Source organism: Pseudomonas sp. GM18 (assembly GCF_000282195.1).
GTDB lineage: Bacteria > Pseudomonadota > Gammaproteobacteria > Pseudomonadales > Pseudomonadaceae > Aquipseudomonas.
Map to the genome: position 1 here is coordinate 57,672 of NZ_AKJT01000044.1, position 57,671 is coordinate 115,342.

Here is a 57,671-nt window from a genome sequence, read left to right on the forward strand (position 1 = left end):
AGCTGTCGAGGAATGGCGTGTGGGTACAGGACTCCAATACTCGCAACCATATGTACGGCGTCGCAGAGCAGATTTCCTATCTGAGCCAGACCATCGATCTGTTTCCCGGTGATGTTCTGTTGACGGGAACACCGGCAGGCGTGGGCATGGAAAGCCACACATTCCTGAACCGCGGCGATGTATTGAAAGTCTGCATCGAAGGGCTCGGCGAGCTGGAAACCACTATTCGGTAACACCTTGCTGAGGGCCGGGCAATCAATGCCCGGCCGTTGAATAACTCAACTGTTTGCAGCGTCCTGACAAATGACGGTGTGCTTCGCTGCGCCTGAAATTTGCCAGTCGCCTTTAAATAACGCCAGCACTGAAAGCTGCAAAAAAACTCTCCTCCGTCATACAAAAATAACAATGGAACATGAGATGAGCACACCAAGATCAAATGCTCTGCGCGCGACAAACGCCTGGATCAGTACCCTCTGCATCGGCCTTCTTTGCGTTCCGCTTGCCCAGGCAACAGAGGGCGGCGGCAGTTCATACCCACTGGGTGTGAATACGGTCGGCGCGGGAAAAATGCCACCGCCAGGCTTTACCGAGTTCTTCTACTTGTCCGACTACAGTGCGAACAAGACGCTGGACGGCGAGGGCGATAAAAAACAGGGTATTCACAACTTTGACCTTAACGTCCAGGCACTGTCGATACGCGTGGATTACGTCTACCAGGACTTCTCGATACTGGGTGCCAAACTGGCCAGTCGCCTTGCCTTGCCCTTGATCAAGGGTGACATCAGTTTTGATGTCGATACGCCTCGTGGTCGCGTTCATCGCAGCGACCATCAAGAAGGTGTAGGCGATCTGACGGTGGTTCCATTTGTATTGGGTTGGAGCTCTCCACGGTACCACCAGTTACTCGGTCTGGATGTGTTTGCGCCCATTGGGTCCTATGATAAGGATCGCCTTTTCAATCCGGGTCGAAATACATGGGCTTACGGTCCCTGGTATTCATTTACCGCTTATCCGCTGGAGAATTTGGAGGTCAGCGCCAAGCTCATCTACATGATCAATGGCGAGAACTCCGAAACCAACTATCGCTCCGGCCGTGAGTTCAACGCCGACTACAACATCGGCTACAACATCACCCGCGAATGGCAGGTAGGTGTGAACGGCTACCTGTACAAACAGCTCAGCGATGATGAGAAGAATGGCGAGACCTACCTGGATGGCAACCGTGGTCAAGTCGCCGCGATCGGCCCCGCGATCAAATACCAGACCCCGGCAATCGGGTTTGTCATGAAATGGCAGCACGAGACGAAGGTCGAGAACCGAGCCGAAGGTGATCGCATCTGGCTGCAGGCCGTTTACCGATTCTGAGCGTCGCCTCCTTCATGGGCAGTCATAAAACACGTGGCGGCCCTAGTACGAACATCACTGTCCAATAATTAAAACCAGGTGAAACCATGACTGGAATATCCAAGTGGCACGTACTGATCGGTGGATTCATCGCCTACCTCTTTGATGCGATGGAGATCATCCTGCTAACGCTCGCTTTGCCCGTTATCCGCCAGGACATGGGTTTCAGCCTCCATGAGGTAGGTGCGCTGGCGAGCGCTACATTGCTGGGTATTGGTGTGAGCGGCGTTGCCACAGGCTGGTACTCCGACAACTTTGGCCGTCGCAAGGCATTGATTGCATCGCTGGCAATCTTCGGCACACTGACCTGTTTCTTTGCATTCGCTCATGATCTCTACGTACTGATGGGCTTGAGATTTGTCTCTGGTCTCGGGCTTGGCGGGGTATGGACGATCCTCTCGGCTTATATCGTAGAAACGTGGCCGCCCAAGCAACGCGCCAGAGCCATTTCCTTCGTGATCAGTGCCTTCCCGATTGGCGCCATCGCGGCGGCCCTGGCGGCGAAGTTCATGCTGCCGGAATGGCGTTTGATGTTTTTCGTGTCCGGCGCCGCGGTGATCCTGCCGATCATTTATGTGTATTTCCTGATTCCGGAATCTCCGGCCTGGAAGGCTCAGCGCGATACTCAGGGCACTGCTGCGCAGCGGGTATCGGTCAGGGAGATTTTTTCGCCTGAACTACTTCGTTACACCCTGCTGGGGTCCCTTGCAGCCAGCTTCGCGTTGCTTGGCTCCTGGGGCGTCAGCACGTGGCTGCCCACCTATCTGATACAGGACCGTGGCTTGAGTCTGGCGTCGATGACCAGTTTTATGGCGGTACTCCATCTCGGGAATTTCTTTGGCCTGAACGTATTCGGTTTCATCGCCGACCGCATTGGCAAGCGGCTTACGATTGTTATATCGCTGTTGCTGACATCCATCATGGCGCTGGTCTATGTCTATACCACCCAGACCCAATCGCTGATCTGGATAGGGGCGGGGTACGCATTTTTCATGGTGTTTGCAGGGTTGTTTGGTTCTTACTTCAGCGAGATGTACCCCATCCGGGTGCGAACGCTTGGGGCGGGCTTCTGTTTCAACATGGGCCGAGGGTTGGCGGCTTTTGCCCCCGTGCTGCTCAGTGGCATTGCCAGCTTTTATAGCCTGGCAGCGGGACTGATCGTCTGCGCCGGCTTCTACGTCATCTCCGCGTTGTTCGTGATTTCCATGCCAAAGAATAAAACAGTGGGCGAGATGAGTACGCAGGCTGCCGCTTCAGACATTGCCAAGGAGGCAATCGGTTGACCTGATTCGCAGGTACCAATGCCTCGTATCTACGGATCCGGGGCATTTTTTTGCTCCCGAAAAAGCTGATATATCTATAATAATTTCAGATAGTATGAATAACTAATATTTGCTTCTTTTATTTATTGGGCAACGGGAAGATGAATCCCAGACAACAATAAATAAGAGGACATCCCTCATGATCAACCTGCATGACATTCGATACATACGGTTGGGTACCGCGAATCTGGACGAAGCACGTCGCTACGCCACTCAGGTTCTCGGACTGCAGGTCGCCCGAGAAGCCAACGGCGCGGTGTACTTCCGATCGGACAGTCGCGACCACACGCTCTGCTATTACGAGGGTGATCCGCAGGAAACCACGACAGCGTTCGAGGTCAGGACAGCGCAAGACCTGGAAGACGCAGCGGTGCTACTGGAACGTCATGAGTTCGACGTGCAGCATGGCTCGCGTGCAGACGCTGAAGTGCGCTATGTCGACGACTTCATTCGCTTCAAAGATCCCAGCGGCAACAACATCGAGCTGGTCTTGCGTCCCCAGGCAAGCGGGCGACGCTATTTCCCGAGTCGCGATGCCGGCATCACCGGTTTCAGCCACATTGGCTTGCGCACCCTGAATGCCCGGCGTGACGAGCTGTTCTGGACTCAGCTCGCAAACGCCAGGGTCAGTGACCGAATTGGCGAGGCGCCGCTACTGCGCATCGACGAGGTCCATCACAAGATCGCGTTGTTCCCTTCGTCCCATCCCGGTGTGCAACACATCAACCATCAGGTGGAAACCGTCGATGACTTGATGCGCGCCTACTACTTCCTGGTTGAGCGGGGCATTCGCATCCTCTTCGGTCCGGGCCGCCACCCCACCTCGGGCGCGATGTTCCTCTACTTCGAGGGTCCTGACGGCATGACCTACGAATACTCGACAGGGGTCAGCCTGATCTCTCCGGAGAATGATGCAACCCACCAACCTCGGCAGTTTCCCGCGGAGGGTGCGGGATTCTGCGCGTGGGGTGCGAAGCCAGACATTCCGGAGTTCAAATCGTGAGTCGCTTGCCAACTCCCAGCCGCGATCAGCAATCGCAAGTGCGCGTGGCCGCGCGGGCCTTGGCCCGCGCCGGTTTAGTGCATGCCTACGGGCACTGCAGTCTGCGGCTGGATGAGGAGCACTTTCTGGTTTGCGCAGCGCAGCCGATGGGTTTGATCCGGCCGGGCGAGTCAGGCGTTGTGGTCCCGATCAAAGGTGAATTGCCCGAGGGTGTGCTGGGTGAGGTCCGCATCCACCAGCAAATATACCGTCGCCGCCCGGATGCCCACGCTGTGATTCGCAGCATGCCTGCCCAGGTCATGACCCTGTCGTGTGCAAGGCTGACACCTCAACCGCGCCATGGAATGGGCAGCTATTTCCAGGCGCCAATTCCGCTGTGGGACGACCCACAGCTGCTGCGCAGTGACGAACAGGCCCGCGACCTGGCCAATCAATTAGGACAGGGAAACGCCCTGGTCATGCGTGGCAATGGCGCCATCGTCATTGGCGCGTCACTGATCGAAGCGTTGACGCTGACCTGGTACCTGGAAGACGCCGCACGGATTGAATTGCAACTGCACAGCGCGGGTCTTGCAATCCAAGGACCGGTACTCGACGCACAGGCCTGCGCGCAACGGGCTGTCACCAGCGGCCGAATTTACGAACGCATGTGGGAATACCTGACAGCGGGCGACCCCGAAGCCAGCGTTCAAACACTCTAAAACAAGAAGGAACACCGTATGCCTGCGAAAGAATTCCGCCATTTCATCAATGGTGAATGGGTGAGTAGCGCCCGTACGTTCGAGAACCGAAACCCGGCCGACAACAGCCTGATCGGCGTGGTACATGAAGCCGGCAAAGCTGAGGTCGACGCCGCCGTGCGAGCTGCGCAAGCAGCATTGAAAGGCCCTTGGGGCAGCATGACCGTCGCCCAGCGAACGGCCCTGTTGCACAAAGTGGCGGAGGGCATCGAACGTCGTCATGAAGAGTTTGTGGCTGCGGAAGTGGCCGATACCGGCAAACCCCGCGCACTCGCCGGGCACTTGGACATTCCCCGTGGCGCGGCCAACTTCAAGGTGTTCGCCGACCTGATCAAGAATGTGCCGACCGAAAGTTTCGTGATGGATACGCCTGACGGTGGCAAGGCCGTGAACTACAGCGTGCGAGCACCGCGTGGCGTCATCGCCGTTGTTTGCCCTTGGAACCTGCCGCTGTTGCTGATGACCTGGAAGGTCGGCCCGGCCCTGGCCTGTGGCAATACTGTGGTGGTTAAACCCTCTGAAGAGACACCGGCCACTGCCACACTGCTCGCCGAGGTCATGAATGAGGCCGGCGTGCCACCGGGTGTGTACAACGTGGTGCATGGTTTCGGCGGTGACTCGGCTGGTGCCTTCCTCACCGCTCACCCAGAGGTCAATGGTGTCACCTTCACCGGTGAAACCGGCACGGGCGAGATCATCATGAAGGCCGCAGCCAAGGGTATCCGCCCGGTATCGCTGGAACTTGGCGGCAAAAACGCCGGCATCGTTTTCGCCGATGCGGACCTGGAAAAGGCCGTCAAAGGATTGGGGCGCGCTGTGTTCGAGAACAGCGGTCAGGTGTGCCTGGGAACCGAGCGCATCTACGTGCAGCGTCCGCTGTTCGAGCGCTTTGTCGCTGCATTCAAGGCCCACGCAGAAGGCATCAAAGTGGGTGACCCGAACCAGCACGACAGCACCATGGGACCAGTGATCTCGCTCGGTCACCGCGAAAAAATTCTCTCTTATTGCCGTCAGGCGGTCGCCGACGGTGCCACGGTCGTTCACGGCGGTGGCATTGCCCAGGTACCGGAACACCTGGCCGAAGGGGCCTGGTTTGAGCCGACGATCTGGACCGGCCTTGCGGAAACTTCGGCCGTGGTGCGCGAGGAAATCTTTGGCCCGGTTTGCCACATCGCTCCTTTTGATACCGAAGAAGAAGTCGTCCGCCTGGCTAACGACACACCCTATGGACTCGCCGCCAGCGTGTGGACTAGCAACCTGCAGGTCGCCCATCGTTTGGGCAGCGCGCTGGACGTGGGTGTCTGCTGGATCAACTCGTGGTTCCTGCGCGACCTGCGTACCGCCTTCGGCGGTGCCAAGCAGTCGGGTATCGGACGTGAGGGGGGCGTGCATTCGCTTGAGTTCTACACCGAGCTGCGCAATGTCTGCGTACGGCTGTAAGGAGCTATTCATGAAAAAGCAAGAGATCCACATTCTCGGCCAGCAACTGCATCAGGCCCTCAGCAACCGCCAGGCTGTGGCTCCGTTGACCGATACCTATCCGGACATGACGCTGGAGCAGGCTTACCAGGTACAGCTGGAGATGATTCAGCGACGCCTTGACGAAGGCCAAAAGGTGATTGGCAAAAAGATCGGCGTCACCAGCAAAGTGGTGATGGACATGCTCGGCGTCGATCAACCGGACTTCGGTCATCTGCTCTCGGACATGCTCTATGCCGACGGCGCCGCCATTGCCATCGACGGCTTGATCGCACCCAAGGCCGAAGGCGAGATCGCTTTCGTGCTCAAGGAAGATCTGCGTGGCCCCGGCATCACCGTGGCTGATGTATTGCGGGCCACTGCCTATGTAATGCCGTGCTTCGAGATTGTCGATTCGCGCATCCGTGACTGGAAAATCCGCATCCAGGATACCGTCGCCGACAACGCTTCCGCCGGGGCTTTCGTCCTGGGCGGGCAGGGCGTGGCCCCGCGTGACGTCGACCTTGCCTGTGTCGGCATGACCCTAGAAAAGAACGGCGAAGTGGTCGCGACCGGCGCGGGTGCCGCGGCCCTCGGCCATCCGGCGAATGCCGTGGCCTGGCTGGCCAACAAACTCGGCCAGCTTGGCATTGGCCTGAACAAGGGCGAAGTCATTCTCTCCGGTTCACTGGCCGCCATGGTGCCGGTCAAGGCCGGAGATCAATTGCGCATAAGCCTGGGCGGTATCGGCTCGGCCTCCGTTCGTTTCGTTTGAAGGAAACCCTTATGAATCTCTCTGCAGCAACTATCGCCCAACTGGCCGAACACCTGGAAAACGCCGAGCTCAACCGCGAGGCGGTGTCCAAAATTACCGACGCCCACCCGGACATGGATTGGGAAGATGCCTATGCGATTCAGGACGCCATTCGCCAGCGCAAGGAGTCCCGCGGTGTACGAATCGCCGGACTGAAAATGGGCCTGACGTCTTTCGCGAAGATGAAGCAAATGGGGGTCACTGACCCTATCCACGGCTTCCTCACGGACTACGGTTCCTGCCTGGACGGCGCGGCTATCGATGTCGACGGGTTGATCCATCCCAAGGTCGAGGCCGAGATCGCCTTCGTCCTCAAGTATCCGCTCAAGGGCCCGGGCATCCATGTTGGCGACGTCTTGGCGGCCACTGATTTCATCCTCCCGGCGGTCGAAGTGATCGACTCGCGCTACGAGAACTTCCGCTTCGATCTCAAGAGTGTGATTGCCGACAACACCTCTTCGGCGCGATTCGTCACCGGCGGGCAGATGTGCGGTGTGCAGGGCATCGACCTCAAATGCCTGGGCGTGGTGCTGGAGAAGAACGGCGAAGTGGTCGCCACCGGCGCCGGCGCCGCGGTGCTCGGTCACCCGGCGCAGAGCGTCGCCATGCTGGCGAACATGCTTGGCGCCAAGGGGCGTGAACTGCCGGCGGGCTGTTTCATCATGACCGGTGGCATCACCGAGGCCATTGCTGTTGCTGCCGGGGACAACATCACCGTGCGCTACCAGCATTTGGGCAGCGTCTCCATGCGCTTCACCTCGTCCAGCCAGCGCTGATCCGGAGCTATCGACCATGCCTATCGCCATGATCCACCTCGCCGAGGGCCGCAGTGAAGAGAAGAAGTATGCACTGTTGGTTAACGTCACCCAGGCCATCGCGCAAAGCCTCGATGTGCCCGTAGAAAGCGTACGCGTGCTGCTTCAAGAGATTCCCGAAACCCAGTGGGCCGCAGGTGGCAAGACCCTTGCTGAACGCCGGCGTGGTAACGCCTGATTCCCAGGCAGTGTGCAACGACAGGACACAATAACAATGAGCAATCCAATCAGCGTCGCCATCATCGGCTCGGGCAATATCGGCACTGACCTGATGATCAAGATTTTGCGTCACGGCAAGCACCTGAAAATGGCCGCCATGGTCGGTATCGATCCGGCTTCCGACGGCCTGGCCCGTGCCGAACGCATGGGAGTAGCCGTGACCCATGAAGGCGTTGAAGGCCTGACCCGCATGGACGTCTTCAAGGACATCGACTTCGTCTTCGATGCCACTTCGGCCGGCGCCCATGTGAAGAACGATGCGTTCCTGCGCTCGATCAAACCCGGCATTCGCCTGATCGACCTGACGCCCGCGGCCATCGGCCCGTACTGCGTGCCGGTGGTCAATCTGGAGCAGAATCTCGGCCAACTCAATGTCAACATGGTCACCTGCGGTGGCCAGGCGACCATCCCGATGGTCGCGGCCGTATCGCGAGTGGCCAAGGTGCACTACGCCGAAATCGTCGCCTCGATCGCCAGCAAATCTGCCGGTCCCGGCACCCGTGCCAACATCGACGAATTCACCGAAACCACCTCCAAGGCTATCGAAGTGATCGGCGGTGCAGCCAAGGGCAAGGCGATCATCGTGATGAACCCGGCCGAACCGCCGTTGATGATGCGCGACACGGTGTTTGTGCTGTCCGAAGCGGTGGATCAGGCACTGGTCGAAGCCTCTATCGTCGAGATGGCTGCCGCCGTACAGGCTTATGTGCCGGGCTATCGCCTGAAGCAAAAGGTCCAGTTCGACGTGATTCCTGAAGACGCGCCGCTGAATATTCCGGGCCTCGGCAAATTCTCCGGCCTCAAAACTTCGGTGTTCCTCGAAGTCGAAGGTGCCGCCCATTACCTGCCAGCCTACGCCGGCAATCTCGACATCATGACCTCCGCAGCCTTGGCCACCGCCGAGCGCATGGCGCAGTCGATGCTGAACGCCTGAGGAGACCGACATGACTTTCAATCCCGGTAAAAAACTCTACATCTCCGACGTGACCCTGCGTGACGGCAGCCACGCGATTCGCCACCAGTACTCGATCCAGAATGTGCAGGACATCGCCCGTGCCCTGGACAAGGCCAAGGTCGACTCGATCGAAGTCGCACACGGTGACGGCCTGCAAGGCTCCAGCTTCAACTACGGCTTCGCGGCGCACACTGATCTGGAGTGGATCGAGGCAGCGGCCGATGTCATCAGTCACGCCAAAATCACTACCTTGTTGTTGCCCGGCATCGGCACGGTGCATGACCTGAAAGCGGCCTACAACGCTGGTGCCCGAGTGGTGCGCATCGCCACTCATTGCACCGAAGCGGATGTGTCGAAACAGCACATCGAGTATGCCCGCGAGCTGGGCATGGACACCGTCGGTTTCCTGATGATGAGCCACATGATTCCGGCTGAGCAGTTGGCCGCCCAAGCCAAGTTGATGGAGAGCTACGGCGCGACCTGCGTGTACATGGCTGACTCCGGTGGGGCGATGAACATGCAGGACATCCGCGAGCGTTTCCGTGCTTTCAAGGCGGTGCTCAAGCCGGAAACCGAAACCGGCATGCACGCCCACCACAACCTGAGCCTGGGCGTGGCCAACTCCATCGTCGCGGTGGAAGAGGGCTGTGACCGCATTGACGCCAGCCTGGCTGGCATGGGGGCGGGGGCGGGCAACGCGCCATTGGAGGTGTTCATCGCTGCCGCCGAGCGACTGGGCTGGAATCATGGCACCGACCTCTACACCTTGATGGATGCCGCCGATGACATCATCCGTCCGCTGCAGGACCGTCCGGTGCGGGTAGATCGCGAGACGCTGGCGCTGGGTTATGCAGGCGTTTACTCCAGCTTCCTGCGTCATGCCGAAGCGGCGGCCCAGCGCTACGGGTTGCGTACCGTCGACATCCTGGTCGAATTGGGGCAGCGAAAAATGGTCGGTGGGCAAGAGGACATGATCGTCGATGTGGCACTGGACCTGACACGACGTTGAGTTATCCACGCGTCCGCATAACACTCAAGAATTCCAGTTTTACTGCACTTGCCGGTCGAAGCCCACGTCGCTTTGCTGGCAAGTGCAGTGTTTTGGTTTCTGAATATCAGTCAAGGCGCTGTGATGAAAGATCTAAATCTGCTCTATACCTTTTAGGCGCTGTGGCGAGACCACTCCGCTTTAATTGCGGCGCAGAATCTGGGTGTTACGCAGGCAGCCGTCAGCGGGTCGCTCAAGCGGTTACGAAACGACTATGGTGACAGGTTGTTTACGCCGGTAGGTCGCCGAATGGAACCCACACCGTTTTGTGTCCACATCGCGCCGCGACTGTTGGCCTCCCTTGCGATGTCAGGGAGGCTGGAAGCCAAATGCCGGTGTTTGATCCGAAAAGTTGTGAAAAGACATTTACCATCAGAATGCGCAACGTTGGCGAAGTCGTTAGGTTCCTCGCCATCGTAAGCGAATTGTCCAAGGTTGCACCTCAAGCACGGATACATGATTTTAGAGGAGAGTGAAATGCTCAAGGCTTCAGACGTCGTAGTGCAGTGCCTCGAGAATGAGGGCGTAGAGTTCGTGTTCGGGATTCCTGGTGAAGAGAACCTGGATTTACTTGAATCACTCAGGCGTTCCAACATCCGGCTCGTTCTAACTCGACATGAGCAATCGGCTGGTTTCATGGCGGCAACCTATGGCCGGTTAACCGGCAAAACGGGAGTCAGCTTATCGACCCTTGGCCCTGGCGCTACGAACCTGGTCACTGCTGGCGCCTATGCCTACTTGGGTGGAATGCCAATGCTCATGATTACCGGGCAGAAGCCAATCAAAAAGTCCAAGCAGGGCCGTTTCCAGATTCTTGATGTTGTTGGGATGATGCAACCGCTGACCAAGTACACCCACCAGTTGGCGTCCGCTGACAACATTCCCTCGCGTGTGCGTGAAGCCTTCCGCCTTGCTGAGGAAGAAAAGCCCGGAGCGGTTCATCTTGAACTTCCCGAGGACATCGCCGCGGAGCAGACCGAAAGCCGGCCAATTCCTCCGAGCCTGCATCGTCGCCCACTGGCCGAACACAAGGCCATCGAGGCCGCAGTCGAGAAATTGCAGACAGCCCGTAGCCCGATCCTCGTGATTGGTGCCGGCGCCAATCGCAAGATGACTGCCAAGGTACTCAAGCAACTGATCGACAAGACCGGCATCCCTTTTGTCACCACTCAGATGGGCAAAGGCGTGGTAGATGAGCGTCATCCACGCTTCCTTGGCAATGCCGCACTGTCTTCCGGCGACTTCGTGCACCGTGCCGTCGAGGCGGCTGATCTGATCGTAAACATTGGCCACGACGTGATTGAGAAACCGCCATTTTTCATGGTCCGTGGCGGCACCGAAGTCATCCACATCAACTTCCGCTCCGCCGAGGTCGATCCGGTGTACTTCCCACAGGTCGAAGTGATCGGCGATATCGCCAATGCTGTTTGGCAGATCGGCGAGTCCTTGAATGACACTTCACACTGGGACTTCACCCGCCTTATGACGATCCGTGAATCCAACGAGGCCCAAGTGATCGAGGGCGCGGACGACAACCGTTTCCCGATCTACCCGCAGCGCTTTGTCGCCGACGTGCGTCGTGCCATGCCCTCCGAAGGCATCGTGGCTCTGGATAACGGCATCTACAAAATCTGGTTCGCGCGCAACTACAAGGCACATAAACCCAACACCGTACTGTTAGACAATGCCTTGGCAACGATGGGTGCGGGCCTGCCTTCGGCGATGGCTTCACATTTGGTCTATCCGGATCGTCCTGTGGTAGCTGTGTGCGGTGACGGCGGCTTCATGATGAACAGCCAGGAGCTGGAAACCGCCGTACGTTTGAAGATGAACCTGACGGTCATCATCCTACGCGATGATGGCTACGGCATGATCCGTTGGAAGCAGTCCAACATGGGGTTCACTGATTTTGGGCTGGACTACGGCAACCCGGATTTCGTCATGTATGCGCGAAGCTATGGTGCCAAGGGCCACCGGGTGGAAAGCGCCGAAGGCTTCTTGCCGCTACTGCAGCGCTGCATCAGTGAGCCGGGTGTGCACGTTATCGATTGCCCGGTGGATTATTCCGAGAACGATTTCATTCTGAACCATGAGCTGAAAAGACGTAGCGCTTTGGTTTAAGCCAACGCTCGCCAACCCCTCATTCAGAAAAGGAAACGTCATGCAGCTTAAAGACACTCAGTTGTTCCGCCAGCAAGCCTTCATCGATGGCGCTTGGGTCGATGCGGACAATGGTCAGACGATCAAGGTCAACAACCCGGCAACGGGCGAAATTCTGGGCACCGTGCCGAAAATGGGCGCTGCCGAAACCCGCCGCGCCATCGAAGCCGCTGACAAAGCGCTGCCGGCCTGGCGTGCACTGACCGCCAAAGAACGTGCGAACAAACTGCGTCGCTGGTTCGAACTGATCATCGAGAACTAGGATGACCTGGCTCGTCTGATGACCCTGGAACAAGGCAAGCCATTGGCCGAAGCCAAGGGCGAAATCGTTTACGCCGCGTCCTTCATCGAATGGTTCGCCGAAGAAGCCAAGCGCATCTACGGTGACGTGATTCCGGGCCACCAGCCAGACAAGCGCCTGATCGTAATCAAGCAGCCAATCGGCGTGACCGCTGCGATCACCCCGTGGAACTTCCCGGCTGCAATGATCACCCGTAAGGCCGGCCCGGCCCTGGCCGCCGGTTGCACCATGGTGCTCAAGCCTGCTTCGCAAACCCCGTACTCCGCTTTCGCCCTAGCCGAACTGGCCCAGCGTGCCGGCATCCCGGCTGGCGTGTTCAGCGTTGTTTCCGGCAGCGCCGGCGACATCGGTACCGAGCTGACCAGCAACCCGATCGTACGCAAGCTGTCCTTCACCGGTTCGACCGAAATCGGTCGTCAACTGATGGCCGAATGCGCCAAGGACATCAAGAAAGTGGCCCTGGAACTGGGCGGCAACGCGCCGTTCATCGTGTTCGACGACGCGGACCTGGATAAGGCCGTCGAAGGCGCGATCATTTCCAAGTACCGCAACAACGGCCAGACTTGCGTCTGCGCCAACCGTCTGTACATTCAGGACGGCGTTTACGACGCATTCGCCGAGAAGCTCAAAGTGGCTGTCGCCAAACTCAAGATCGGCAACGGTCTGGAAGCCGGTACCACTACTGGTCCGCTGATCGACGAAAAAGCCGTGGCCAAGGTCAAAGAACACATCGCCGACGCCTTGAGCAAAGGCGCCCAGGTACTGGCCGGTGGCAACACCATCGAAGGCAACTTCTTCGAGCCGACCATTCTGGTCAACGTACCGAAGAGCGCTGCCGTGGCCAAGGAAGAAACCTTTGGTCCACTGGCTCCACTGTTCCGCTTCAAAGACGAAGCCGAGGTGATCGCGATGTCCAACGACACCGAGTTCGGCCTGGCTTCGTACTTCTATGCTCGCGACCTGGGCCGTGTATTCCGCGTGGCGGAAGCCCTGGAATACGGCATGGTCGGCGTCAACACCGGGTTGATCTCCAACGAAGTCGCGCCGTTCGGTGGCATCAAGGCCTCGGGCCTGGGCCGTGAAGGCTCCAAGTACGGCATCGAAGACTATCTGGAAATCAAGTATCTGTGCTTGAGCGTGTAATAGGTTTTCAACCTTATTAGTCTGATTGACTGAAAGGAATGGGGCCGGCGAGTCCGGCTCCGATTTTTTCTTCTGTCCTTTCATATCACTGAAGCTATCGCTCCGCGGCTACAAGCCACCCCAATTTTCAATGGAAGTGGGCGTAGGACCAACGGATACGCACGAAAGCTGGACATGGATGTGGTTGGCTTCTTGATGATGAGCCATATGTAGCCCTCCCAAGGGGTGGTGCAGCAGGGCAAGCTGATGGAAAGCTACGGTGCTAACTGCATCTATGTGGTCGACTCCGGGAGGGCTGAATATGGGCGACGTGCGCGACTGATTCCGGGCGTTGAAAAATGTTCTCGCCCCCCATGCGAAGACGGGTATCCATGCCCACTACAACCTGAGCTTGGGCGTTGCCAACTCCATCGTCGCGGTGGTCAGGGTTGTGATCGCGTTGACGCCAGTCTGGCTGGAATGGGGGCCGGTGCAGGCAACACACCATTGGAGGTGTTCATCGCCGCAGCCGAGCGCCTGGGCTGGAACCATGGCACCGATCTGTACACCCTGATGAATGCCGCCGATGACATCATCCGTCCCCTGCAGGACCGTCCAGTGCGCGTTGATCGCGAAACGCTGGCACTGGGTTGTGCCGGCGTTTACTCAAGCTTCCTTCGCCATGCCGAAGCGGCTGCCCAGCGCTACGGGTTGCGTACCGTCGACATCCTGGTCGAATTGGTTCGGCGAAAAATGGTCTGTGGGCAAGAGGACATGATCGTCGATGTGGCGCTGGATTTGACCCACCGCTGATTGGTGCAACGGCGCAACAGTCTTTGGTGGTTTTACGGGATTCCCGATCGTTGCCCCGGTAAATAAAGTACGTGGCACTACAAAACGAGAGTGTGGCTATGAGCAACCTTGACGACCGGAACATCATTATCACTGGCGCCTCGGGCGGTATTGGCCGTGCTTCGGCACTGGCTTTTGCCAAAGCTGGCGCGAGGGTTGTGCTGCTTGATCGTGATGCCGCAGGCATCGAAGAAACCGCCAGCGCTGTCACGGCGGCCGGCGGCAAGGTTTATTCAATCCCCTGCGACGTTACCGACGAAGATGCTGTGGCCGCAGCAGTCGATGATGTCGTCACTCGATTTGGCCGTCTGCATGGCGCGTTCAACAATGCAGGGGTCGAGCAAAGCAATTTGCCTCTGCATGAAATCTCGTCTGCGGCGTGGGATCGCATTATCCGCATCGACCTGACCGGTGTTTTCTACTGCATGAAGCATCAGATCCGCGCCATGTTGAACAGTGGCGGTGGCGCCATCGTGAATACCGCTTCGTCCCTGGGCTCGGTAGCGATTGCCGCTGCGTCGGACTATATCGCTGCCAAGCATGGGGTGGTCGGTTTGACCAAGGCTGCCGCCGTCGACTACGGCACCCTCAATATCCGGGTCAACGCAATCATGCCAGGCATCATCGAAACGCCGATGATCGTGCGTGCGAGTGAAGAGCCGAATTTTGCCAAACAGTTCGCTGCATTGCGCGAACGACACCCTATCGGTCGTTTCGGAAAACCGGAAGAAATCGCCAAGGCTGCGCTATGGCTGCTGTCCGATGACGCCAGTTTTGTCACCGGCACGGCCTTAGCTGTTGATGGCGGGTATTTGACCGTCTAAGACGCTTCAAATGGATTGCAGTATTAACAAGGATGTTTACCGTTCGCCGGTAATGATGTGCTGCACCCTTGAATCAAGCGTGGGGGCAGCTGTTTTGAATACAGAATCAAACGGAGTTTTCCATGATTAATATCAGTCGCCGCATTCAAGTAAATGCGCAATCAGAAGCAAACGGTGTGAGCCTGAACCGAAGCCAGGTGTGGGAAGGTTTGGTGAGTAAAGCGCGCAACGCCGTGCCTTACGTTTCGGCAATCACCGAATGCAACATTGTCGAGGACCAGGGAGATCGCTTTATTCGGGAAGTGGTTTTGCACGGTGAACGCTTGCAGGAACTGGTGATCCTTTCGACAGAGCAACAGGTTGAATTCGTGCGCCTCTCCGGTAATGCTCGAGGGATCATTAAAAACGTGATCGAAGAGGAGAACGGTGAACTGTACCTGCGCTTTTCCTTCGATTTTTCCCTGCCAGGCGTGCCTGCCGGAAGCGAAAAAGAACTCGAGTTTGCAACCGGCATGCAAAATTCCTATCTGGATGCGGTGAGAAGCACGCTGCAAACCATTCGTAACAAAGTCAGTCAATAAGTATAAATTTCAGTGCAATAACCAGAGCCTGAAAACAAAAACAAGAAATGAGGCGTGCCATGAACCATGAATTGACAGGTATGTTTGAAAGTGTTGATCGGATGTCGATCGAAGGTTTTTTGAGTTATCTGGCTGATGATGTCGTGTTTCGGTTTGGCAATCCCCCGGAAATGAAGGGGAAAAAAGTTGTCGGGGAGGCGATTGAGTTATTTTTTACTCAAATAGCCTCTCTGAAACATGTTCTTCAAGGCGTGTGGAGCGAAGGCGACACAACAATAATGCGCTTTGATACGTATTACACAAAGCATGACGGCACGGTTATCAATGTTCCTTGCTGTGTCGTCGTTCACTTCAATGCTTCCCGCTTGATCAATGATTATCGAATTCACATCGATATTTCACCTCTGTACAGTAACGCATATGCCAGTGATGTTATCCACGCGTCCGCATAACACTCAAGAATTCCAGTTTTACTGCACTTGCTGGTCGAAGCCCACGTCGCTTTACTGGCAAGTGCAGTGTTTTGGTTTCTGAATATCAGTCAGGGCGTTGTGATGAAAGATCTAAATCTGCTCTATACCTTTGAGGCGTTGTGGCGAGACCACTCCGCTTCAATTGCGGCGCAGAATCTGGGTGTTACGCAGGCAGCAGTCAGCGGTTCGCTCAAGCGGTTACGAAACGACTATGGTGACAGGTTGTTTACGCTGGTCGGTCGCCGAATGGAACCGACACCGTTTTGTGTCCATATCGCGCCGCGACTGTTGGCCTCCCTTGCGATGGTCAGGGAGGCCGGATGCCAAATGCCGGCGTTTGATCCGAAAAGTTGTGAAAAATCATTCATTTTCAGAATGCGTGACATTGGCGAAGTCGTTTGTTTGCCGCCCATCTTGAGCGAATTGTCCAGGGTTGCACCTCAAGCGCGGATACACACCGTCGGGGGTGGGATGGATGAGACGCTCAATGGCCTGTCCACTGGCCGAATCGACCTGGCGCTTGGCTTTATGCCGACCCTTCAGACTGACATTCACCGTACACCGGTTTTTTCTCAGCATTATGTCTGCGCCATGCGCAAAGACCACCCCTTGGCACATCGCGGCTTAAGCCTTGAAGCCTTTGTCACCAGTGAGCATTTGTTGGTGGAGTCCGGTGGTAGTGGTCACCAGGCACTGGAGCGTGCCCTGATCGATGCGGGCGGCAGAGACTGCATTAAAATGCGCACCCCTCAGTTCTTGTCCGGTCCGCACTTGCTGCTGGATACCGACATGATATGGACGCTGCCTATTGCCCTGGGTAAAACCTTGGCGCGCTTTTATCCTCTCGTCATACACCCTCTGCCTCTGCAAATACCCTCATTCGAGATTGATCTGTACTGGCATGACCGATTTCATCGAGACCCTCAGAACAAGTGGCTGAGAGAAATGGTTGGCCAGGTACTGCGCAGCCAGCAATCGGCCTGGCAGTAGTCGTTTTCAAGAGAGCTGCAATCCTCATTCCCAAACTCAAAGCATGAGCGCACGGGGCGTTTGCACCTTTATCAAACGACCCTCTCAACGGTGATGCTTCGCTCCTGGATGCTTTGGGGTAAATGGAGGCTCAGGTAGTCGATCAGGCTGCGAACGGAGGGCAACATCCCCTTCGGTTTGGGGTAGAGCAGATGGATGATATGCGTTGCACCGGTCCAGGAGGGGATGACGACTTCCAGAGCCTTCGCGCGTACAGAGGCTGCAGCTATGGGCTCTGGCAACAAGGCGACGCCCAACCCATTAACAGCGGCCTCCAACTGCATACGTAGATCATCGCAGATGAGACGTGGCTGATGGCTGACCAGCCGCTCTTCACCTGATGAACTGCGCAGGAACCAGCGACCGACACCATCATGGATGTCACCAGGACGAGAAAGTGTCTCGATTTCTGAAATGGCCTTGATCGTGGCAGGTCGGCCGACACGATCGAGAAACCGGGGGCTTGCTACCAGTATCTGCTGGGTTGCCCCTAATTCCTTTGCGACCAACCCGGCCGTTTCTTCAATCCGGGCACGCGATCGCAAGGCCACGTCGAAGCGCTCTTCAAAGAGGTCGACCTCCCGATCTACTGCATTCAACTCAAGCCGTACCTTCGGATATTTTTCCATATACCCAGGCAGCAGGGGGGCCAAATAGCTCTGCGCCATGACCTGAGGACAGCTCAGCCGTACCAACCCGACAGGTTCTCGTCGAAGATGCTCCACACTTTCATAGGCGGTATGCGCACCCTCGACAACGGGTTGGCTGAGCGTAAAGAAATGATGGCCAGCTTCGGTCAGCGAAACCTGGCGTGTTGTGCGATGTAACAGTCTGGCTCCCATTCGCAATTCCAGATCCGCGACATGACGACTGAGCAACGTTTTTTCAATGCCCGTTGCCCGTGCAGCTGCCGAGAACCCTCCATGTTTGACCACCAGCACGAAGTAATAAAGGTCATTAAGGTCTTTCATGCAGTTGACGCTCTCCTGCGAGGGGCACCGTTGAGCAACCGTCAACGGAACCTGGCGCTGTACTGATTGAGTTCGAGGCGTGTGGAATGGCTTCGAAGGCTGATGTGGTTATCATTGATCAAACTGGATACGGGATAAACCAGCTATAATTGAAATGACTGATCCATCAATGGAGCAATCAATATGGAACTTCTGAACGACATGGCGTTGTTCGTCGAGGTCGTCAAAGCCCACAGTTTTCGCAGGGCCGCAGAAGCGATGGCGATGCCCAATTCGACCTTGTCGCGACGCATCAGCGGGCTTGAAAAGGCCATTGGCTTGAGACTATTGCACCGCACCACGCGCAAGATCGAATTGACCGAGGCGGGGCAGTTGTACTTTGACCGATGCAAGCGAATCGTTGACGAGGCGAGGCTGGCGCACGAACAGCTGGGTGAAATGCTCGCGCATCCAAGTGGTCTTTTGCGCGCGTCACTGCCTGTGGACTTCGCCAATATTTACCTGGCACCGCTCATCGCCGAGTTCGCCCGACGGTATCCTGGCATCAGCTTTGAATTCGACCTCACGCCGCGCCAGGTCGACTTGGTAAGCGAACCCGTCGATGTAGTCATCCGCATGGGCGAACCGGCAGACTCGAATCTGATTGCGCGAAAACTCGCGATCCTCTCTCGTCGCTTGTACGCCTCGCCTCGTTATCTGGAACTCAATGGAGCGCCCAGCAATCCGTCTGAGCTGGTACACCACGAATGCCTGCGATTGCGAAAGGCTGGCAAGTGGCAGCTCTCCCATTCTGGTGAAGTGGTTGAAATCGAGGTGGGTGGACGGTTTCAACTCAATAGCGTCGGGATGCTTCGGCGCTTGGCGACACTGGATCTGGGGATCGCCCTGCTGCCTGAAGGCATTGCCGCGGACGATCTGCGCACTGGCCTGCTGCAACCGGTTCTGCCCCAATGGCACGCCAATCCGATCCCGGTGTATGCCCTCACTGAAACCCGTCTTTTGCCCGCAAAAACACAACGCTTCATTGAGTTTCTGCGTGAGCACCTTGAGCATGCTTGACTGTCTGATTCCGGCCAGTGCTGAGCCAATAAAGGCCACCTATGGCTGTCGCGCCGATCAGCACGGGAAGCGCCAGCCAATGGAAGAAAACCGGTGATGTGCCTGTTATGGAAATAAACCAGGCACCCAGCATCGAGCCGACAATCGAACCGCAACGGCCGACGGCCATTGCCCAACTCACCCCGGTTGCCCGGGCAGCGGTGGGGTACAAGGTGGCGGACACCAGGTTGAGTCCATTTTGAGCTCCGGCCACACCGAAACCGATGAGAAATACCATGATGGCCAGATGGTAGGGATTACTCATCAAGTAGCCCGTGACCGCAATGACTACAGCCGTCCCTGAGTAAGAGAGCGCCAGCACGGGGTAAGGTCCGACGCGATCCATCAGCAGGGCCATGAGAATGGCACCGATGGTACCGCCCAGTGGCACCATGGCGCCAATGCGCGAAGCGTAAGCGATATCGTAGCCGACCTCTTTGAGCAGGGTAGGCAGCCAACTGGTCAGCAGATAAAACACAAAGAGCGAGCAGAAGAAGGTCATCCACAGCAGCAGTGTTCGAACCAACCGACCGTCGATGAACAGGTGCGAGATCGGCGACCTGACTTGGGCCGGGCGCTCGTCATCGAGGATAGTTACGCCGCACCAGTTCCTTCTGGTGATGCGTTCGACCACACGCCGCAAGGCGTCGGCGTGCCTGGTCGAGGACGCCATGAACCGAACCGACTCGGGCATTAGCCAGGCCAACACTGGCAGTAACGCTAGCGGCATGACGCCACCCAGCACCAGAACGGAACGCCAGCCGAATGCCGGAATCATCTGTGCGGCGAGCATGCCGCCCAAGGCAAGGCCAGCCGTGAAGCCACTCCAGCTCAAGGTCACCATGATCATGCGTCGGCGTGCAGGTGAATATTCGGCGCTCAAGGCAATGCACGCCGGCATCGCTCCACCCAGGCCGATGCCAGTGATGAAACGCAAAACCGTAAGTGACTCGATCGAATGGGTAAAGGCGCTGGCCAGGGTGGCGAGACCAAACACCAGCACTGAAATCAGTAAAACGCGTTTACGCCCGAAGGCATCGGCAACCGGTCCCAGTATCAGGCTGCCGACCATCAGGCCGAACAATCCAGTCCCGAAAACAGGTGACAACTGGGCAGGCAACAGACCCCATTCTTCGCGCAGTGACGGAGCGATATAGCCAATGGCTGCGGTATCGAAACCATCCACCAGGACGATGAGGAAGCACAAGGCAAGGATGACGATCTGGTACGGCGAGATCTTCGCGTTATCGATGATCTCGCCAATTCGGGCGTTGTCAGGATTCATGCGGCTACCTTTTATTTTTTTTATCTGGACGGGATCGTCGCCAAGCGCATTAAATAAAGGAAGCCAATTCTAATTATTCAAACTATCTGGTTTTGTTATAGCTATGCGCACCGACCTCAACTTGCTCCGCGTCCTGCTGGCCGTTTATGAAACCGGCAATGTCACCGCGGCGGCGAAGCGGCTAGGCATGAGCCAACCCGCAACCAGTGCTGCACTGGCCCGCCTGCGTCACTCACTGGGCGACCCGCTGTTCATTCGCTCGGGCAACCTGATGGAGGCGACGCCACGTGCGCAAGGCATCATTGAACGCACCCGCGAGGTGATCGAAATCATTGACCGGGATATCCTCAGCGGCCCGACTTTCGACCCTGCCACCAACGAGCAGGAGTTCGTCTTTTGTCTGAGCGAAGTGGGTGAAGTGGTCTTTCTACCTGCGCTATTCCAAAGCCTGCGCAGCGCGGCACCGAATACGCGCATACGAACCGTCAGCCTGGCACCGGATGAGCTTGTGGAGAACCTGCATGAAGGCCGGGTCGATGCGGTGCTTGGCTATTTTCCCGACCTAACTACCCCCAACATCTATCAGCAAAGGTTGTTCTCTCATGACCTGGTCTGCCTGATCCGCCTCGATCATCCGCTGGCAGGGGAACGTCTGTCCCTGGAAGATTTCAGCAGGCTGGAGCATCTGCAGGTACGTGATGGCAGTCGTCGCCAGGAAATGTTCGAAGCTCACCTGACCAAAGCAGGTATCCACCGGAACATCGTGCTGCAGACGTCTCACTACATGAGTGTGCCATCGATCATTGAACGCTCTGATCTGATTGTGGTGTTGCCACGTACCGTCGCGAACATGTGCACGCATAATCTGAATGTGCGAATGGTTGAGCCTCCCTTGGACATTCCACGATACGACCTCAAGCAGTACTGGCATGCTCGTTTTCACGAGGCCCCCAGAAGTGTCTGGCTGCGGCGTCTGATCATGTCAGTTTTCAATGGGTGACATACCTGGATATCCGATGTGGTTAGATTCGGAATAAACCGCCTCTTGAATTTTTGCCCCTGCCTGTCATCGCCCTTACAGTCCCTGCACCGTGATTGTTGCTTGAGAGCAACAGTCCTTGGTGATTTCCGTGCCTAGTCAATAAGTAGTGGTCTACCTACAGTTCGCCCAACTCATTAACCGCCACGATTGATCGGGTGTGTTACTGCAAGCTGTTCTTATAAAAACAAGCAGGAGAAATGGGATGCTTAAAAATAACCGTCTGCAGGGTAAAGTTTGCATTATTACAGGCACAGGCGGATCGATGGGGCGAGCTTCGGCGTTAATGTTCGCGCAACAAGGCGCCAAAGTAGTGGGGTGTGATATCTCTCATGAGGCGGCTCAAGAGACAGTTGATGCAGTGAAGTCCATGGGTGGGGATATGGTTTCCCTGAGCAATTGCGACTTGACTGACCCTGCCAACTGCGCACGCCTGGTCGAATTGGCTGTTTCGAAATTCGGACGCGTCGATGTGTTATTCAATAATGCGGCGATGGCTTACTTTGGTTGGATCGATCAGATATCAGACGATGACTGGCATCGAACAATTAATCAGGAACTGAATCTGGTGTTCCATCTTGTACGTGCCGCTTGGCCGGAGTTAATCAAGTCCCCGGGCGCCTCAATTATTAACACCGCGTCGGTTTCGGCATGGTCGACCTACCGCATGCTCCCCGGAATCGCGCATAGCGCGGCCAAAGGGGCAGTGCTTTCCATGACGCGCCAACTCGCGTTGGAAGGCCGGGTCCATGGCTTGCGCGCCAACAGCATTTCCCCGGGGTTGATTGAGTCCAAGCAAACAATCCCGTTGCTGAAGGATCCCGAGTGGGCTGAAACGATGGTGGGCAAGGTGATGCTGGGGCGTTTGGGTAAGCCCGAAGAAGTCGCAGCCACCGCTTTGTTCCTGGCTTCTGATGAAAGCTCTTTTATCACGGGTACTGATATTCGGGTCGATGGTGGTACCACTGCCTGGTAACTCTACCTGTCACGAAACCTAACTATTCAATTGGGCCTGCCTAAAACAAGGTGGGCTCTATTGCCTCGAAAATAATAAATGCCTCTAAGAGGCAGACCTTATTGTTGTTTTTAAAGCGTTACATGTTGTTCTGTTTGTCCGCATGAATCTTCGTAATCAAAATAATAATCCATACGAGATCATCCTTATGTCGCGCGTAAAAACCTTGCTGCCCAGCAAAAGTTCTCCCTTGCTTTGTACGGTAGCCATACTGCTGACCTGTGCCCAAACTCACGCCACCGAAAATAACGGAACCGCTTACCCACTCGGTCTTGATACCGTATTGGCTGGGCGAATGCCACCGCCAGGGCTGACTACTTTTTTTTACAGCTCCGCTTACGACTCGAACGAACTAAAGGGGGCGGATGGACACAGCATGGCCGGGATTGAAGACTTCAAACTCAGTTATCAATCGCTCGCGGTATGCCTGGACTACGTCTATTCCGACTACACCTTACTGGGCGCAACATTGGCCAGTCGTGCAGCGTTGCCCTATATCAAAGGGCAGGTGAGTTTCTATACAGAAACGCCCCAAGGACGTATCCGAAACAGTGGTAAGGATGAAGGTTTCGCCGATTTGGCGTTTACACCACTGTTTCTCGGTTGGAGCTCTCCACGTTTTCATCAGATGTTGGGCGTGGATTTTTACGCGCCCACGGCATCGTATGACAAGGATCGCCTCTTCAACGTGGGAACCAATGTGTGGTCCTATTCGCCGTGGTACTCCTTCACCGCGAACCCGGTAGAGGAGGTGGAGATAAGCGCCAAGATTCTCTACATGATAAACGACAATAATCGTGCGACTGATTACCGCTCGGGGCGCGAACTGAATGCTGACTACCATCTTGGCTACAGCTTGAACAAGAATTGGCAGGTTGGAGTCAGTGGGTATTTGTACAAGCAGGTGAGCGATGATGAAAGTCACGGAGAGTCGGTGGGGGAGGACGGGAACCGAGGTCAAATCGTTGCTTATGGCCCTGTTGTGAAATATCAAACCCCCGAGTTTGGCGTACTGATGAAATGGCAACATGAAACGCTTGTCGAAAACAGGGCTCGCGGCGAACGTCTCTGGCTCCAGGCGGTCATGCGATTTTAGGCTTGGCATACTGGCGTCATCCGCTGAGCAGAGGCGCCAGTTATGGCCCTTACATACCTGCGTCGAAATTGGTGCGCAAGCGCAACAGTCCTTGGTGATTACTTGCCTAGTCAGTACCTGACACCTCATTTATGGTCTGGTTAATTGATCAATCAGGTGGGCTTTGGGATGCTGCAAAAGGAACACTTCAAAACTCTGAGCGGCTTTGGCTCCGTGCATGGCGTACCAAAGCTGCCAACGGGTTTTGCTGACGTCTTTGATAGCTACGAGATCGCTGCCAACGGTGTGAAACTGCACGCTGTCATTGGCGGGCAGGGCAAGCCATTGTTACTGCTTGGGGGGTGGCCACAAAACTGGTTTGCGTGGCGTTACCTGATGCTGCCGCTCGCTCGCACGTTCACCGTGATCGCCGTCGATCCGAGGGGCGTCGGGCTCTCGGAAAAAGCCCAGGAGGGTTATGACTCACGGACCCTGGCCCAGGACATGTTTGCGCTGATGGACGCCTTGGGGCATGAGTCCTTCGCCATGGCCGGCCATGACATCGGCATGTGGACCGGTTATGCCATGGCACACGATCAACCCGCCCGAATCGAGCGCATTGCGCTGGGCGAGGCGCTTATTCCTGGCGTTTCGGACTCTCCGCCATTGCTGCCCGAGCACCGCTGGCTCAGTGATTTTCTCTGGCATTTCAACTTCAATCGGGCGCTTGGCATTAATGAGCAACTGGTCAGTGGTCGCGAAGAGCTCTACTTCGGTCACCAATTCGCGACCAAGGCAGGCTCGCCAGAGGCGGTGCCTCGTTACGCGGTTGACTTCTATATCGAACAACTCAAGCGCGATCCGCAAGCCCTGCGGGCCAGCTTCGACTATTACCGAGCAATTGATCAGTCGATTCCACAGAACCAAGAGCGCAAAGCAACTCGCCTGACCATGCCGGTGCTGGCGTTTTCGGGTGCGCTTGCCTGTGGCGACAGCGTCGAGGCGGAGTTGCGCACGGTCGCTTCCCATGTCGAATCCGTGGTCATTCCGGATTGCGGTCACTATCCGGCGGAGGAGCGTCCCGAAGCATTGTTGGCCGCGTTAGAGACGTTTTTCGCGCCTTATGCAAGATAACCCTATTGTCGTCCGACGCGAGAGGGTGACGCCACACCCATCTCATTATCGCGCATTGAACGATACCACCAGTACCAGAGGCTTTCGCCATGTCTGCCGTTATCGCCCAGCTCAGTCGCGCCAACCTGGGCGGCCATTTCCACGGTTACGGTCTGCGCACCGATCCAGAGTTGATTTCCCCCTTCATCGGGGTTGACCACTACTGGATGAGCGCGCCGACCTTTGCGCCACACCACCATGCCGGCATTTCGGCACTGTCCTACCTGCTTCTTGATTCCGAGACGGGGATGGCCAACCGTGACTCGATCGGCACCCAGAACGTGATTCAACCAGGCGGTTTGCACTGGACGACCGCCGGTCGTGGCGTGGCGCATGAGGAGGTCCCGGCTGAAACCGGAAAAACGGTGCACGGACTGCAGATCTTCGTCGCTCTTGCCCCCTCACGCAGGGACATCGCGCCGTTCCCGCTGATACTCGAAGCGCAGGATGTGCCGGTCATGCACGTACCAGGTGCCAAGGTGCGGGTACCGTTGGGGAGCTATCGTGAAATAAGCTCCCCGCTGAGTCCACCGACCGAAGTTACGATGCTCGACATCTCGCTGGAGGCGGGGGCTGAACTGAGTGTGCCGATTGCCGCAGGCCACAGCATGTTCATCATGCCAATTGAGGGCACGGTGGAGGTGGCGGCCCAGCGCTTCGATCGTGAGGATCTGAAGCTTCCGGTGTTCCCGGCGCAAGATGTTCCACGCGAGGTCAAGTTAAGAGCCCCGCAGGGAAGTGCCAACGTAGTGCTGTTCAGCGGACCTCCGCTACCCTTTGTTTGAACCCAACGAAACGAGGATTTGTACTATGGCTGACGTACGATTCACTGCAGAGAACGCCGCGTTGTTGCTGATCGACCATCAGGTCGGCACGATGCAACTGATCAAAAACATAGACCGTGAGTTTGCCGCGAAACAGTCGATTGCGCTGGCCAAGATGGCGAAGATACTCAACATGCCGGTCGTGATTACGTCCAGCCAGGAAGATCATGCCCAAGGCCCGATTCTCCCGGAAATCGCCAAGGTGCTTCCAGAAGCGCACGCGGCACGGATAAAGCGTCCCGGTGTGGTCAACGCCTGGGAATACGCCGACTTCCGCGATGCGGTGCTTGCCACTGGGCGCAAGCATCTGATCATGGCCGGTGTGACCACCGACGTTTGTCTTATCTTTCCAGCAATCGATGCTGCGCTCGAAGGCTTTGCCGTGCAGGCCGTGCTGGATGCTTCGGGCTCGCCCAGCGATCTTTCCGAAGAGTTCGCCCGTCAACGAATGCACGATGCTGGCGTCGTGCTCACCGCCACCAATACGCTCATGGCAGAGATCGGGCAGGATTGGTCCACAGCTAACGGACAGCAACTGATTGGCTTGTTGTTCACTGATGTATTCCCGGCTTTGGGGGCTGGCATCCAATAAAGCACGAGCCCGTCGCATTGCCCGAAGCGCGTGACGCTTCGGGCAATGCGAGAGTTCACCGATCAGTTGGCTGCCGCATAACGAACATATTCGGCGCTGATCCGGTTTGAATGAGTAACCAGCCCGCGGACGAAGGGTAATCGTGCTTGCTCATAGCGGGCCAACACCGCGGCAAAGGGTTCGTCTGCGCCTCGGTCTGCGAGCATTCGGGCCAGCAACGCCGCATCTTCCACTCCGGTCAAAAAGCCGCGCCCGGTCATCGGAGAAACGACGTGAGCAGCATCCCCGATGATTGCCAGTGCGCCATGAGCCAACCGCTGCGGCTCGTATTCGGCAATCGGAGCGCCGCTCAATACATTCGCTGAGCGCACACCGACAGTCACTGCCTCCGCCCACATCTCAGGCCAGACCTGTGGGATCAGGGCGACTAGTTCAGACCTCACGTCTTCGCCGATCGTGCCGCGCCCAAGTGTGCCCACGATATGGCCATTGGCAGTCAGGCAGCCGGTGCGACGGAGCAATGCTTCCTGATGCACATCGAACCATGCGAATGTGACTTGACGCTGACCTGGCTCCATCGAGCCGTCGCGACCAGGAAGGACTGCAGCAACCAGACGATATCCACCCACAAACTCAATCCATAGGCCGCCATCCGATGGCCAGGGGACGGGACGCGTCAGCGTTCGCTCCTCGACCAGTCCACGCCACACGAGATAACCGGCGTAGCGGGCAAGCGGTGCGTCGGGCGTGACCGCCTGGCGAACGATGCTGCGATATCCGTCCGCACCGATCACCGCGGCGGCACCCCTCTGGGTTCCGTCGGCAAAGGAGAGTTGTGCCCGATCGCCAAGGTCTGTGACCAAGGTGACGGCGTTGCCTTCTTCGAGGACGATGCCTGACGTTGCGACAGCCCGGTCCCGTAGCCAGCTGTAAAGCGCGGGCCAGGTCGTCAATTCGCGATAAGCGGGGACCACGGGCAAAATGGGCGCAGCCCGTGGATCATGACCAACCGTCGTCGCGACCAGTTCCAGATCGATACTCAGGCTGTCGCCACCGTGCACGCGCCCCACAGAACGCTCAACGACACGAACGGGCACGCCCCTGGTCGCACAAGCGAGCGCCAGCGTGAGGCCGGCAAGGGATCCGCCGACAATAATGATTTCCGGGGGTGTAGTGTTCATCGCGTGTATGCACCCGCATTCGTGAAGGTATTCTGGTTCATCTAAAAGTCTTCTGCGTGACTGAAATGATCAGCGCGATCACCGCCACGCCGATCACGACCCAGAAATATTCCAGACTGGCGACCAGGGTCGATTGCTGCTGCAGCATTTGTGCGTGCATTGCCACTGAGATTTGATTCGCTGTCGTGGCACCCACTTCGGATGACAGTGCTTGTGCCAACTGTTGAGTCTGCTCCACATAGAGAGGGTCGCTGGCGCTGAAATGCACATTGAGGTTGTTGTATTGCGTGGTAGTGCGCCATTGCAGAAACAGTGTGGCGGCCGTGGTGCCAATCGCCATGGCGATCTGTCCCATCATGTTTTTGATCTGATAGGCATGCGCGAAGAGCTTCTCCTCTTGCATCACGTCCCGAAAGGTTTGCATGGCCGCGGTCGACATGACCAACATCACAAAGCATCCATTGAGAATCAATGCCGGCAGAATGTTCGACCACAGATTGGCGCTGGGCGTCAGCGAGGAGAGCAGCCAGCCAAAGCCACCCAGCGCAATGAATCCCAGAATGAAGAACTTCTTAGGGGCAGGGTACTTTGGAAGGAGAGTCGCCATGATGACCCAGGTGGCAAGGGTGCCGGTCAGCCCGATGGCCTGGAATGTACCGATGGTATCCCAGGAGTAGCCCAGTCCTGTTTGCAGGAAGTACGGCAAGATGTAGTTATTGGCGCCCAGTACAACGTAGGCGTAGCAAAACAGCGCCACACCCTGGAGGTAACGAGGCTGCATCAAGTCTCTGACCTTCAGGAAGGGCTTTGCCTTGTTGTGTTCCGCGTGGAAGAAGGTGTACACGCCCAGTGCTGCTAATAGTGCGCAACCGACGAGGATGAAGGTGTCGTTATAAAAGTCGTAGTAGGACCGCTGTAAAATGTAGAGCAGAAAGAAACTGCTGACCGACAACAAGAGAATGCTTGCCAGGCTTGAGGGGGTTCGGTCCTCCTCAGGGATAGGACTTGTAGGCAGAAAACGCACGCAAAGTGCTGCTGCAACCAGAGCACCGGCGATCAATATCCAGAAGATTGCGTGCCAGGTATTTTCGGCAACCACCAACGACGAGATGAAAGGCGCCGCAGCCGTCCCGCCAGCGAGCCCCGTGGCAAATACTTTGATTCCCGTGAACCGGCCAGGGCCGGGGGGAAGCAGGTTGATCATGAGGCGTGCCGAAGTCATGAACGAGGCCCCACCCAAGGCCATGACGACTCGGCCTACGGTGAAGCTGGTCAAATCAACGCTCACGCCACACACAAAAGCGCCCAGTACGAAAATGCTGATTGAGCCGAGCATGAAATTGCGCCAGCCCAGGCGCTCCGTCAACCAATGCTGTTTCGAAATCACCACCACAGCGATGCAGGCATACAGGGCGGCTACCAGGCTGAATTCTTCAGGGCTGGCCTCGATTTCTCCGCGAATCGGTGCAGAGGCAAAAGCGATCATGCCCGCCTGCAAATATTCCAGCGCACAAAGTAAACCCACAGTGAACAACAAGGCGGCGTGTTTTCTGTACATGATCCCCCCGTCAAAATTTCAGGTTTTTGGGGTCATGGTCACTGCCCTCATTGGCACTGATCACGCGTTCCACCACTTCATTGGCGTCTTGAAGTTCGTTCTTGAAAATCGCGGTGCTGTAAACCGGTTGCTGTGCACCGGTCTTGTTCAGGACGGGGCCACTGCGATCGGAGGTATCGACTGAGACCCGCATGGACAAACCCAGGCGCAAGGGGTTTTGTGCGATTTCCTGCGGCCGCAAGGCGATCCTTACCGGCACCCGTTGGGTCACCTTGATCCAGTTGCCCGTAGCGTTCTGGGCTGGCAGCAAGGAAAAAGCACTGCCTGTACCGGCATCCAGGCCGATAATGGTCCCGTGGAATATCACGCTGCGGCTGTAGGCATCCGCACGCAGTTCAACGGGTTGGCCAATACGCAAGTCTTCAATTTGCGATTCCTTGAAGTTGGCATTGACCCAGACTTGATCACCAGGCACCACCGACATCAGTGCGACGCCCGGATTGATTTTTTGTCCGACCTGCACGGTGCGTTTGGTGATTACGCCTGCTACCGGTGAATAGATTTGGGTGCGATGCAAGGCGATATAGGCATCACGCAGGTTGCTTGCTGCCACCAGCACATCCGGGTGAGTACGAAGTGTGGTGTCGTCGACCATCGCGAGCCGAACAGCGAGAGCGTGTTTGGTGCCCTCAAGCCCTGCGATTGCGTTTTTGAGTATGTCTGCGGTGTGACTGATCTCTTCACGAGAGACGGCACCACTAGCGGCGAGTTGGTTGCGTCGACGTACATCCTCCTGGGCCTTGCGTACGTCGTTTTGACGCTGGTCGACTTCAGCCTGGAGTTGCTGGACCTGATAGTACTGGGTGCGTGCCTGACGAACTGCGCGAGCCAGATTCGACGTGGCGCGCTCGTACTGGATTTCGGCATCCACGGCGTTCAATGTCACCAGTGGCGAGTTGGTATCGACATGATCGGTGTTGTCGGCGCCGATTGCCGTCACGGTACCGCTGACTTGTGAAGTCACCTGAACCACGTTGCCGTCGACATAGGCATCGTCGGTGGATTCGGAATCCAGTCTCAGCAGGTAGGCAACGCACAAGACAACGACCAGAAGGACTATAGCCACGATCAACAGCCATGTGGGGCGGTAGGATGTTCGCTGTTGAGTGGTGGCGGCTGGGGAGGGCGATTCTGTAGTCATAACATCATTTACCTGCCAAGGAGGGAGAGGCGTTTTCGGGAGCAGGGATTTCGGGCACGTAGCCGCCCCCCAACGCCCGGCTCAGATTGGCCTGAAGGGAAAGTGCTCTGGATTTCAGATCAACCAGTTGACGTGTTTCGGTCAACGTTGAGTTTTCAGTTGCCAGTACCTGCAGATAGGTGGCCAGTCCCGCGGCGTACCGTTTGTTCACCAAGTCGGCGGCGGCCTGTGCAGTGGCTACGGCTTCATTCTGTTGGGCCAGGCGTTCTTTTAACCAACGCAGTGAAGACAACTGGTCAGCGATATCGCGCAGGGCATCGACGACCGTCTGGTTGTAGTTCTCGACCGCCAGATCGTAAGCCGCGTCCTGGGCGTCCAGATTCCCGCGCAATCGACCGCCCTCAAAGATCGGCAGACTTATCGCGGGTGCGAATCCCACTATGCGGCTGCTACGTTCGCTGAAGGTATCAAAGCCAAGACTTTGCAGGCCAATGAAGGACGTCAGGTTAACGTTGGGATAAAAGCGAGCTTTCGCCACATCGATTTCATGGCTCGAGGCTTCAACGCGCCATCTTTGCGCAACGACGTCTGGGCGATGACCAATCAACTCGGCTGGGAGGTTGGTCGGCAGCGCTACGGTATCGCTGGACTGAAGATGGGGCCTTGTGATCGTCCGTCCCCGGTCTGGGCCCTTGCCCAGCAAGGAAGCCAGTTTGTTTTGGTTGAGTTCGATCGATTCTTTCAGTGCGGCAATATTCGCTCTACTGGCAGGCAGGGAGGCTTGGGACTGCTTGATGTCGATCTGAGTATCCAGTTCAGCTACGAATCGCTGACGGGTCAGTTTCTCGATTTGCTCTTGCTGCGCCAACAGTGTTTGAGCCACATCCATTTGTTCGTAGGTGTTCTGCAATGCAATGTAGGCTTGCACGATCGATGCAGACAGCATCAGTGCCGCCGCACGCTCATCGACTTCAAGTGCATGTCGACGGCCTACGGCTGCTTCAACGGCCGAACGGTTTTTGCCCCAGAAGTCCAGCTCATAACCCACATTCAGAGTGGCCTGATTGACGTTCTGCCAAGTGCCTCTCACCGGCGCAGGCGTGGTGCCGTTGGAACTGAAGCGCTCGCGGGTCGAGCTCATCGCTGCATCGACATGAGGCAATAATTGGGCCCCTTCGATAGCCTCCAGAGCGCTGGCCTGACGCACTCGCGCCGCCGCAGATCGCAGGGAAGGGCTGTTAGCCAAGGCCTCCTTGATCAGAGCATCGAGTTGCGAATCCTTGAAGCTGGCCCACCAGTTTTCAGTGGGCCAGGCCGCCGGGGACAGCGTGATTGCACTGTCGGCAAGAGTCTCGCTGACATCGGTGGGCGCGAGCAGATGCGACTGCGGCTTCAGGTCACTGAAGGAGCATCCGGCTAGCAGGACCAACATCATCGCCAACGACGCTCGCAGGGAGAGCCGATAAGTGGATCGAACATCCGTTGTACGCTCTGGTTTAAGACTGTTCATGAGCGATATTCTCTGGCCCAGATAGGCGGGGTTATGCGATGTTTGCCATGACACTGAACGTAGCGGCCCATCTTTCAACGGGGTTGCAGCTTTCCGAACGCACCACGCTGATAGCCGTCAATGGCTTCAGCCAGCGCGTGCTGAGAGGCGAGCGCCAGTGGTCCTTGCCAATAGACGGGTTGATCCAACGGGACACCAGAAAACAACACGGCCTTGGCGTTGCCCCTAGGTGCGCTCAACCCAACCACGCGGTCGTCACGCAGCGGTAGATTCACCGGCAGCGTGAGTTCGCTGAGATTGAAGGGAAGCCCGTCGACCATCACTTCGCCGTCAATCGGCATCACGAACGCCACATGACCTTCGGGGATCGGGACGCTGACTTCAGCGCCGTCCTCAAGAGAGATGTCCAGCACGCTCACTTCGGTGGGAACCGACAAGGGCGACGACACCTGGGCGAAACTGCCCAGTGGCACGCGCACCTTGACCCCTGGCAATCGCACCACGGGCACTTCTTGCGCTTCGAGAGTCAGTGCAAACGGCGCGTCGGCTTGGCGCTCCAGCGGTAAATTGATAAAAATTTGCAGCATGTGCACCGTCTTACCCGGCTCGGCCGGCACCTCCTCATGCACCACACCTTTACCCGCCGCCGTCCAGTGCAGCCCTCCCGGTTGAATCAGGTTGCGATTGCCCAGCGCGTCCCGGTTATCAATCCCGGTCTCGGAATCAAGAAACAGATAGGACACGGCCGAGAAACCGGCATGTGGGTGCGGTGGAAATGTTGGCCCGCTGATCCAGGCATGATCGACTGCGAGGAAGGGGTCGATAGGCTTGGCGAACTGATTTCCACGCAGGCTGAAGGCCCGGAACTGACTGCCGTGATTCATGCGCTGCAAACGTGCGATGGGTAACATGGCTGTGCTCCCTCAGACGCTTTGCGTTGCGGGCAAAGCAGGGTAGTCGATATACCCTTGCGCGCCCGGTGCGTAGAACGAGTTCTTGTCTGGAGCATTAAGCTCGGCGCCTGTGCGAAAACGCTCGGGCAGATCCGGGTTGGCGAGGAATGCACTGCCAAATACGGCAGCATCGGCGCGGCCATCAGCGATCAGGGATTCGGCGGAGTGTTGATCGAGCCCGCCACCGATCAGGTAGCTGCCGTCAAACAGTGGACGTAACAAGGCGTGGTAGTCGACATTGGCGCCGAACAGGGCGACATGCAGATAGGCGAGATTCAGCCCATGCAGGTGTTCGACCAGATAGGTATAGGTTTCTTGCGGGTTGGCATCGACGATGTCGTTGAAATTCATTTCAGGCGAGATTTTGAGACCCACCCGGTCACCACCGATTTCCGTCGCAATAGCGGACAGCACGTCCAATACAAAACGCACACGGCTTTCAACCGATCCACCGTATTCATCCGTGCGCTGATTGCTGCCAGTCGAGAGGAACTGTTCAGGCAGGTAGCCCGACGCGGCATGCAACTCGACGCCGTCGAAGCCAGCTTCCATGGCCAGGCGCGCCGCTTGGCGATAGCCTTCAATGACCGCGGCAATCTCAACCACGCTCAGTGCATGGGGGGTAACGAAATCCTGAAGGCCCGTCGCGGTCCAAGTCTGGCCAGCGGGTTTGATCGCGGAAGGTGCCTGTGGCAGGGCGCCATTCGGCAGCAACGAAGGGTGCGAAATGCGACCGCTGTGCATCAACTGCATGAAAATCCGTCCGCCACGAGCATGCACGGCCTCAGTGACATGCTTCCATGCAGCGACCTGCTCGGCGGTTTCGATACCAGGGGTACGGACATAACCCTTGCCCATTGCAATGGGGAACACGCCTTCACTGATGATCAAGCCGGCACTGGCACGCTGGGCGTAGTAAGTCGCAACCAGTTCGCTTGGCACGCCGGCATCATCGGAACGCGAACGCGTCATTGGGGCCATGACCATGCGGTTGGACAGGGTGTAGCGGCTGACCTGAACTTGAGAAAAGAGAGAATTCATTACGGGGCTCCTTAGTGGTGATGGAGCCATCATTGATCAATCCGGATCTGGGATAAACTGGGTAAAACTGAAATGACTGATCCACTTATGGAGCAATGTCTCTAACGGGGTCCGCGATTACGTTCAGACAAATTGAGTTGAACCTTCAGGATGGGAGGATGAAGTAAGAAAACAGGAGGAGGGCGGGTTGGGATAGGTACCTAGTATCGGCGCTTGCGTCGGGCAGGTCGGCAAATTCATCTGCATCGGTTTGAACTACGCCGACCATCCGGCCGAGTCGAATATGGACGTGCAAATTCCGGATACCTAACAACGAACTATAACTAAATTACACGGCTATTTAGTTTGGTTATATCTTAATGAAATATAACCAGCAGACAAAAAGGTCAGGGCGCTTTCTTGGTTACCACCCCCGATACTGAAGCTTTTGTAAACGAAATAACCCGCCACTCGCCATTGCTTGTCATCTTCGCGAAAAACTACCTTTTCCATTACAGGCCCGGTAGAGAACATCGATATGGGTAGTGAAGCCGATATTGGCGGATTTACGCTCCACGAAAGTGCCCAATCCCAGACGCATCGCCTTGACTGTGTTGCTCCAGATAACCTCGGGGGTCGTAGCTTTAAGCAGCGGACTGGTCAATGACCAACTCTGATCGGCTTTGCCAGAATCAAGCAGTTGCAGAAACACGACCGTAGCCTCAAACACTTGGCGTTGTTGTTGTTTGGTAGCAGGCTCCGACGCGATGACCTTGGGCGGGATCTTGTTGAAGCTGATGTCGCAGCCCGATAACAGCGACAGCATTAAAAGCACAGCGGCGAGATGCTTCATGCAAAGCCTCATGAGATGGCGGCGTCTATGGAGCGAGTAAAGATGAGGATCCTGGGGATTGCCATCGGCAGAGAGGAAACACGGGGTGTGTGAGCTTGCATCTGACCGGCACCGCCCCTGAATACGTAATGCGTTATTACACATAATGTATATTATGTTAAATGATGTGTCAGAGCGGAACTTTTACAAAAGCTCCGCCTGCACAGCGCGAGTGTGACCGCTACCCCTTAACCGGAATCTGACCAGAGTTAACACAGATGAAGACCAGTAAATCGGAAAACCAGACTCCACTCAGCCTCCTGTGATACATGGTGCTGATTAATAAGCAGTTCCCAGAGCGATCTTCCAACCCCGCTGAGCTGTTTGCAGCTATGTGAAACTGGTTAATCGGAAGAATATTGGATGTTCTATCCAGATTAAGAGTTGAGCTTGCTATGCATGGAAAATTGTCCCTAAATTTTGGGATGTTTTCCTGGTCACCAGGATGACAAGCCCTGGGCCGAACAGCCCAGGGTCGTCACACCAACGTTATTTGGAGATGCGTCGCGAGCTGACCAGATTCTCTCGTAGAAAATAGGCTCGGGCAGAACCTCCTTTCACGATGCAATCCAAAATGGTAAGGCAATCTTTGTGTTGTGCCCTACTTAACTCCCCACGCTCATCCACGTTTAAAAAACGCGCAACAGCCATCTCTAGGGAATAACATGAGCTAACTTCTTCGAAGGCCAGACTTGGGTCGAGGCGTAGAGCTCCAGCCACTGTATGAATGCCCTCATGCAGAAAATGATCAGGATAGTTATACATGTGTGCAGCGAGTGACTCAAAAACACTCGAATTCATAACAAACTGTTTCGTGAAATCGATCAGGTAGCGGGCTCCATGAGTCATACGTGCACGCTCAGCCTCATTAGCCTTGCCCCTCATAGGGTAATTCAGATACAGCATCCCCCTCAGAAACTCTCTGACGCTGTCTCGCTTAGAATGCGGCAATAGGCCTGGATCAACAGTTGCAGCATACTGCATCTCAGGTTCGTACAGCCTCCAAAGGCCCCAGATAGCATCCAGAGACATTGACTTCTCTAGTTCGATTTCAGCGGAAAGCTTAACCATATACATGAAAGACGGATCATTACGGCAGCCTTGCAGCACCCAGTCACGAACAGGCTCGAAATTAGCGGATGACGAAGCCACTATATGCTCCGCCAAACACTTTTGAATTGCTTCCTGAGCCTCTGTGTCAGCCCACAAGTCCCTATCTTCCTCGCGACCGCCACAGATATAGCTCACAACCCCACTCAAGATGGCCTTAACATGATCATCGTCGCTTGCCAAAGGTTGCATGAGCAATATCAAATGCAACGCCCCAGCATGCCGAACCTCAAAAACAAACGAGGTTGTGTCGAATGAAAATTCCGCAGACACAAGTTCTGACCTGTATCCATCCATAAATGCTATAGCTTCTTCTCCCTTAACACCTCCTCTTCCAGACCTAATCATTATATAACAGCTTTGTTCTATCTCCGGAAGACGCATTATCCAAGCAGTACAAGCCAATGCAAAGTCCCTGTCAATGGCCCACACATAATGACGCACGCCCTTCGCAGCAGCTGCCCGTACGTAATCATTCGGATGAGTCAGGCAAATCGCGATTAAATGTTTAACTTCGTTCCAGTCCTCCTCCGGAACGACTTCAAACAGTTTTGGGATTATAAAAGCACAAGCCGATTCTCCAGCCAAGTCGCCCATGCCGGCGGATGCAAGGCCATTGAAATCATTAGCCCCGTAACTAATAACCTGCACTATTTGCTGGATGATCCAGTCAAGATCCTCATCAGACAGTGAGTCCAAATGATCGCGCAACCCAATTGCGGCCGTCGTTACGGCTGCACCCAGCGCCATCATTCCAAATGTTGTCTGTGCCACCTCCTTAGCAAGATCATCTAGCAGCCCAATGGCCTCTTGTAATGCTTGAGGATAGGTTTCATACAGGTCAGCCTTAGAGTCATTATTGTTGAAGGCCATATCAGACCATCTGTGCAAGCGAAAAATGCGCTGATCGAAACTTTGTTGAGCATTGTGTGCGACTCTTTTCTGCTCCAGTTTGGATGGGAGTGGTTTCGCCACTCTAAGCTCGAATTTATTCTTCTCTTGTGTTGGCACTACCGTCATATCTCTGGTATCGGTACGATGCAGCATGTACTGGATACTCTCAGACTCTTCGGGTGGCAGGTTTTTAAATGAATCGAGAATAGACAGTGCATGGGACTGAAGCTCGGGATCAAGCTGAATTTCTAATAGCAGATCCTCTAGTGAGCGGGCTCTCCAAGGACGCGTATTAGACGTCTTGCGCTCATCAATATAGGCTTCCGCGAGCGGTTCTCGACCGAAGGGAACTCGTGGATACCCCATTGGAGTGCGTTCCTTGACAACCCTGTTAATCTCAAGGCCGTAGAAATGCTCACACCTAAGGATAGGAAGGGCTTCGCTCCCCACCTTTTTTGGAAAGGCGACTGCAATTGATGCCAGGAGACCTGTAATCAATCCAGAACGGCTATTCTCAAGAAGGTAGTTGAAAACTCTTTTGAATTCGGCATCGTTGCTTTCTGATTGAGCTTGTCGGATCAGCCAGTTTTCCAGTGCCATGATTGCGCAGTGCAGCATCCCAGGTACTACAGATAACCCTCGATATGCTTTCCAAAGCTGTGGGGATACCCACTGCACGATGTCTGACCCATTGTTCAGCCTTAGAGTGACCTGGGCAAGCTTCGATTCATCGTATAGGTCTGACCACTCCGGCGCAGCGTTAGTATCAGGTGACTGTGCTTCAACCAAGGCATCCGTACACCAATTACAGAGTTCGAGAATGAAGCTGATAGCTCTTTCAGAATGAAAAGCTAACAGCGCATGGAAGGGCCCTTTCAGACCACTTGAACCAGGGGACAAGTCGACATTTTCAAGCCCGAACGAATCATTTCGTCTATAACCATAATAATGGTCGTCTTCCACCTTGAACCACTCGTGACGCGCCAGACGTATGACAGTGTCGGGCATATGCTGACACAGCACACCAGCACTTTCTCGATTGAGCGCTAGTTGGGTGAGCGATCTGACATAGGATGGCCTACTCGCGCTTTTGGCCATGAATACATCACGCTCAAGCAGTGCTTCAAGCTCTTCTCTTATCACACGAGCTAGCCTCAGGACAATTAAGATCAGTTTAGATCTCATCTCATCGCGCGAATAAGAGTCTTTGTTTACTTCGATAATCTGCAAGGCTAATAATGCAGCCTCCCTGAGAGCTGCATCTGCCCAGTCGCTTAAATGATAACTACCCCCCCAAACACTCAACGTCTCGGAGACACTCTTGAGAATTTCGACAGGCAATGATTGTCGGTGGTTATAGGCAAACTCAAAGCACGCACTCCATCCTAGCCCAAACGGGGTCAGGACTAAGGTGTTTGGCAGTTGCTTGAGCGCCTCGCTGGGGAGAAACCCTTTTAGGCCTTCCCATGGGCGCTGGCAAGTTGTTCTGAGTATAAACAGAAGTTTTTCAAATAGCGCGAAGTCGTTATTAACAATCAGTATCTGAATGGAGTTAAGAAACTCGCTAGGGGTGTCACTATGAAGTACTGCCGAAAGCGTCTCATCCTTCCAGTAATCAGGAATTGACTCACTGGAAAGTATCTGTTCCACCAATGTGACTACTGCCGCATCTTCTCGAAGGCGGCGCAGCAACCATAATCGAAAACCACGATTGATCGCAGGTTCGCTGCCGATAGCGTTTAAAAAATCAGAAGCAGAATTCGCGTGATCCTCATGCTCCTGATCTATAAACTTATCCAACGCCCAATCTTCGAATACGTCGTGGCTCGGGCTGACGTATGAGTTTTGGACGCGGAGGATTAGATCGTCGGCCTCAAGCTGCTCCACAGCACCAGCATCGAAATCCTTTGCTGGAACACCAAACACCATACGCTTGGCACGTTTCTTCGAAATCTCTACAAATGTTCTCTCCCTACGATCAGGCATACCTTCTCCACGCCTGTCGCTCCTTGCAATCACCGAGTCCCAAATTCTGCTACGAAACTCAGATTCTGTGTCGGTATCAGTAAAAGTTTGGTTGTTTGCCAATGCGCGAGCCGCCAAATCAACAAAGAATGGCACGCGCATGATTGCAGATATTGAAGGGTTGTTGATAAGCGGTGCCAGGGCAGGCAGTGTCTCGTATAACTCCGATAACTGCTCAATCGTGAAGCAACCTATCGAAACCGTTTGGAACTTTATATCGGACGGCTGTAGATAAGTGAAAGTCAACTGCTGCATGCCATAGCTTCGCCCGGTAGCGATGACCGTCCACCCACCAGACTTCTGGATAAACCTCAGCAACTGCTGAAACGCAGTGGGATCCTTCAATTCCAAGATGCGCTCAATGGATTCAATCACCAAGATTTTATTTTTGATGAGTGCGAGGTGGCCAGCAATTTGCCCAATTGTACTCTCCAGACCTATCGAGCTAAACACCTGAGCGAGGCTCGGTTTGTCTAGATCCTCAGCACGAAGGTAAAAAGGCACACAATCCTTCAATCGCTGACTCAAGAAATGTTTTACCAGTGCGGATTTGCCAGCGCCACGATCGCCAGAAACCAGAATGATTCCATCTTCTAGAAACAGCTGCTCCAGGCTGGCCATTTCAATATCACGGTTGATGTGCACATTCTGAATGCTGTCCCTGATACCTTCGTAAATATACTCCCCCTGCTCGCTCAGCTTGACGATATCCTGTGCCAGCTTCGTAGACACAGCTGGCTTGAATATTTCGCCGAGCTCACCCAGGTTTTCTCGGGTGATAGTGCCACCGTTGTGGTTAAAGCTTTGCACATGCTCGACAATTCGAGCCATTACGGCATGCGGTGGCTGATCTGTATAGCAAGAAATCAATGCATTGATGAAAGTGCTGACGACCGATGCTTTGGCATCTACATCATAAGACAGCACATAAAAAACCTTGAGAAAACTCCACAGTTCATGATCCGACAGGGCAACCCCGTCATTTGCGGAATTTAATTGATCCCTGAACATCTGCAAGCGATTTTTCTTGGCATCGCTAGTAAAACCTTTCGTTTGGCTTTTTCGAATAAACTCTGCAGCGTCGCTGGAGTACCTGGCCCACTCCAGCACTGGCAAGGTGTTGTTGACATCATTTTTCGGCAGGACGCCTACGACTAGAGCGATAGCATCCAATTTTTGATTGAAGTTCCCTCCTGAGAAATCTTTCCAGGCGCTAGTCATCACCTCAGAGAATGTAGAGTCTTCCGAACTCCCGATTTTAATCTCATGCTTAACCTGCCCATACAGCCTGCAAGTAGAGCCTGTTTTGTCAACAGCCTCCACCACAAAATCGTCCGTATTGACACCCTCGTATTTTGCTTGAAGCTTGAGAGATGTGGCCCTTGCAGCATGCGGCAATCCAGGGATCGGAGCGTCAGCAAGCAGTGCTAAAGTGAAAATTGCTTGAATTTTGTTCTCAAAAACTACACCACCACCACCAGTAGAAAACGGATTACTTTGCTCTTTTGGACTACTCACCATAGTTTCAATCCCTTATTGATCCATCGCAACTTTCGAGTTAGTAATAGTTAGCCGTTTTCAAGGATTATTTGTGCAGCTTTCTGCAGAAGACACGTGAGTCTAGTCAATCCCTTGAAGACCTGACCACACGGCCAGACGGTTGATTATGAGTCCAAACAAATCCTTCAAACGCCCATCATCAGATGTCGAGCTCACTAGGCGGTCAGTGCAAGGCATCAAACGCCTCAACAAATTCAATCGCTTTTTCCGATCTGCTTTTGTCAAAGCATGAAAACCCTTTGAGTAGACGCATAGAGTCATCGTCTTCACAGTAGAAATAGCGGATCAGTTCATGCTTTTAGGCTTGGCAGTGGCGATGATGACAGCGTCCTTCTCCGTTACGGTCTGGACGAAGCCTTTCGTTTGAAGAGCGTTGACCAGCCTCATGTTGAGATCGGTGTATGGCACCTCAATTTTTTTGACATGTGGTGAAAGCTTTGTGAAGCCGTCATCGCTCAGCAAGCCAAGTAGGGAAGCAGTTTCTTCCCAGCTACACAACGGTAGGCATTGGATCAACAACTCAGAGCGCTGAGCTGAAGTCAGCCCTTCCCCACCTGCGAACTTCTTGAATGCGGGGATAAACGCCGGCGGAAAGCTTGTCGAGTGTCGATTAGCAAGCCTGCAAGCTTCAGCGACCTCTTTGACGGCCTCGCTGTTGGTATCGAAGGCTTCAATCGGTAACGCCGCCCACATTTGGATTTTTTCATTCAGCTCAAGCGCACCGCTTTTACTAAGAGCCAACGCCATTTCGATGGGCAGTTGGGATAGATCAATTTGGTCACGTGCCTGTACCCAATGTGCCGCGAGATACGGAGCTTCCAGATCTGCACTGAACGTCCTGATGCACTCGCGGATCTCAGGGTCGTATGCCAGAAACGGCGCACTTGCGAGCATCTCCCAGCGCTCCCTTGATTGCAGTCCCTTAAAGATCCCAGGATCGTTCAAAACTACATTCGCGAAGAGCAATTCAAGCGCTTCGTTCGATAACCCTGTTGGGCCGACTAGGTACTTCTGTAGCTCTGGATGCATGGAGGTATTGAAGTCCCAGAGATCACCTCGTAGTTCCTTTACATGGCGCTGGATAAAGGTTGCGAAGACCTCCATATCCAAGGTTTCGCAACCTTTATGCTCCAAAGCAGGTACGAGTATGTCTTTGAAGAATGTCCAAACTGCAACAGCCTTCAATTTCACCCGATCAGACAGCAGCATTTTCGCCCACAGCGATGGAGTTGTGTCTTCAAGTCGGTCGAAGGTGCATGTCGTTCGATCAAACAGTTGAACCACGGCATCTGAATCGTCCGATTCTTCCAAGATGGCCAGTAGCAGTTCGTTAAAGGACGCCGCGGACTCGTCCAGGGTTCCGACTTGGGTTAGAAGCGTGTTTGTAAATTCCTCTGGAGACTCAAGCAGGAGGTCATTCAGGCCCTTAATCTCCAGCGCCTGCAGCCGACGATATGAGATGATGCTTTGGCTGTGATCAGCTTTTTTTGCTTGAATGGATTCGGCTTTTTGGCAAATCAGCGTCAGCATGCTCAGATTTACCTCAATGCATCCCCACTTGATCAGCTTCTTGAGCTCGTCCAGGACGATGCTGTCATTTAGAGCTGAGAAGCGCATCGGTAGCTCGGTCAACCAAGGCCAGCCTTTACCTCCAGCTTCGAGTCCAGGCATCAAGCGCGAGACATCTTCCAGACTCGCAATGGCTTCATAGATCTCCTTGCCCGGCATAGAGTCAATCTGACTGAGCTGGGCAACCTCCAATTCATCCATGACTGCACTGATCAGTGCTTGCCTCAATACCGCTGATTCGAATCGCTCAGCGTTCAACAGCGCGCGTAACAGCCCAGGCTCCAGAACATAAACAGCTTGAATGAACTTCGGTGATGTCGGGGCAGACACCAAAATCTCTGTCGCGTGCGCCATCCTTTCCAGATGTCCATCAAGCCCACTCCTGAGAATGGTCGCGAGTTTACTGCGCTCATGACTCATGCTGGGATCACTGTATGGGCAGCTAGAAAGGTGTTCGATCAGCGTGACAATGATGCCCCTGCCATCGCTCAGATCATCAGTATCCAGCTTTTCCATGACCTTTTTCGGGGCACTAATCACTGTCGCAACGTCCACGGAGACGCCACGTCTCAGTTCCAGTATCAGGTTCTTGTCCTCGGATGTAAGGGATCCTTCGTAGAAATAACCGAAGTAGTCCGTGTAATCGGTATCGAAGTATCCGTGGCGCATCAGGTAAATGACGACGTCCAAACCATTCAGCTTTTGAGTGATGACCTCGCCATAGCCTTTTTTCGCAGCTGTCCGGAAGGTCTGGTGGTTGATTCGACCGGCCTCGACTCGCTGCTCGGACATTTCATTGTCAATCTCAACAAGCGTACGCTGGAGCAGGTCGTACCTTTTTTGGTAAGACGTGGACGCCAGTAATTCCTTCGTGCCCACAACCACTGACGACTGGTTAATCAATCGGCCGTAGGAGTCTAAGAGAAGCATCTGCAGTCGAGTTGATTGACTAAAAACCCTTTCAAAAACATCATCTTTAACAAAGTCAATCAGAGTAAGTTTATTGCCTTGTTCCCCCTGAACATGACTCGGGCCGTCAAGGTCTGATTTTTTAAGAAGCTCAAGCCAAACGTACGCCCGCAGCTCTGCCACACTCTCAGCGATTTCCTGTACCCGCCTCTCCCGCTTTTCGCGTAACGCCTGGTAGGCATCTTCAGTTTGCCTGGACTGCTGGAACCGCCACTCATTGAAACCATGGATGGTCTCGTAAATAGCCCCACGTCGCTTTACCAATTCAGCGTATTCAGCCGGATGCAGATTGCGAATCGCGATGATTGAAAACAGTTTGTTCGGATCAAGCTTCAAACCTGAGCCGCCGCCAAGAATGCTGGAGAACATGTCGAATTCGTTGACGATATTCTTGATCAACCGCATGTCATCAATGAGGTAACAAACGGTTTCGACCAACGAGTCATTAAGCCCAACGTCCAGCGCTACCCCATTGGACTGTCGCTCACGAAGCATCTCGAACATTTTCTCGCGAGAGTTCTCGGAGTTGACCACGGGGATTATCGGAATGATCAGGTCGAAAAATTTCGTTTTCTCACCGACGGCGAACAGCTCATCCCGGAGCGCATAGAGGAAGTAAACCGGTCGTTTGATTTGCGGGGACTGCTTGATGATGAAATTGATTTCCCGCAGCCGCGTGAAAACATCATGAATGCCAAATCTATCCAGATCCTCGATCACCACGATGTCGATCTTACTGCGTTCAAAGCAGTAGACGATTTCATCAACATTTTTGTGCAACACGGAGCCGTGGTGGGTCGTTTCCAGCTTTCCACCCTTGATCGTGAAGCCGTCAATGCTGAACAGGGAAAGCAGCTTCAACGCCGAGAACATCATGTAGAAGCCACCAACCCCCAGCACCAGAACGACTGCCCACCCCGGGATCCATAGAAGCCATTCGACCAACCAAGCGGGGTCGACTTTCGGTAGCTTCTCGACTGTCGGGACGTAAAGTCTCAGTACGCCTAAGATCATCAGAACGGAGAAAATTGCACGCAACCAGATGATGGACGAAGACGCCTGGATGATTCGCTTCAATCGAGTCTTCGGCAGTTGATCTGACGGTACCGCGTACAGCAGTTGCTGAACGATGGTTTCCTCGATGCGCGTCAAAATATCCGAATCGGTTTTTTTCTCTGCACCTTTGGGATCTATAGCGCTTGAACTGGATTCAGCGGAAGCGACGGGAAAGTCAGCCGAGGTCACCTTCCCTGCCCCACCCCTGTTCAGATCGTTACCGAAGGCAGCCAGCGATACTAATGCATAGGTGAGTTCAGGGTGACGATCGACAAACGTTCGGATAACGCTGCTTTTGCCGGCGCCATACTCACCAGTAATCGCGATATTTCGAATCTGGTCGTTGCTCAGTGCGCTCAACAGCTCACTCTCGTAACGGTGTGACCGATCTACCTCCAAAAGAACAGGCGTCAGCGGCTCGAAGACATTTGTACTGCTGGGTACAGCCAGATATTCACGTGCGGCGACCACTGCTTTGTCGCCAGCTTTTCTGTAGCGCTTGTACTGTCCCATCGCATGATTCAGGAGGGAGCTGACGTACTCACACTTCGAAAAATACAACTGAGCTAAACGACGGAACATCCCTGTCTCCTATGCCGCTAAAAGGCCGTCCGGGAGAACCGCCTAAAATGGTCTTTACTCGATACCCACAGTCACTGCGGTAAGTGTTTGTACAAGAGTTATCGATGATAGCGCATCGCCATCCATGAATGTGATGAACACGTTGCCGCTTCCTTAAAGCACGTCTCCTGGAGACCAAGCATGCCTACATTCCTCGCTGGGTCTCTCCTAACCTGTCGGCTCCGACATCTACACGTATCACGGAATCTATGTCGGCCACGATCAGGTGATCCACTACTCTGGTATGGCTTCATGTAGCGAGCCCCCAAAGCAACACCACCCCACCAGCTACACTAATTCGATACATCTCCGCACCGAGACCTCGACCATGGCGACCAAAACCGCAATCGTATTCGCTGGCGGTGGCAGTTTGGGTGCGGTGCAGGTGGGTATGTTGCGGGCCTTGGTCGAGGCCAATGTTCGATTCGACATGGTGGTTGGCGCTTCGGTAGGCGCTATCAACGGTGCCTACTTTGCCGCAAGGCCCGATTCCGATGGCGTCGAGGCGCTCGCCGGATTCTGGCGCGGGCTGAGTAAAACGGACATCTTTCCCCTCTCCTGGCTCGATACCTGTAGAGGACTGCTCAAACGGCGTGGTTTTCTGTTGCAGCCGGCGGCCTTGAACCGATTGCTGGGTCAGGCACTGCCCATTCATCGTATTGAGGATGCGGCGCTGCCCCTACACATCGTCACCACCGACCTGCTCAGTGGCGCCGAGACGGTTCTGTCCAGTGGTGAACTTGAGCAGGCGTTACTGGCCAGCGCTGCCATCCCATTGGTGTTCCCCTGCGTACAGATCGCCGATCAGTTCCTGGTTGACGGCGGCGTGGCAAGCAATACACCTATTTCGACTGCCGTAGCCTTGGGAGCCACCAACGTCGTGGTAATCCCCACCGGGGTCAGTTGCGCCCTGACACAACCGCCCCGAGGCCTGGTCGCCCTGGCCCTGCACACCGTCAATCTGATGAGCATGCGTCAACTGGTGAACGACATCGAACACTTCCGCACTCTCACCAGCCTGCACATCGTCCCGCCCTTGTGCCCTGTGGATGTCTCGGTGTTCAACTTTGACCAGACCGAGTCTTTGCTGCAGCGTGCCTATGAGCAGACCCTCCGGTGGCTGGAACATGGGGGGCTCGAGCGCACCAAAGTACCGGGGGCCCTGACCATCCATTCGCATGCCCATCAGCATTGAGTGAAGTGAATTACCTATAACAGAGGCCCTCTTTGCTGCGTGCCCTTCCCCGCTACACGTTCTGCCATCTGCCATCTGCCATCAATCGAATAGCTTCTCTGACTGCCCAGCAGGCAGCATACGGAGCTGCTAGTGTTAATCCGCATGCCGTCAAAGTCCCTGCAGTCGGGTGGGTGTGAGCCGCCGTTTTGTTCGTGACCGAGTGCTACGCCTGCCGCTGCTGTTCGTTGGCAGTGGTGTAACCCAAGATCTTCCTAATCCATCGAATGGCGCTTAATCCAGGAGAAAATCATGGCGAAGGTACTGGTTCTCTATTACTCAATGTACGGTCACCTCGAAACGATGGCTGGCGCAGTGGCCGAAGGCGCACGATCCGTACCCGGCGCAGACGTGACGCTCAAGCGTGTCGCTGAAACCATCCCGGCCGAACAGGCAGCAGCCATCGGCGTCAAACTTGACCAGAAGGCACCGGTGGCGACACCTGACGAGCTGGGCAATTACGATGCCATCATCTTTGGTACACCGACACGCTTCGGCAATATGGCGGGACAGATGCGCACGTTTCTCGACCAGACCGGCGGACTGTGGATGAGCGGCGCGCTGGTCGGGAAAATCGGCAGTGTCTTTGCGTCGACCGGCACCCAGCACGGTGGCCAGGAAACCACGATTACGTCGTTCCACAGCACACTCCTGCATCAGGGGATGGTCATCGTGGGTGTGCCTTACACCTGCGCAGGGCTGACCAACATGAGCGAGATCACCGGCGGTACGCCCTATGGCGCGACCACCCTGGCAGGCGCTGACGGTAAACGGCAACCGTCACAAAATGAACTGGATATTGCGCGTTTCCAGGGTAAACACGTCGCTGAGCTTGCAATAAAGATTGCGGGTTAACGCAAGCACCCGAATGATTTTAGAGAAAGTCTTGCGCGTCGGGAGTCATTGAAGACGACGTAAGCGCTTTTGGATTCAGAGGAGCGACGTTCCAGCGAGGTCGCTCCTCATTACCCATACCACTCATACATCCAGCTCAAGCTCAGACATCGCGCATACAACAATGCTGCAGCGCCCCTGCGGGCTATCAATAGCGCCTCGCAAAATGCCGTACAGATGAAAACCCGCCCCCACAGCGCCATCGCTCGCTACCAAAGCGCGCGTCAACAAACTGTTACTTTTTTGATACACCCCTCCAACCGCTGATCAGTCAGTCCGGTTTTTTGACACATCCCCCGATATGTGGTCACAACTTTTGCTCTCCGCTGGGTCATAACCGTTGGTTGTCGATGGAATATTGGCATCTTCCGAGGTCTTGGCCTGATACGGAGATAAGCTCATGATTTTCAATGTACAAAATTTTGGCGCCAAAGGAGATGGCATCACTGACGACACAGCGGCGATACAACGTGCAATTGATGCGGCGGCCGCCGCGGGCGGGGGGCAGGTTTACATGCCGACCGGAACTTATATCGTTTCGGGAGGAGTGGAACCTTCCGACGGTTGCTTGATGCTCAAGAGCAACGTCTACCTGTACGGCGACGGCATGGGTGCAACCACCGTCAAGGTGGCTGACGGCTCCGACACCAAGATCACCGGAGTCATCCGCTCCGCCTATGGCGAGCAAACCCACGACTTCGGCGTCAGCAACCTCACTATCGACGGCAACCGTGACAACACCACGGGCAAGATCGACGGTTGGTTCAACGGCTACATTCCCGGCGAAGCAGGCTACGACTCCAACGTCACCCTCGACAGCGTCGAGATCAAGGATTGCTCCGGGTACGGTTTCGACCCCCACGAGCAGACCGTCAACATGGTCATCAAGAACTGCGTGTCTCACGGCAACGGCCTGGACGGTTTCGTTGCTGACTTCCTCAGCGACAGCACCTTCGAAAACAACGTTGCCTACGACAACGACCGGCACGGTTTCAACGTCGTTACCAGCACCCACGATTTCACGCTCACCAATAACGTTGCCTACAACAACGGCGGCAATGGCATCGTGGTGCAGCGCGGCAGCGAGGACATCCCCTCCCCCAGCAACATCACCATCACCGGCGGCGAGGTGTATGGCAACGGCGCCGAAGGGGTGCTGATCAAAATGTCCAGCGAGGTGACGATCAGCGGCGTCGACATTCACGACAACACCAGCGCCGGGGTCCGCATCTACGGCAGCGACCACGTCGAGATCATCGACAACACGCTCAACAACAACTCCCTGGGCAACCCCGTACCGGAGATCATCATCCAGTCCTACAACGACACCCTGGGCGTGTCCGGCAAGTACTTCAACGGCAGTGATAACACCATCCAGAGCAACATCATCACCGGCAGCAACCTGTCGACCTACGGCGTTGCGGAGCGCAATGAAGACGGCACCGATCGCAACGCCATTATCGGCAACACCATCAGCCACACCAGCAACGGTGCCACGCTGGTCTATGGCGACGGCAGCTACGTCAGCGACACGGTGCCGATGATCACCGTGCAAGGCACGGCTGGCAACGACACCCTGCTGGGCAGCACCGCCAGCGAGATTTTCTACGGCGGTGCCGGCAACGACACCATCAATGGCGGGGCCGGTAGCGATATTCTGGTGGGTGGTGCAGGCATCGACAAACTCACCGGCGGTACCGGCGCCGATACGTTCCGTTTCACCGTCCAGTCCGACAGCTACCGCAACGCAACCGCAAGTTTCGATGACACCATCACCGACTTCGATGTCACCCAGGACAAGATCGACCTCGCCGGCCTCGGTTTCACCAGCCTGGGCAATGGCCGAGGCGGCACCCTGCAGGTCAGCTACAGCGCCAGCAGCGACCGCACCTACATCAAGGATTACGATGCCGACACCAGCGGCAATCGCTTCGAGTTGATTCTTTCAGGCAACCTCGCCAGCACTCTGACCGCCAGCAATTTCATCTTCAATCGTGTGCTCACCGGCACCAGCGGCAGCGACTCGCTGCTGGGCAGTGATTCGGCCGACACCCTGCTCGGCCTGGCGGGTAACGACAGCCTCAGTGGCGGCGCGGGCGACGACAGGCTCGACGGCGGTGCCGGTATGGACACCCTCACCGGTGGCGCCGGAGCGGACACCTTTGTGTTTTCCAATCGCCTGGACAGTTACCGCAACTACAACACCGGCGGTGCCAACCTTGGCGACCTGATCACCGATTTCGATATCACCGCCGACAAGATCGACCTCTCGGCCATGGGTTTCACCGGCCTGGGGGATGGCAAGAACAACACCGTGTACGTGGTGCTCAACAGTACCGGCACCAAGACTTACATCAAGTCCCTGACCGCCGACGCCGATGGCAACCGCTTCGAAGTGGCACTGAACGGCAACTACCTCGACAAGCTGACCAGCGCCAACTTCGTCTTCGCCACGTCGTCACCGACCAACACCGTCACCGGCACCAACAATGCCGAAACCCTCAACGGCACGGCGGGTTCAGACCTGATCCTCGGCCTCGGTGGCAACGACACGATCAAGGCCGGCGCTGGCGCCGACACCGTCGACGGCGGTGCCGGACGCGACTCGTTGTATGGCGGCGACGGCGCCGACACCTTCCGCTATACCAACCTGCTCGACAGCTACCGCGACTACGACGCGGGCGGTATCACGGCCACCGACACGATTTATGATTTCACTGCGGGCGTCGACAAGATCGATGTTTCAGGCCTGGGCTTTCTCAGCCTCGGCGATGGCCACAATGGCACGTTGTACATCACCCTCAACGCGGCCGGCGACAAGACCTACATCAAGTCCGCCGAAACGGATGCCGATGGCAATCGTTTTGAAATCGCCCTCAGCGGCAACTACCTTAACACCCTGACCGCCAGCGACTTCGTGTTTGGTGAGCACGCCCAGCAGGGCATCCTCTACCTGCCCACCCTCGGCCAATCCAATGCACGCCTGCTGCGTATGACGGAGGACGACAATCAGTCCGGCACGTCGATGCTGGTCAGCGACCTGGACCGCTACACCCCCTATGACGTTCGCAGCCAGTTCACCGACGCCGATGGCAACGGCATCGACATCGCGGTGGGCGGCAGCACGGTCACCGGCCTGTCGACGCTCAGCGCCGAGGAGCTCAAGTTGTGCTGGTGGCTGACCGACACCAACCAACCCGGAGCTGCGCTGTTGCGCGCCGTGACGCTGCTGCGCGACCAGCGCACCGAACTGCAATCGATCAATAACGTCACCATGGGCATCATTTGGGGCCAGGGTGAGGAAGCCGCCCAGGAAATCGCCCAAGCCACGGACAAAGCAGCGGCAGCAGCGGCCTACAAGGCCGCGACCCTGAAGGTGTTTGATTACCTGCATGCCCAGTTCGGCAACTTCGACGTGTACATGATGGAAACCGGTCACTACGAGCAGGACGCGGCGCGCGCCCGTGGTTATTCGGAAGAAAAGATAGCCTCCATCGTCGAGGGGGTTGGCTATGTCCACGCAGTCCAGGAAGCCATTGCCGCCGAGCGCGCCGACGTCAAGCTGGCGGTGGACTACAGCGACCTCCCCTTGCGCTACGAGGTCGATCCGCTGTCGTATCCCGACGACGTCTGGCACCTGCACGAGGAATCGGCGGAGATCGTCGGCCAGCGCCTGGCCGACTACATTGCCGGTGACCTTGGCTTCCAGGGCAACCCCAACGACAACAACAGCGTGCAGGACATTTTCGACAACAACCGGAAGATGATTTCCGGTACCGACCAGGCGGACACCCTGGTGGGCAGCTCGGGCAACGACACGCTGGATGGCGCCCTGGGCGCCGACACCATGACCGGTGGCGATGGCAACGACATCTATGTGGTCGATAACGCGTCCGACAGCGTGATGGAAACCAACACCTCGACCTCGCAGATCGATACGGTACAGGCCTCGGTCAGCTGGACCCTGGGTGCCAATCTCGAGAACCTGGTGCTCACCGGCGTGTCGGGCATCGACGGCACCGGCAATGAGCGGAACAACTTCATCACCGGCAATGCCGCCAATAACCTGCTCAATGGTGCCGCAGGGGCCGACAGCATGAGCGGCGGCGATGGCAACGACACCTACTATGTCGACAACGTCGACGACGCCGTGATCGAGACCAACAGCAATGCGGCGTCTGGAGGGATCGACCGCGTGCACAGCAGCCTGGCGGCCTATACCCTCGGCAACAACGTCGAGCATCTGTATATCGATAGCACTGGCGCCGCCAATGGCACGGGCAACGCGCTGGACAACACGCTGTTCGCCGGAGCCGGCAACAACGTGCTGGACGGACGCGATGGCAATGACACGGTGTCTTTTGAACGCGCCCAGTCCGGCGTTACCGTCAGCCTCTCGACGTCAGTGCAACAAAACACCGTGGGTTCCGGGCTTGACACCGTGAAATTCTTCGAGAACCTCACGGGAAGCGCCTACGCCGACACTCTGTCGGGCAACAGCGCCGCAAACATTCTGAACGGTGCTGCGGGCAACGATACGTTGGTGGGCGGCTCGGGCGATGACCGGCTGATCGGCGGTGCCGGCACCGACAACCTCACCGGTGGCACTGGTGCGGATACCTACGTGTTTGGTGCGCTGTCGGACATGGGCGTCGGCGCTCTGCGCGATGTGATCAACGGGTTCAAAAGCACCGAGGGCGATCATCTGGACTTCACCGGCCTGGACGCCAACCCGCTGACCACTGCTATCGACGCCTTCACCTTCATCGGTAGCAACGCCTTCGACCCTGCCAACGCCACCGGCCAACTGCGCTTTGCCGATGGCATTCTCTACGGCAGTGTCGACGCCGACGTCACCCCCGAGTTCGAAATCGAACTGGTGGGCGTCACGGAGTTGCAAGCCAGCGATTTCACAGCCTGAGTCAAGCCCACATCCTGTGGGAGCCTGCTCCCACAGGGATTTGCAGTGCTGCAAGCTGACCCACCGCTTTCAACGTTACAACGCAGCCAACTCAACGAATGCAGACGTCGCCATCGACCGCAAAAGCATCGCGCAAATAATCAATAAACGCTCGCACTCGAGCTGACTGCCTGCGATCCGGGGGCGAGACGGCATGGATTGGCAGAGATGGCGGTGTGTACCCCTCCAGCAATGCCACTACACGCCCGGCCTGCAGATCCTCGCTAAATAACCACGATGGAGAAAGTGATATTCCTAATCCACTCAGGACCATTTGGCGTATTGATTCGCTATTGTTACTGCGTACATTGCCCTTGACCTGCACGCTGCTCCATTCGCCGCAGTGCTCGAAGCTCCAACTGTCAAAATGCTCTAGCTGATTGAAGACGAGGCAGTTGTGATCACTCAGCTCGCCAGGTGTCACAGGCACACCGTGCAGTTCAAGGTACGTGGGGGCAGCGAACACCCGACGCCTCGTCAGGCCTATTTGTCTGGCGACCAAACTACTGTCCTTTAACTGGCCAATTCGCACAGCGACATCAATACCCTCGCCAACCAGGTCGACGTTCTCGTCGCTCAATTGCAAGTCGATGGACACATCAGGGTTTTGCTGAAGAAAACCGTGCAACCGAGGCGCGATCTGTATCCGTCCGAAACTGCCCGAAGACCCAATGCGAAGTGGGCCGGCAACCCGCTCCTGGCCGGTCTGGAAACTGTGCTCGGCATTGTCCACGGCAGCAAGAATCTGTCGACAGTGCTCATAGTAGCGCTGACCTTCGTCAGTCAGACACAGCTGGCGCGTACTGCGGGCAAACAGTCGGCCGCCTAGCCTTTTTTCCAGCGCGCCTATCTGCTTGCTGATCGTAGGCTGACTGAGTCCGAGCTCTCGGGCGACTGCCGAGAAGCTGCCTCGTTCCACCACCCGCATGAAAATCGCCATCGCTTCTAAAGTATCCATATCTGCTTACTTAGCGGTCATTTGGAATTAATACTATAGGCATTTGCCCTCTTATCGGAATCCATTGGCCAGGTGAAACTCTATCCATCGCCCAACACGGGCTTGAATCATTTCACCAGGAGTTATCCATGAGCCAGAACACCATGCGCGCAGCCATCGCTTTGCAAGCTGAAGCCGCTCTACAGCTTCAAAACGTGCCGATGCCTGTAGTCGAAGCTGGACAAGTGTTGGTGAAGATCATCGCAAGTTGCGTGAACCCATTGGATACGAAGGTCAGCAGCGGTCAGGGAGGCCATGCCCGCCAACCTTTGCCGGCTATTTTGGGTATGGATCTGGCCGGTGTAATCGAAGCTATCGGCGCGGACGTCACGGCGTTCCAGATCGGAGACGAGGTTTACGGCATGGCAGGCGGGATTGGCGGCCATCAGGGTTCGCTGGCGGAATACATCGCCGTCGACCCCGATTTGCTGGCGCGTAAGCCGCGCAACCTGAGCATGCGCGAGGCAGCTGCACTGCCCCTGATTTTCATTACCGCGTGGGAGGGTTTGGTGGACCGAGCCAATGTTCAGGTTGGCCACCGGGTATTGGTGCAAGGCGGCGCAGGTGGCGTCGGACATATTGCCGTACAGATCGCCAAGGCACGAGGGGCTGAAGTATTCGCTACCGGGAGTGCAAAAGGCTTCGAAGTAATCAAGGGATTCGGTGCCACAGCCATTGATTACCGAACTCAAGTGCCTGCCGATTACGTCAAGCAATACACCGATGGGGAGGGTTTTGACATTGTGTATGACACCGTTGGCGGTGCGACACTGGACGCATCATTTGCGGTGTCGAAGGTATACACCGGCCACGTCGTCAGTTGCCTGGGTTGGGGAGAACACAAACTCGCACCACTGTCGTTCCGTGGCGCTACCTATTCCGGTGTATTCACCCTGCTGCCTTTAATTACCGGCAAGGGACGTAAGCATCACGGCGAAATCCTCGCTGAAGCCACACTTATGGCTGAATCAGGACAACTGCGGGTTCTGCTGGACGATCGGCGTTTTACACTGGAAAACGTGAATGACGCCTATGCAATCGTTGCCACAGGAGAGGCAACGGGTAAGGTAGTGGTAGACATCTAATGGCTTACCGACCGTCCGGCGCCGATACTGGACCAAGCGGTATGGCAAGTTCTGAGCACTGACTTACACTGCGATACACTAATGCGAACGAATAACTGTTCAACGCATCGATAAATCCAAAGGCAATCCGGGCATCACGTAATGATCTGGGTGAAGCCAACATGAAAACGGTCACGACCCTTTTCACCTGTCTACTCGCTGCCAGCGTATGCGCGGCGGCGAGCACTTGTGTTAATGCTGCACCAACCTTCAAGACCAGCTTCAACTGTGCCGAGGCAAAGGCGTCCGTCGAAAAGCTGATCTGTCGCGATCCGCAACTGGCGCAGATGGATATCGAACTGATGCGTCTTTATCGCCTGGCGCTCACGGATGAACATTCAGTGCCGCGTCCGGACAAAGTCTTGATCGACCAGCAGTTCTGGATCGATGCCCGCAATCAGTGTGCCTCCACGCCTGCGCCCAAGGCGTGCACGATCCGCAGTTATGCCGAGCGTGCGCACCAGCTGCGCCAAGGCTCGGCCATTGTGAGAACCAAGGATCCAGACAGGCTCACCGAAGGCCCTTTGGCTTTTCGTTGTACAGGGCTTAACCCGCTGGTTGCCGCCACCTTCTTTACCACGCAGCCTGGTGTCGTGTACCTGAAATGGGCGAACACCTCGATCGTCCTGAACCAGGAGCCGAGTGATTCGGGAACCCGATACACAGGCAAGGATAACCAGGGGAACTACAGCTTCTGGCAAGACGACGACGGAGTACTTTTCCAGAAGCCAGGCTCAGGGCCAATGAGTTGCAAGGCCGAGCCGGTCAGTTGATGTCTCTGGCGCAAGTCCGGCGCCCTCCTCCCAACCCCAAAACCTGCACGCAAAAAAAAGCCCCGAAACCAAATTAGGTACGGGGCAAAAAATTGGTTGGTTGCGGCCAACCAAAGGAGCGTTCTTCAAAGCGGTTAAGGGCTACAGGCATTCCTGCGCGGCACGTTCGAAACTCGAAGGCATGAAGTTCGACGCCAGCAAGTGGCGCTCATACAAAAAAACCTTGCCGCCGTTCGGGGCTTTGTAGGCTTCCAGAACGTTGTCCGCGGCGACTTTGCTCGGCACCACGATCCGGTAGCTGCGCTGGGTTTGCGAGACCGTCGGGTGCAGTGCGCTGCCCTGCAACTTCGGCACTACGCAATCGGCGTACTCGGCAGGCGTTTTTTTCGTCTGCAAGGTCAGCGTCGGGTCGTTCGGCGCGGAGGCACAACCGGCCAGCAGCAAGGTGGCGAAAGCCATCACAGGAACAAATAAAGGGCGCATCGGCGAAGTCCTGAAATAAAAAGTCTGTTTCGTTGAGCAACGGTTCGGCATTACGGTCGATGTCGTTGCGTTTATGGATTTTGTGTTCAGCCGGCGGTCACCAGGGCCTTGAGCGAGTTATCGAACTGCTTCAAGGCGCTTAGTTGCAGGTCGCGTTGCTGGTCGATCTGGGCGGCAATCTCGGCTGCAGCTTTACTGTGTACCCAGACCGAAGGCATGTGTTTCTCGACGGCGCCTTCGGCCTTGCCGATGTATTGCAGGTTGGCGTCGTAGAACCGCGCGGCGAAACGCGCCTCGACCTGACTGTTGTGTTGGGTCAGCAGGCGATTATGCGTATCGAGCATCACCACCACATCCGGATGGGCCTGCAACAGCGCATCGAGGTTGTCGTAGACAGTCACGGACAGGAACTGCTGCTGCAGCGAGCTCATCAGCCAGTCGATTGCCAACTCTGGGTCGGAGCTGTTGATGAACGCGTTGCGAACCCGCGCATCCAGCGCATCTCGCGCGCCGTTCACCGCCACATCGTGGTAACGCTCAAGGTATTGCAGGTTGTCCAGGGTGTTGTCGCTGTACAGCACACCGACGGTTTGCGAATGCTGCAAGCCAGTACTGGCGCCGGCGATGGGCAGAAAATGGCACGATTGGGCGTCGTCTGCGTAAGCGGTTGCAGCAGTAGCAACCCCGCCCATCAACAGGGCGACAATTGCCAGTCGGGTCAATGTCTTCATCGCGCAAATTCCTTGAGCTGCGTCTTCGATGGAGGCGATTTTCCGCCTTTACCCGACCCAGCAGAACTTGCGTTTCTTGATTGTCACTATTACTTGAACCGATAGTTGCGCCGCGTACAGCGACTTCTCGATCACGCGACGCTCAGCCGATTTCTCCCCTGCGACTTCGCCGCGTAAAGCGCGCGGTCTGCACGACCGATCAGTGCCTTTTCATCAGGGTCGCTGCCGTCGGCGACATAAGTCGCCATCCCCAGGCTGACGGTCACGATACCTGACGGGCTCGACAAGTGCGCAAGTTGCTCGGCCGCAATACCCGACAGGATCGCCTCGGCAACCGTGCGCGCTCCTGATTCGTCCGTATTGGGCATCACCACGGCGATTTCTTCTCCGCCATAGCGAGCCGTCATGTCACCCGGGCGACGTACACAGTGCTTGATCGCCTGACTGATGATCCGCAGGCATTCGTCTCCGGCGAGATGGCCGTAGTGATCGTTGTAGCGTTTGAAGAAGTCCACATCGATCAGGATCAGTGACAACGGGCTTGCGAGTCGCTTGGCGCGTTTGAATTCGACATCCAGAAACTGATCGAAATGCCGGCGGTTGGCGAGGCCGGTGAGTTTGTCCTCGCTGGCGAGAACTTCCAGTGTCTGGTTAAGCTCGATCAGTGCGGTTTGGGTGGCGAGCAATTTTTCCTCCGCCCGAATACGCCGACTGATGTGGGAAATCAGCCTGCGCCCCAGTGCGACCAGAAGCCCCAACAACAGCAACACGACAGCGACAGATTGCTTTGTCTGACTGAGCCACGCTTGCATTGCCTCGGCCTGCCCCACTGCTACCGTCGTCACGAAAGGATATTGATCGCTTCTCTTGAACGCGTAGAGGCGATGGATGCCATCGACTTTCGACGCAAAATCCACGGTGCCCGATGAGGTGTTGCGCAAGTATTCGGAGAATATGGGCGCGCGCGACAGATCACGACCGATGTCTTCCACTTGAAAGGGATACCTCACCAGCAGCAGCCCTTCGGATGAGGTCAGGCTGATCGCGCCGAATTGCCCCACGTGGATGCTTCGATAAAGTTTGAGGAAGTGTTCGAGGCTGATGGTTGCGGCGATCACCCCGGCAAAACTTCCATCGGGGTGATCGATGCGTCGGCTGACCGAAATCACCCAGGCGCAAGTGACACGGCTGAGAATCGCCGGGCCGATATAGATGCCGCGATCTGCAACGTCGCGGTGATGCTGGAAGAACGCCCGATCTGCGTTGTTGCTATTGGATGAGATCGGCATGGTGGTCGAGAATATCCAGTCCCCTTGGGCGTCATACAACACCACGCTATTCAGTTGCGGGAGTGCATCCATCTCCTGAGCAACCAACTTGCTCAGCCGTTCGAGTTGCTGCGGGCCGGTGCCGTCTTTCTCGATCCTTTCTGTCAGGCCCAGCAACAGCACTTCACTTTGCTTGAAGGCGCCTTCGGTGTAAGTGTTGAGCGCCTGAGTCAGGTTCAATGTGTCGGTATTGATGTCGCTCAAGGTGTTCTGTCGGGCTGTCCATATCTGCCAGGCCGTGAGCAACACCACGGAAACACACACCAGAAAGATCAGAAAAGTGGCAAGTCGAAGATCGCGTTTCAAGGAAGTACCGGGCTGTTGAGTACACTGGCGTCAAAGGCTGCGCATTATAGAGGGCTTTTGGCCAGTACTGCTGATGCATATGGATAGGTCAGCCTTGCGCCGGGAATGCCTCCACCCTCAGTTTCTCCATCACCAATTCAATGAAGGCCGATACCGCCAACGGCAAATGCTGCCGGCTCGGGTAAAGCACATGCAGGCCAAAGCCTGCACGCTGGTAATGCGGCAATACTCGTACAAGCCGGCCCGCCTGAAGATCGAGCCTGGCGAGCGTCGGCGGCAGCAGCGCGATGCCCAGGCCGGCCACCGTAGCCTTGCGCAGTGCCTGGGCTGTGTTACCGGAAAAACGGCTGGCGATTTGCACCTCTTCCTCCACGCCTTCAGGCCCGGTAAGACGCCAGGTGGTGAAGCCGCTGGGATGGGCGAAACTCACGCAGTCATGGTTCACCAGGTCCTGCAGCGTACCGGGCATACCGCGAGCAGCTACATAAGCCGGACTCGCCACCAGGCCCTCGCTGCCTGCGCCGAAGAGC

Annotated in this window: 45 protein-coding genes and 3 pseudogenes (2 of these 48 cut by a window edge); 32 read left to right on the top strand and 16 right to left on the bottom strand. The window is 55.9% G+C overall.

Annotation, left to right across the window (positions count from 1 at the left end):
• The 19 genes and pseudogenes from PMI21_RS14640 to PMI21_RS14560 form a co-directional block, all read left to right on the top strand.
• Window positions 1–233, top strand: the 3' end of a protein-coding gene (locus PMI21_RS14640) for a fumarylacetoacetate hydrolase family protein (protein WP_007938256.1). 721 nt of this gene lie to the left of the window's left edge; 233 of the gene's 954 nt are visible here — the last part of the coding sequence; the start codon falls outside the window, past its left edge; the stop codon is at window positions 231–233.
• Between the two features lie 184 nt (window positions 234–417).
• A complete protein-coding gene (locus tag PMI21_RS14635) occupies window positions 418–1,365 on the top strand; it encodes a SphA family protein (RefSeq protein ID WP_007938258.1) in 948 nt (315 codons plus the stop codon).
• Window positions 1,366–1,451: 86 nt separating this feature from the next.
• Entirely contained in the window at window positions 1,452–2,687 is a 1,236-nt protein-coding gene (locus tag PMI21_RS14630; protein WP_007938260.1) for an MFS transporter, read from the top strand.
• Window positions 2,688–2,865: 178 nt separating this feature from the next.
• Window positions 2,866–3,729: a VOC family protein gene (locus PMI21_RS14625; protein ID WP_007938262.1), complete on the top strand. Its 864-nt coding sequence runs from the start codon at window positions 2,866–2,868 to the stop codon at window positions 3,727–3,729.
• Window positions 3,726–4,430 (top strand): class II aldolase/adducin family protein, encoded by a 705-nt coding sequence (locus PMI21_RS14620; RefSeq protein ID WP_007938264.1) that lies wholly within the window; start codon window positions 3,726–3,728, stop codon window positions 4,428–4,430. The genes PMI21_RS14625 and PMI21_RS14620 overlap by 4 nt, the downstream gene beginning before the upstream one ends.
• 18 nt (window positions 4,431–4,448) lie before the next feature.
• A complete protein-coding gene (locus PMI21_RS14615) occupies window positions 4,449–5,909 on the top strand; it encodes a 2-hydroxymuconic semialdehyde dehydrogenase (RefSeq protein WP_007938265.1) in 1,461 nt (486 codons plus the stop codon).
• A gap of 10 nt (window positions 5,910–5,919) precedes the next feature.
• On the top strand, window positions 5,920–6,702 hold the full coding sequence (gene dmpE, locus PMI21_RS14610; protein WP_007938266.1) for a 2-oxopent-4-enoate hydratase: 783 nt from the start codon (window positions 5,920–5,922) through the stop codon (window positions 6,700–6,702).
• Window positions 6,703–6,713: 11 nt separating this feature from the next.
• Window positions 6,714–7,517 (top strand): 2-oxo-3-hexenedioate decarboxylase, encoded by an 804-nt coding sequence (gene dmpH, locus PMI21_RS14605; RefSeq protein WP_007938267.1) that lies wholly within the window; start codon window positions 6,714–6,716, stop codon window positions 7,515–7,517.
• 16 nt (window positions 7,518–7,533) lie between these two features.
• Window positions 7,534–7,734 (top strand): 2-hydroxymuconate tautomerase family protein, encoded by a 201-nt coding sequence (locus tag PMI21_RS14600; RefSeq protein ID WP_007938268.1) that lies wholly within the window; start codon window positions 7,534–7,536, stop codon window positions 7,732–7,734.
• A 36-nt stretch (window positions 7,735–7,770) separates the two neighbouring features.
• Window positions 7,771–8,709, top strand: coding sequence for an acetaldehyde dehydrogenase (acetylating) (locus PMI21_RS14595; RefSeq protein WP_007938269.1), 939 nt, complete (start codon window positions 7,771–7,773; stop codon window positions 8,707–8,709).
• A gap of 10 nt (window positions 8,710–8,719) precedes the next feature.
• Window positions 8,720–9,739 (top strand): 4-hydroxy-2-oxovalerate aldolase, encoded by a 1,020-nt coding sequence (dmpG, locus tag PMI21_RS14590; protein ID WP_007938270.1) that lies wholly within the window; start codon window positions 8,720–8,722, stop codon window positions 9,737–9,739.
• Between the two features lie 198 nt (window positions 9,740–9,937).
• Window positions 9,938–10,198: a helix-turn-helix domain-containing protein gene (locus tag PMI21_RS28900; protein ID WP_238541218.1), complete on the top strand. Its 261-nt coding sequence runs from the start codon at window positions 9,938–9,940 to the stop codon at window positions 10,196–10,198.
• Window positions 10,199–10,255: 57 nt separating this feature from the next.
• Window positions 10,256–11,899, top strand: coding sequence for an acetolactate synthase large subunit (locus PMI21_RS14585; RefSeq protein WP_007938271.1), 1,644 nt, complete (start codon window positions 10,256–10,258; stop codon window positions 11,897–11,899).
• 40 nt (window positions 11,900–11,939) lie between these two features.
• A pseudogene (gene gabD / locus PMI21_RS14580) lies at window positions 11,940–13,382 on the top strand (NADP-dependent succinate-semialdehyde dehydrogenase).
• A gap of 141 nt (window positions 13,383–13,523) precedes the next feature.
• Window positions 13,524–14,174: pseudogene (dmpG, locus tag PMI21_RS0128110) on the top strand (4-hydroxy-2-oxovalerate aldolase); the annotation flags it as partial.
• A 98-nt stretch (window positions 14,175–14,272) separates the two neighbouring features.
• Window positions 14,273–15,037, top strand: a complete 765-nt coding sequence (locus tag PMI21_RS14575) for an SDR family NAD(P)-dependent oxidoreductase (protein ID WP_007938275.1) — start codon at window positions 14,273–14,275, stop codon at window positions 15,035–15,037.
• Window positions 15,038–15,159: 122 nt separating this feature from the next.
• Window positions 15,160–15,618 (top strand): SRPBCC family protein, encoded by a 459-nt coding sequence (locus tag PMI21_RS14570; RefSeq protein ID WP_007938276.1) that lies wholly within the window; start codon window positions 15,160–15,162, stop codon window positions 15,616–15,618.
• Window positions 15,619–15,677: 59 nt separating this feature from the next.
• The gene (locus PMI21_RS14565; RefSeq protein ID WP_007938278.1) at window positions 15,678–16,070 is read left to right on the top strand and encodes a nuclear transport factor 2 family protein; all 393 of its coding nucleotides are present in this window, start codon (window positions 15,678–15,680) and stop codon (window positions 16,068–16,070) included.
• A gap of 102 nt (window positions 16,071–16,172) precedes the next feature.
• A complete protein-coding gene (locus tag PMI21_RS14560) occupies window positions 16,173–17,081 on the top strand; it encodes a LysR family transcriptional regulator (protein ID WP_007938280.1) in 909 nt (302 codons plus the stop codon).
• Between the two features lie 71 nt (window positions 17,082–17,152).
• Here PMI21_RS14560 and PMI21_RS14555 read toward each other — a convergent pair whose 3' ends face one another.
• A complete protein-coding gene (locus PMI21_RS14555) occupies window positions 17,153–18,091 on the bottom strand; it encodes a LysR family transcriptional regulator (RefSeq protein WP_007938283.1) in 939 nt (312 codons plus the stop codon).
• A 183-nt stretch (window positions 18,092–18,274) separates the two neighbouring features.
• Between PMI21_RS14555 and PMI21_RS14550 the strand changes: the two genes are divergently transcribed.
• Window positions 18,275–19,150, top strand: coding sequence for a LysR family transcriptional regulator (locus PMI21_RS14550; protein ID WP_007938285.1), 876 nt, complete (start codon window positions 18,275–18,277; stop codon window positions 19,148–19,150).
• Here PMI21_RS14550 and PMI21_RS14545 read toward each other — a convergent pair.
• A complete protein-coding gene (locus tag PMI21_RS14545) occupies window positions 19,113–20,474 on the bottom strand; it encodes an MFS transporter (RefSeq protein WP_007938286.1) in 1,362 nt (453 codons plus the stop codon). The two genes, PMI21_RS14550 and PMI21_RS14545, sit on opposite strands and share 38 nt — an antisense overlap.
• A gap of 103 nt (window positions 20,475–20,577) precedes the next feature.
• On the opposite strand from PMI21_RS14545, the gene PMI21_RS14540 reads away from it, so the two are divergent.
• The 6 genes from PMI21_RS14540 (at window position 20,578) to PMI21_RS14515 (ending at window position 26,192) form a co-directional block, all read left to right on the top strand.
• The gene (locus tag PMI21_RS14540; protein ID WP_007938287.1) at window positions 20,578–21,474 is read left to right on the top strand and encodes a LysR family transcriptional regulator; all 897 of its coding nucleotides are present in this window, start codon (window positions 20,578–20,580) and stop codon (window positions 21,472–21,474) included.
• Window positions 21,475–21,718: 244 nt separating this feature from the next.
• On the top strand, window positions 21,719–22,489 hold the full coding sequence (locus PMI21_RS14535; protein ID WP_007938288.1) for an SDR family NAD(P)-dependent oxidoreductase: 771 nt from the start codon (window positions 21,719–21,721) through the stop codon (window positions 22,487–22,489).
• Window positions 22,490–22,676: 187 nt separating this feature from the next.
• Window positions 22,677–23,624, top strand: coding sequence for a SphA family protein (locus tag PMI21_RS14530; protein WP_007938289.1), 948 nt, complete (start codon window positions 22,677–22,679; stop codon window positions 23,622–23,624).
• A 168-nt stretch (window positions 23,625–23,792) separates the two neighbouring features.
• Window positions 23,793–24,737 (top strand): alpha/beta fold hydrolase, encoded by a 945-nt coding sequence (locus PMI21_RS14525; protein WP_007938292.1) that lies wholly within the window; start codon window positions 23,793–23,795, stop codon window positions 24,735–24,737.
• Window positions 24,738–24,826: 89 nt separating this feature from the next.
• Window positions 24,827–25,561: a pirin family protein gene (locus tag PMI21_RS14520; RefSeq protein WP_007938293.1), complete on the top strand. Its 735-nt coding sequence runs from the start codon at window positions 24,827–24,829 to the stop codon at window positions 25,559–25,561.
• 25 nt (window positions 25,562–25,586) lie between these two features.
• Window positions 25,587–26,192, top strand: a complete 606-nt coding sequence (locus PMI21_RS14515) for an isochorismatase family protein (protein ID WP_007938294.1) — start codon at window positions 25,587–25,589, stop codon at window positions 26,190–26,192.
• A gap of 62 nt (window positions 26,193–26,254) precedes the next feature.
• Here PMI21_RS14515 and PMI21_RS14510 read toward each other — a convergent pair whose 3' ends face one another.
• From PMI21_RS14510 to PMI21_RS14485, 6 genes are all read right to left on the bottom strand, one after another.
• Window positions 26,255–27,373 carry an FAD-dependent monooxygenase gene (locus tag PMI21_RS14510; RefSeq protein ID WP_007938295.1) on the bottom strand — a complete coding sequence of 373 codons (1,119 nt, stop codon included), beginning with the start codon at window positions 27,371–27,373 and terminating at the stop codon, window positions 26,255–26,257.
• Between the two features lie 37 nt (window positions 27,374–27,410).
• The gene (locus PMI21_RS14505) at window positions 27,411–28,931 is read right to left on the bottom strand and encodes an MFS transporter (RefSeq protein WP_007938296.1); all 1,521 of its coding nucleotides are present in this window, start codon (window positions 28,929–28,931) and stop codon (window positions 27,411–27,413) included.
• A gap of 10 nt (window positions 28,932–28,941) precedes the next feature.
• On the bottom strand, window positions 28,942–30,132 hold the full coding sequence (locus PMI21_RS14500; protein ID WP_007938297.1) for an HlyD family secretion protein: 1,191 nt from the start codon (window positions 30,130–30,132) through the stop codon (window positions 28,942–28,944).
• A 4-nt stretch (window positions 30,133–30,136) separates the two neighbouring features.
• A complete protein-coding gene (locus PMI21_RS14495; RefSeq protein WP_081499484.1) occupies window positions 30,137–31,642 on the bottom strand; it encodes an efflux transporter outer membrane subunit in 1,506 nt (501 codons plus the stop codon).
• A gap of 74 nt (window positions 31,643–31,716) precedes the next feature.
• Window positions 31,717–32,553, bottom strand: coding sequence for a pirin family protein (locus tag PMI21_RS14490; RefSeq protein ID WP_007938299.1), 837 nt, complete (start codon window positions 32,551–32,553; stop codon window positions 31,717–31,719).
• 12 nt (window positions 32,554–32,565) lie between these two features.
• Complete coding sequence (locus PMI21_RS14485; protein ID WP_007938300.1) at window positions 32,566–33,636, bottom strand: alkene reductase; 1,071 nt, start codon at window positions 33,634–33,636, stop codon at window positions 32,566–32,568.
• Window positions 33,637–33,835: 199 nt separating this feature from the next.
• On the opposite strand from PMI21_RS14485, the pseudogene PMI21_RS29505 reads away from it, so the two are divergent.
• Window positions 33,836–33,928 (top strand): annotated as a pseudogene (locus PMI21_RS29505) (ureidoglycolate lyase); the annotation flags it as partial.
• Window positions 33,929–34,099: 171 nt separating this feature from the next.
• Here PMI21_RS29505 and PMI21_RS14480 read toward each other — a convergent pair.
• The 3 genes from PMI21_RS14480 to PMI21_RS14470 form a co-directional block, all read right to left on the bottom strand.
• Complete coding sequence (locus PMI21_RS14480; protein WP_007938301.1) at window positions 34,100–34,468, bottom strand: DUF4019 domain-containing protein; 369 nt, start codon at window positions 34,466–34,468, stop codon at window positions 34,100–34,102.
• 528 nt (window positions 34,469–34,996) lie between these two features.
• The gene (locus tag PMI21_RS14475; protein WP_007938302.1) at window positions 34,997–40,057 is read right to left on the bottom strand and encodes an ATP-binding protein; all 5,061 of its coding nucleotides are present in this window, start codon (window positions 40,055–40,057) and stop codon (window positions 34,997–34,999) included.
• 324 nt (window positions 40,058–40,381) lie between these two features.
• Window positions 40,382–44,272 carry a YobI family P-loop NTPase gene (locus PMI21_RS14470; protein WP_007938303.1) on the bottom strand — a complete coding sequence of 1,297 codons (3,891 nt, stop codon included), beginning with the start codon at window positions 44,270–44,272 and terminating at the stop codon, window positions 40,382–40,384.
• Window positions 44,273–44,639: 367 nt separating this feature from the next.
• Here PMI21_RS14470 and PMI21_RS14465 point away from each other — a divergent pair, with 367 nt between their 5' ends.
• From PMI21_RS14465 to PMI21_RS14455, 3 genes are all read left to right on the top strand, one after another.
• Window positions 44,640–45,506: a patatin-like phospholipase family protein gene (locus PMI21_RS14465; RefSeq protein ID WP_007938305.1), complete on the top strand. Its 867-nt coding sequence runs from the start codon at window positions 44,640–44,642 to the stop codon at window positions 45,504–45,506.
• 291 nt (window positions 45,507–45,797) lie between these two features.
• Window positions 45,798–46,400, top strand: a complete 603-nt coding sequence (wrbA, locus tag PMI21_RS14460) for an NAD(P)H:quinone oxidoreductase (RefSeq protein ID WP_007938311.1) — start codon at window positions 45,798–45,800, stop codon at window positions 46,398–46,400.
• A 439-nt stretch (window positions 46,401–46,839) separates the two neighbouring features.
• The gene (locus tag PMI21_RS14455) at window positions 46,840–51,360 is read left to right on the top strand and encodes a M10 family metallopeptidase C-terminal domain-containing protein (protein WP_007938312.1); all 4,521 of its coding nucleotides are present in this window, start codon (window positions 46,840–46,842) and stop codon (window positions 51,358–51,360) included.
• Between the two features lie 91 nt (window positions 51,361–51,451).
• Here PMI21_RS14455 and PMI21_RS14450 read toward each other — a convergent pair whose 3' ends face one another.
• A complete protein-coding gene (locus PMI21_RS14450; protein WP_007938314.1) occupies window positions 51,452–52,357 on the bottom strand; it encodes a LysR family transcriptional regulator in 906 nt (301 codons plus the stop codon).
• A gap of 128 nt (window positions 52,358–52,485) precedes the next feature.
• Here PMI21_RS14450 and PMI21_RS14445 point away from each other — a divergent pair, with 128 nt between their 5' ends.
• Both PMI21_RS14445 and PMI21_RS14440 read left to right on the top strand, forming a co-directional pair.
• Window positions 52,486–53,481, top strand: a complete 996-nt coding sequence (locus tag PMI21_RS14445; RefSeq protein ID WP_007938315.1) for a zinc-dependent alcohol dehydrogenase family protein — start codon at window positions 52,486–52,488, stop codon at window positions 53,479–53,481.
• Between the two features lie 161 nt (window positions 53,482–53,642).
• Entirely contained in the window at window positions 53,643–54,293 is a 651-nt protein-coding gene (locus tag PMI21_RS14440) for an MliC family protein (protein ID WP_007938317.1), read from the top strand.
• A 141-nt stretch (window positions 54,294–54,434) separates the two neighbouring features.
• Here the strand turns inward: PMI21_RS14440 and PMI21_RS14435 are convergent, their stop codons facing one another.
• The 4 genes from PMI21_RS14435 to PMI21_RS14420 form a co-directional block, all read right to left on the bottom strand.
• On the bottom strand, window positions 54,435–54,776 hold the full coding sequence (locus tag PMI21_RS14435) for a hypothetical protein (RefSeq protein ID WP_007938318.1): 342 nt from the start codon (window positions 54,774–54,776) through the stop codon (window positions 54,435–54,437).
• 86 nt (window positions 54,777–54,862) lie between these two features.
• Entirely contained in the window at window positions 54,863–55,507 is a 645-nt protein-coding gene (locus tag PMI21_RS14430) for a hypothetical protein (protein ID WP_007938319.1), read from the bottom strand.
• 131 nt (window positions 55,508–55,638) lie between these two features.
• Window positions 55,639–57,141 carry a sensor domain-containing diguanylate cyclase gene (locus PMI21_RS14425; RefSeq protein WP_033063997.1) on the bottom strand — a complete coding sequence of 501 codons (1,503 nt, stop codon included), beginning with the start codon at window positions 57,139–57,141 and terminating at the stop codon, window positions 55,639–55,641.
• A gap of 88 nt (window positions 57,142–57,229) precedes the next feature.
• On the bottom strand, window positions 57,230–57,671 hold the 3' portion of the coding sequence (locus PMI21_RS14420; protein WP_007938323.1) for a LysR family transcriptional regulator. The gene runs 470 nt beyond the window's last position; 442 of the gene's 912 nt are visible here — the last part of the coding sequence; the start codon falls outside the window, past its right edge — the gene reads right to left on this strand; it ends in the stop codon at window positions 57,230–57,232.

Bases quoted from the DNA above. Each gene is read 5' to 3' on its own strand.
- PMI21_RS14585 (WP_007938271.1), top strand. From the start codon at position 10,256: ATGCTCAAGGCTTCAGACGTCGTAGTGCAGTGCCTCGAGAATGAGGGC.
- PMI21_RS14535 (WP_007938288.1), top strand. From the start codon at position 21,719: ATGCTTAAAAATAACCGTCTGCAGGGTAAAGTTTGCATTATTACAGGC.
- PMI21_RS14475 (WP_007938302.1), bottom strand. From the start codon at position 40,057: ATGGTGAGTAGTCCAAAAGAGCAAAGTAATCCGTTTTCTACTGGTGGT.
- PMI21_RS14595 (WP_007938269.1), top strand. From the start codon at position 7,771: ATGAGCAATCCAATCAGCGTCGCCATCATCGGCTCGGGCAATATCGGC.
- PMI21_RS14615 (WP_007938265.1), top strand. From the start codon at position 4,449: ATGCCTGCGAAAGAATTCCGCCATTTCATCAATGGTGAATGGGTGAGT.
- PMI21_RS14430 (WP_007938319.1), bottom strand. From the start codon at position 55,507: ATGAAGACATTGACCCGACTGGCAATTGTCGCCCTGTTGATGGGCGGG.
- PMI21_RS14505 (WP_007938296.1), bottom strand. From the start codon at position 28,931: ATGTACAGAAAACACGCCGCCTTGTTGTTCACTGTGGGTTTACTTTGT.
- PMI21_RS14500 (WP_007938297.1), bottom strand. From the start codon at position 30,132: ATGACTACAGAATCGCCCTCCCCAGCCGCCACCACTCAACAGCGAACA.
- PMI21_RS14635 (WP_007938258.1), top strand. From the start codon at position 418: ATGAGCACACCAAGATCAAATGCTCTGCGCGCGACAAACGCCTGGATC.
- PMI21_RS14525 (WP_007938292.1), top strand. From the start codon at position 23,793: ATGCTGCAAAAGGAACACTTCAAAACTCTGAGCGGCTTTGGCTCCGTG.
- PMI21_RS14465 (WP_007938305.1), top strand. From the start codon at position 44,640: ATGGCGACCAAAACCGCAATCGTATTCGCTGGCGGTGGCAGTTTGGGT.
- PMI21_RS14575 (WP_007938275.1), top strand. From the start codon at position 14,273: ATGAGCAACCTTGACGACCGGAACATCATTATCACTGGCGCCTCGGGC.
- PMI21_RS14630 (WP_007938260.1), top strand. From the start codon at position 1,452: ATGACTGGAATATCCAAGTGGCACGTACTGATCGGTGGATTCATCGCC.
- PMI21_RS14555 (WP_007938283.1), bottom strand. From the start codon at position 18,091: ATGAAAGACCTTAATGACCTTTATTACTTCGTGCTGGTGGTCAAACAT.
- PMI21_RS14485 (WP_007938300.1), bottom strand. From the start codon at position 33,636: ATGAATTCTCTCTTTTCTCAAGTTCAGGTCAGCCGCTACACCCTGTCC.
- PMI21_RS14545 (WP_007938286.1), bottom strand. From the start codon at position 20,474: ATGAATCCTGACAACGCCCGAATTGGCGAGATCATCGATAACGCGAAG.
- PMI21_RS14540 (WP_007938287.1), top strand. From the start codon at position 20,578: ATGCGCACCGACCTCAACTTGCTCCGCGTCCTGCTGGCCGTTTATGAA.
- PMI21_RS14490 (WP_007938299.1), bottom strand. From the start codon at position 32,553: ATGTTACCCATCGCACGTTTGCAGCGCATGAATCACGGCAGTCAGTTC.
- dmpE (WP_007938266.1), top strand. From the start codon at position 5,920: ATGAAAAAGCAAGAGATCCACATTCTCGGCCAGCAACTGCATCAGGCC.
- PMI21_RS14480 (WP_007938301.1), bottom strand. From the start codon at position 34,468: ATGAAGCATCTCGCCGCTGTGCTTTTAATGCTGTCGCTGTTATCGGGC.
- PMI21_RS14560 (WP_007938280.1), top strand. From the start codon at position 16,173: ATGAAAGATCTAAATCTGCTCTATACCTTTGAGGCGTTGTGGCGAGAC.
- PMI21_RS14455 (WP_007938312.1), top strand. From the start codon at position 46,840: ATGATTTTCAATGTACAAAATTTTGGCGCCAAAGGAGATGGCATCACT.
- PMI21_RS14515 (WP_007938294.1), top strand. From the start codon at position 25,587: ATGGCTGACGTACGATTCACTGCAGAGAACGCCGCGTTGTTGCTGATC.
- PMI21_RS14600 (WP_007938268.1), top strand. From the start codon at position 7,534: ATGCCTATCGCCATGATCCACCTCGCCGAGGGCCGCAGTGAAGAGAAG.
- PMI21_RS14570 (WP_007938276.1), top strand. From the start codon at position 15,160: ATGATTAATATCAGTCGCCGCATTCAAGTAAATGCGCAATCAGAAGCA.
- PMI21_RS14530 (WP_007938289.1), top strand. From the start codon at position 22,677: ATGTCGCGCGTAAAAACCTTGCTGCCCAGCAAAAGTTCTCCCTTGCTT.
- wrbA (WP_007938311.1), top strand. From the start codon at position 45,798: ATGGCGAAGGTACTGGTTCTCTATTACTCAATGTACGGTCACCTCGAA.
- dmpH (WP_007938267.1), top strand. From the start codon at position 6,714: ATGAATCTCTCTGCAGCAACTATCGCCCAACTGGCCGAACACCTGGAA.
- PMI21_RS14470 (WP_007938303.1), bottom strand. From the start codon at position 44,272: ATGTTCCGTCGTTTAGCTCAGTTGTATTTTTCGAAGTGTGAGTACGTC.
- PMI21_RS14550 (WP_007938285.1), top strand. From the start codon at position 18,275: ATGGAACTTCTGAACGACATGGCGTTGTTCGTCGAGGTCGTCAAAGCC.
- PMI21_RS14445 (WP_007938315.1), top strand. From the start codon at position 52,486: ATGAGCCAGAACACCATGCGCGCAGCCATCGCTTTGCAAGCTGAAGCC.
- PMI21_RS14510 (WP_007938295.1), bottom strand. From the start codon at position 27,373: ATGAACACTACACCCCCGGAAATCATTATTGTCGGCGGATCCCTTGCC.
- PMI21_RS14450 (WP_007938314.1), bottom strand. From the start codon at position 52,357: ATGGATACTTTAGAAGCGATGGCGATTTTCATGCGGGTGGTGGAACGA.
- PMI21_RS14565 (WP_007938278.1), top strand. From the start codon at position 15,678: ATGAACCATGAATTGACAGGTATGTTTGAAAGTGTTGATCGGATGTCG.
- PMI21_RS14440 (WP_007938317.1), top strand. From the start codon at position 53,643: ATGAAAACGGTCACGACCCTTTTCACCTGTCTACTCGCTGCCAGCGTA.
- PMI21_RS14625 (WP_007938262.1), top strand. From the start codon at position 2,866: ATGATCAACCTGCATGACATTCGATACATACGGTTGGGTACCGCGAAT.
- PMI21_RS14495 (WP_081499484.1), bottom strand. From the start codon at position 31,642: ATGAACAGTCTTAAACCAGAGCGTACAACGGATGTTCGATCCACTTAT.
- dmpG (WP_007938270.1), top strand. From the start codon at position 8,720: ATGACTTTCAATCCCGGTAAAAAACTCTACATCTCCGACGTGACCCTG.
- PMI21_RS14520 (WP_007938293.1), top strand. From the start codon at position 24,827: ATGTCTGCCGTTATCGCCCAGCTCAGTCGCGCCAACCTGGGCGGCCAT.
- PMI21_RS14435 (WP_007938318.1), bottom strand. From the start codon at position 54,776: ATGCGCCCTTTATTTGTTCCTGTGATGGCTTTCGCCACCTTGCTGCTG.